The organism is Paenibacillus caui, from assembly GCF_019904135.1.
Classification (GTDB): domain Bacteria; phylum Bacillota; class Bacilli; order Paenibacillales; family Paenibacillaceae; genus Fontibacillus; species Fontibacillus caui.
Window position 1 is genome coordinate 1 of the sequence record NZ_JAIOGQ010000009.1, and the last position, 57,671, is coordinate 57,671.

The window sequence follows — 57,671 nt, forward strand, 5'->3', positions numbered from 1 at the left end:
ATTCCTTGATCAGCGGCACGATCTTGTTCGTTACGTTCGAAATCATCGTCGGCGAAACGTCGACACCATATAGCTGAAGCAGATGATCTTGAATTTCGCGGGTGCTGACGCCTTTGGCGTAGAGCGCGATAATCTGGTCCTCGATGCCGGTTACGTTCGATTGATGCTTCCGGACGACGAGCGGTTCAAACTCGCCTTGGCGATCTCTGGGAACCGCAATCTCCTGCTCGCCGTACTCGCTCGTGATCGTCTTCTTGCTTTTTCCATTGCGGCTATTTCGGGTCTGCTTGTTCTGCACGTCATGCTTCGTATAGCCCAGATGCGTGTCCATCTCGGCTTCCAGCATCTCCTGCAATGTCTCGGCAAACAGGTCTTTCAAAGCATTTTGTGCATCCTGTGCGGTGACCAGGTTATTCTCCTTAATGAAAGCCCGTAGTTGTTCTTTTGACCAAAGTCCCATGTATTCTCCCAACCTTTCTATGACTTCCATTTTACTGGGTTTAGGAGTTTACACAAACTATTTTACAGACTCGCTGATATAGCTACTCTCAAGTACTATTTCTTTTCTGATTGTGTGTACCATCACTTGTGGTACGGTTCTCCGCGCTGTCTGTAACGGCATGCTTTCATTTTAACTAGTAACCGTAACACGAAAAAGAGGCGATACCTATCGCCTCTTCAAAAACCTGTACCTCTGTGAACTCGATATGATATAACTGCTTCTTCTAATTCTTTGAGTGCAGTAATTACCTGCTCATGCCTGCCTTCTTCATACTCCAACAGTTCTAAATTATATGTTTTTTTCATAACCTGCTTAATAGAATTATGTCTTCCTCTAGGGGTTAATGCATAATGAGGCATTGAACTTTTCGCAGCAATATTAGCATTCTCAAGAAGCAGGTTAATGTCAGGATCATTAAGTCCACTTCCGATAAACAACAGGGTATGTGTTAAAAACAACGCATCTAGTATGCTAAAAAAAGAAGGATAATCGTTTCTAGCTTCAAAATATTTTGACCTTGTTAAGACCACACGTGATGGGTCAGCTACACAACCATGGGCCTTAAGTATAACTCTTCTGTTAGATCGTAAATCATTCAATGCATGTGATTCGTAATATTTACAAACGTTATAGCTTTCGTAAGCACCCCCATGTAAGCAATAGTTATCATATATTTGATCATAATTAGTGGTGATGACAATTTTGGGGTCAATTTTCAGTAGTATTTTATGAATATCTGATGGTTGATATCTAGGATGTTGAAATTCTCTTAATATTAAATCTCTAAAATCACCATCATACATATGATCTCTCATTACTTGTGCAGCATCTAAGTAAGAACTAGATTCAACTAACTCCCTAGCTTCTTGTTTAGCTCGTTCATCCCACATCAAATCAATACCCGTAAAAAGGAATCCTTTCCAATCTTTTGGCCTTTGACCATTTTGAGCTACAGACGAAGCAGAAGCTCCTGCACCTAGAATAATAATGCATCTTCTTTCAGCGACTTCAGCAACTAAAGATTCTGGCCAGAATATTCTCTGTCCTTGGGTTCCCGGTATCATAATGGACATTTTATTCACCGAACCCTATATTAGTAAGTAGCTTCATTGATATAGACTCTAGCATTTCTTTGTATTCTTCAATTTGGCTGTACTGGGCTCCAACAATTCCATCTTTACTAGTCAGTTTAAATATAGGTGCGTTTGCACTTTGACTTAATGGAACAAGAGAATATAAGTGAGGAATATCACCCAATTTAAAGATCTCTTGTGAGATTAAATCATCAGTGGGAAGCTCAGATCCAATGAACTCCCTTAAATTAATTACTACCTGTGATGGTATAGCCTGAAGGATATTTTCGAAGGCCTTAGTTGGACGCCTCTCTCCTCCAGAAACCTTTGTTATGTATTGCTGAACGGTATAGCCTGCAAATCTAGCTTGCTCACTTAGGCTCTCGAGTATTTTACCCCTTGTAATAAACTTATTTAACATTTCCTCATTACGTTGCCTTACCGCATTTATCCCAGTTTCATAAGTTTTATGCCAATCATTCAACCATCCGGAAATATTCTTTACGCCCATGATACTAAAAGTATCGCACCCCATTGGAGTAACAAAAAAGTTACATCCAATTAAGATGCTTCTATTCAGCGCACCTAGACTAGGACCAACATCATAGATAATCAAATCATAATCCTTCTCTAGTGATTTATTTAATTGATAGCACCAATTAGATTTTCGTAACCCGCCTAATTCAGTTCCAATTATCTCAAGCCACGCTCTACTTAACAAATCCTCCAAAAGGGATAATCTTGGGTGTCCTGGCAAGATATCTATATTAAACCTATTTGAGTCCTTTCCAAGTGGCTTTATGGTTGTATTAATTTCAACTTCTCCCTCTTCAAATGGCTCCAGCACTTGGAACAGGGTATCAAAACTTAAATTTTCATAATCCTCTAACATTTCGGGAGGCAAAATACTCTGGGTTGCATTACATTGTGGGTCCGCATCAATAAGTAATACTCGCAACCCAGAGTTTGAAAAAAAAGAAGAAATATTACTTACTAAAGTTGTTTTTCCTACCCCGCCCTTGTTATTAAAGAAACAAATACTTATCATAATTTCCTCCACAAAGTATTCTATTAATAATAGAATACTTTGAAGGGCACAGTAGTTTCAAGAACTTCATCAAAATTTGTCCAAACTTGCCGTTATTTATGATACGGTTCAGCGTGTCATTCTGAAGGCGAAAAATTTAGGGCGGCCGATCTTCTTAGCGGCCCTACCCTTGCCCCTGACGGAAACTCAAACCTCCTCCAGACGGACAGCGCGGTGCTCCCTCGCCGAACGGTTGGAGGCTTCCATTAGCTTCGTCAGATCCAAAGCCAGACGAATGTTCTCTTCCGCCAGCGTACCGTTGTGTATATGGCCGACCCATTGTTCGAATGCGTTTTCACGGTTTGGCGGTATCGGCAGCTCCTGCCACTTGCCGGCGAATTCTTCGCCTTTGAGGCTGGTCACAAGCAGCAGCTTCGCTTCCGGCGTTCCGTACAGCAGCGAGCCTTCGGTACCGTGCACCTCGATCGTAAACGGCGAGAAGCTGTTCACAAAGCCCGTTTCCGCAATGCCGACAGCTCCGGATTTTGTCTGAAGCAGGACGACCGCATTATCCTCAACCTGCTTGCCGGTGACATAACCAAACTGCGCAGACACCTCTTCCGGCGCTTCGCCCAGGAACAGCAGGTTCAAATAGATCGGATGGCAGCCCAGGTCGATCAAGGCTCCCCCGCAGTAATCCTCCAGGCTGTAGAAATGCTCCGGAAGCCAGCCTGCGATCGCTCCATTGTGGGATAATCGGACACGGGTCTGCGTGATCCGCCCGAGCAGCCCTTCCGCCAATACGTCCTGAATTGCCAGCGTGTACCCGTCATTCAGCCGGGGCAGCGACACCATCAGCTTCACGCCGTTCTTCTGCACCTCGTCCAGGATGTCATTCGCTTCCCTAAGCGTAGGAGCAAGCACTTTTTCCGTAAAAATATGTTTGCCCGCTCGTGCAGCCTTGGTCATCACCTCCCGGTGCATCCGGGTTGGCGCGCTGACAATGACCGCGTCGATATCGCTTGCAAGCATCTCATCCAGCGAAGCGTAAAAAGGAACTCCCAGCTTTCCGGCCTCTTCCTGGCCTCTTGCCGGATCCTCATCCCATACCGCAACGATCCCGGTATCGGGATGAGCCAGAGCCTCATTCGTATAATCCCATGCATGCACATGCCAATAGCTGATTTTGCCGATACGTATGGATGCCACCCGCAAATCCTCCTCTTTTTCCCAAAATAAGGATTATTTAGGCTAATGTAGCACATTTTTTCCGTCTCAAATAGCGCTTCCGGTTATAAATTTGTGGCGGTTGAAAGATATGGCTTAAAGGGACGGCAGCAAAGGGGAAATCGCTTGCAAACGTAAAAAGAGAAGCCGCCCGGCAGCCTTTGCTCGCAAGCCGCTCGTGATACCGTAATAACGGTTAGGCACTCTAGGCATTCACCCATTCCAGCCGCAGTGAATAACGTATCTTTAACAAGACTGTATTAGCCAGGAGGAATCCGCATGGAATATTACGTAAAAGTAGAACCAAACGTAAAAGTTTATGTTGAAGACGTTGACCCGGGGGGAGGAAAGCCGATCCTCTTTATACACGGCTGGCCGGCGAACCACAACCTGTTTGAATACCAGTTTGATGTGCTTCCCGGAATGGGGTACCGGTGTATCGGCCTTGATCTCAGAGGGTTTGGCAAGTCCGACAGACCTTGGAGGGGTTACTCGTATGACCGGCTGGCTGACGATGTGCGGGCCGTGGTAGATGCACTTGGACTCCAAAATTTCACGCTTGCCGGACACTCCGTAGGGGGCGCGATCGCCATCCGCTACATGGCCCGTCATCAAGGACACGGGGTATCCAAACTGGCTTTATTCGCGGCGGCTGCTCCGAGCTTCACGCAGCGGCCCGATTTCCCCTATGGACTACCTAAGGAAGATGTAAATCGTTTAATACAGGATACCTATCATGACCGGCCGAAAATGCTGGAGGGGTTCGGGGACATGTTCTTCTTCCAGCATGTGACCGAACCGTTCTCGGACTGGTTTTTCCAAATGGGACTCAAGGCGGCAGGCTGGTCAACTGCAGCGGTTCTGGCTTCGTTAAGGGACGAGAAACTGTTCGCCGATCTGGAGACGATACACGTCCCAACCCTGATCCTGCATGGCGTTCATGACCGAATATGTCTGTTCCCGCTCGCCATGGCGCAGCATAAAGGCATTAAAACCTCCAGGCTTATCCCGTTTGAAAACAGCGGCCACGGGCTAATGTGGGAAGAGCGCGATGCCTTTAACAAACGGTTGGCCGACTTTATCGGGTAAAAAATAGAGCTGCCCATGGCCCATAAGGTGAAGTTTCGCCTGGGCGGCCCCTTTGCTATTGCGCCTGAGTCTATCGGCTACACGCCTGCCTTGGCCAGCATGCTGCGGGCAATCCATACGCCAGCCGCTCCAGCCTGGGCCAGCCCGCGTGTGATCCCGGCTCCGTCGCCACCGCAGAACAGGCCGCCGATCTCCGTCTCCAGCTGCTCCGTCAGCTTCGGACGGGCGGAATAGAACTTCGCTTCGACCCCGTAGAACAGCGTGTGTTCGGACGCGATGCCCGGCGTGACCTTGTCGAGCGCTTCCACCATTTCGATCAAGCTCTTCATTGTGTTATAAGGAAGCACGAGTCCAAGGTCGCCCGGTACAGCCTCCTTCAAGGTCGGCTCCAGAAACCCTTCCGCGATCCGCGCCTTTGTCGAGCGGCGCCCGCGCATAATGTCGCCGAATTTCTGCACGATGACGCCGCCATTTGACAAGTCGTTGGCCCGCCGGCAAATTTCGCGTGCGTACTCGTTCGGCTTGTCGAACGGCTCCGTAAAAGCGTGGGACACCAGCAGCGCGAAATTCGTATTGGAAGAACCGAGAGCCGGGTCCTTGAACGAGTGCCCGTTCGCTGCCATCACGCCGCTGTGATTCTCCACAACCACATGGCCTGACGGATTGCTGCAGAACGTGCGGACCCGGGTACCTACCGAAGTGTTAAAGATAAACTTGCCTTCATACAGATTCTCGTTGATTTCCCGCATCACCACATCGCTTGTCTCCACCCGGACCCCGACGTCCACCTGGTTGTTGTACATTTTGAGCCGGCGCTTCTTCAGAATGTCCGTCAGCCACGCCGAGCCGTCCCGTCCCGGAGCGACCATGACCAGATCCGCTTCATACGTCTCCCCGTTCTTCAGCGTGACCCCCTGAATCCGGTAGCCCTCCCCTTCCTTCACGGTCACGATATCCTGGACTTCCGCCTTGAACATCATGTCAATGCGGGGGTTCAAATACTCGTAAATCGACTTCAGAATTTCCAGGTTTTGCTCGGTTCCGAGGTGGCGAACCTCCGCCCGCAGCAGCTTGAGCCCTGCCGCATACCCGCGCTGCTCGATTTCGCGGATTTTATCGGTCAGCGGATCGGTGATTGTGGTAGTCGCTCCATGCTTCAGATTCAGCGCATCGACATAACGGATCAGTTCCAGCACCCTGGAAGGCGCCAGATAATCGGTCAGCCAGCCGCCGAATTCAGTTGTAATGTTAAACTTGCCGTCGCTGTAAGCGCCCGCCCCGCCAAATCCGGCTGTAATCGAACATGCGGGCAGACAGCCGGCAAATTCCTTGCGTCCCGCCGGAGGCGGGCAAAACTGAATCTTCTCTTCCAGAATCGGACAGCGGCGGCGGTAAATATCGTGTCCTTTATCAATCAGCAGCACCTTGAAATGCGGCGCTTTGAGGCTCAGTTCATAACAGGCGAAGATCCCGGCGGGTCCAGCTCCAACTACAATTGCATCATATCGGCTCATCGTCTTCATCGTTCCCCCTAAAGTTGAGCATTTTCGAAAAAACAAAAATCCCGGCTATATACAGGTATGCAGAGCACCCTATTCGTAGCCAGGAATTCATGGTTCCTTAGTAGAAACCCTCAAGTCCATATTACCTGAGGATATACGAACGATTCGGTTTATTTGTTGATGATGTGTAGCAACATAACGAATAATACACACAATATCCGAATATGTCAAATGATAAAAGGGAGATTATTCGTTTTCCATATCAGATACAAGCATTTTTCGAAATAAATTAGGGTATAAGTCCTTGAAACACGAACATTCTTATCTGCCGATCAATATCCAGCTCCACTTCCATCTTCTCGCCATTTTATAAAAAGCCCAAGACAAGAAGAGGACGACCGCTCCACCAAGCAGGGTCAAATAATGATAATACTGCCCGTACCTGTCAACCACGGCCATTCTCCAATAGTGCAGAAGCAAAGGATGGATCAGAAAAATGGCGAAAGACCCGGCGCCGATCGCCGAAAGCGCTCTGGCCAAGGCCCCGGTCAAATGCAGGGATAGAAAACGGGCCGCGAGCAGCAGCGCTAAGCTGGCCGACACGGTGAACACGCAGTAGATGATAAAGTTCAGATACATTTTGTAGGGGAGAAGCGCCGGAACCCATTCATAATACAATCTGCCTGCGAATACGTAACACAGCCCGCTGCCGATGAACACAAAAAAAAACAGCCCTGCCCATTTTCGCAGCTTTCCCATCGCATTTTCGTAGCCCATCCCCATCAGCGCGCCAAGAGAAAACTGCAGGAAATAGGTGATGAAGACATCTCCGGACTGCCAGTGGAGAAGGTGTAGATTCAGGAAATAAAAGCAGGCCTGAAACACAAACACAAACGGGATGAGTTGCCTCGCCATCTTTATTGACCTTACAGCCATGAGCAGCAGCGGGAACAGAATATAAAACTGGCTCAACATAATGAAATAATACAGATGTTCATAATTCTGTCCGGTCACAAGACTCAGGAAAAACTGTCCTAGGTTTAAGAACGGCAGCCTGCCGCGCTCAATTTCCATGATCAGAAAATAGATAAAGGACCATAGAGCATAAGGAACGAATATCAACAAAAGCCTTTTTCTATAGAATGTGCCGATCCAGGAACGCGATCTCCGTTCAGGACTCCAATAATTGTAGAACAACACCAATCCGCTCAGAAAAATAAACGCCGGAACAGCAAACTGGCTAATCCCGTTCCAAAAGGTGTAAAAAATAGCCGCCGCGCTGTCTGGCTCCCTCCTCATCCTTACGACGGGATAGGAGGTCATATGGATGACAACCACAGCCAAAATGCCGAACGCTCTGTAAAAATCCAGATCATGTATTCTCGGTTTGACGGATACATTCATACGACCCCTCCCTTTGGAGAACCTTCCATTTAATTTATGCCAGCAAGCAGTTATAAATCAATTAACCAAAAGACACCGCGCCAAAACGCACCAAATCTTTACACCTCATCGATCCAGACAGTTTTGGCCAGGTAGGATTCCCTTTTCCCTTCAGGCATACTTGGGAGCGCCGGCTTTCCGATGTATAGGAACCCAAGCATTTTCCCTTTGTCGCTAAGTCCAAAATGCTTGTTCATGATCGGGTGATAGGCAGGCTCTCCCGTTCTCCAAACGGAAGCGAGTCCAAGCCCATGCGCTTCAAGCAGCATGTTCTGGATCGCGGCAAACACCGCCCCGTATTCCTCAAGCTCAATGACGCCCTCCTTCTCTGTCGGCTCGACGGCTACGGCGATAACCAGCGGGGCGCGTTTTGCCTTGTCCAGCGCCTTGGATTCGAGTTTATCCAGCTCTTCCGCTTCTACGGCTCCGGCCTCAGCCTTGGCGATTTCCGCAAGCGCCAGTCCAAGCTTCTTCCTTCCCTCGCCCCGGAGCACAAAGAATTTCCACGGCTCTGTCCGGCGATGGTTAGGCGCCCAGGTTCCCGCCTCCAGAATCCGCTCGATGGATTCCCGCGGCACCTCCTCTTCGGACACTCTTCCAATACTTCTGCGGGTACGGATGGCTTCAAATATATTCAATCAGATCATTCCTTTCCAAGTTTTATTTTGCATAATTTTAGACTATTATCTGCCATGCATATTCGTCAACCTCTCATCTTAAACTGGGAATGGAATCGCTATCATCTCTTCTCTATTTGTTCTATAATTATTATCAAACTGGGATTAAAGGAGTGATCTATCCATGAACATGCCGCTGCAGCAAAGAGGCATCCCGGCAAGCCGACTTTCGCTGGGATGTATGGGATTTGGGGGTGAATGGGACGCAAGCAAGCCTATTACCGGTGAACATGTCAAGCAGGCTCACGAAGCGGTTGAAGCCGCTCTCGGAGCGGGCATCCATTTTTTTGACCATGCCAATATCTACACCCGGGGAAAGGCCGAGAAAGTGTTCGGACAAGTGCTTAAAGAGCGCCCGGGCTTAAGGGAACAAATCATCATCCAATCCAAATGCGGCATTCGCCTGTATGACGGCGACGACGAAGCGCCCGGACGTTATGATTTCTCTAAAGAACATATTATTGCAAGCGTTGACGATTCGCTGAAGCGGCTTGGCATTCCTTATCTGGATATATTGCTGCTGCACCGCCCCGACCCCCTGATGGACCGTTATGAGGTCGCCGAAGCGCTGCATCAGCTTAAATTCTCCGGCAAGGTTCGCTACTTCGGGGTGTCCAATATGAGCGCCGGGCAAATCAGGCTGCTGCAGTCCGCCCTGGGCGAGCCTTTGATCGTAAACCAGTTGGAGATGAGCCTGCTCAAGGCCGGCTTTGTGGAAACCGGCGTGAACGTCAATCAGGCTGTTGCCGCGGACAATGTTTTTCCGGAGGGGACGCTGGAATATTGCCAGCTTGAGAACATCCAGCTGCAAGCGTGGAGTCCGCTGGCCCAGGGCTTGTTCTCCGGCCGCTCCACGGCAGACCAGAGCGAAGCCGTTCAGAACACAGCGGCGCTTGTCAAACGCTATGCCGAGGAGAAGAACACCGCTCCCGAAGCAATTGTGCTCGCCTGGCTGCTGAAGCATCCGGCACAGATCCAGCCGGTCATCGGCACGGTGAATCCGCAGCGTATCGCCGCTTGCGGGGAAGCGGTCCATGTAACCCTTACCCGTGAAGAATGGTACAAGCTCTTCATTACGTCCAGAGGCAGAGCGATGGCTTGACCTCTCGTAATGGCTGGCTGGGCAGCTGAATGGCTGAATGAATTGATGCAATAGCCATATGGGGCGACATTGGCGTACACGAACACGAAAAGGCGGGACAGGCTTAAGGCTTGTCCCGCCGCAGAATATGAAACAAATGATCCACCGAACGCAAGGCGTACTCTTTCAGGATCAGCTCGCCTCCCTTAAGCAGGGCCAGACAGGGAACGCTCTCGATGCGCCATCGCTCCCTTAGAACAGGCGAGTAATTGATATTGACTTTAAATAGCGGGACAGCCTTTCCGGTAGCTTCAACAATATCCAGCATCCTCTCTCCCAGTTGGCAGGTTCCGCAGAGCGGCGTGAAGAGCAATACGCCCTCTTGTTCCTGCCGGTGATCCAGGCGAAGCAAAAGCTCCTGTTCGGAAAGTTCCTTCAGAGGCATTTTTAGGTTCCAATCCCTTCATATAAAAGAATCGAACATATCGAGATGGCGGCCGTTCCCGGCTTTACTAGCCGGTGACTTCCAGTATTGTGGCAGCAATACGGCCTAATGGAACTACATGGTCTACGCAGTTGTATTCGATCGCCGCCCTTGGCATTCCAAATACAACGCAGGAATCCTTCGCCTCCGCGATTGTGGATGCCGATCCGGATTCCTTGGCGAGCAGCATGCCTTTGGCCCCGTCGCTTCCCATTCCGGTCATAATGACGTAATGCCTTTTTAGCCGATTCAGCCTCACAACGGATTCGTATAAAACATCAACGGATGGCCGGTGGCCATTCCGCTGAGGGTCCTGATTCAATTTAATTTTATACTCGCCGCCTGCTTCCTGTACAGTCATGTGATAATTGCCGGGGGCGATATACACCGTCCCTCCATATATCGTCTCGCCGTCTGCTGCCTCCACGACCCGAACGCTTGACGAGGCGTCAAGCCTTTGGGCCAATGACTTCGTAAATGTGGGCGGCATATGCTGAACGACCAGAACCGGGTATGGGAAACCGGCAGGCAGCGCTCCGATCACTTCAGACAGCGCCCTTGGTCCCCCTGTCGAGGTTCCGATCGCGATCATTTGGCTGAAGCTCTTTCTTGCAGCCGCTCCGTTCGCAAGTGGGCGGCTGATCGAAGCCGCTCTCTGAGCTACCTGCCGATATCGCAGCCTCGGCTTTAGGGCCGCCAGCGGGGTTTCGGCGGCGGATTTGATTTTAAGCAGAATTTCGCCCTTCACCCGGTACAAATCCGCAGAGGTGGAGCCTGAAGGCTTTTGAATAAAATCAACGGCTCCGAGTTCAAGAGCCAGGATCGTTTCGTTAGCGCCTTCCTGTGTCAAGGAGCTCAGCATGACTACGGGAGCCGGGCATTTCTTCATGATCTGCTCCAGCGCATCCAAGCCGTTCATGACCGGCATTTCGACATCCATCGTAATGACATCAGGCCGCAGCTTGCTCGCCATATGGACGGCTTCCTCGCCGTTGCAAGCCATTCCCGCCACCTGCAGCAGCGGGTCTTCCTCTATAAAGCGTGCAATGAGCTTGCGCATAAACAGGGAATCATCGACGACAAGAACCCTGATCTTTGCCATCTACATACCACTCTTCTCTGTTATAGTTTTCCTGGTGTTTGGTGCTTAATAGCTTACCGGGTTTGAAAAATGGAGACGGAACGGTTCAATTCTTCCGCCAGATTCGCCAGGGATTGGGCTGTCGCTGCCGTCTCTTCGCTGCTGGCCGCCGCTTCTTCGGTGGTCGCGGATATCACTTCGATCGAGGACAGCACCTCCGAAGACTGGGCTGCCTGCTGCTCGCTCGCAGCGGCGATTTCCCCCACTTTGCTTGCGGATTCGTTAACCATCGCCAGTATATTATCAAATGCTTCCCCGGTTTTCTGCGAGAATAGGACCCCTTCGCTCACAGCTTGCACGCTTTGTCTCGTATTCTCCTGCATGCCCTTAATGATCGCCGTGATTTGTTTGGTCGCTTCACCGCTTCGTTCGGCGAGCTTCCGCACTTCATCGGCCACCACGGCAAATCCCCGGCCCTGATCGCCTGCACGCGCGGCCTCGATGGCCGCGTTCAAAGCGAGCAGATTCGTCTGTTCGGCGATATCGTCAATCACCTCAATAATATCGCCGATCTGGTTCGAATCATTTTCCAGTCTGGATACCTGTTCGCTTACCAAAGTCATGCCTTCAATGGAGGTTCTGACTACCTTTCCTCCCTCTTGCGCAATGCTCATCGTTGTATTGGATAAGTCCGCAGCCTGCTCAGCGCTGATGGCGACAGAGTTGATCGCTTCGGACAGTTCCTTGAACAGCTCGGCCATCGTCTGGGCCGATTGAGCCTGACTCGCGTTGCCGCTGGCGATTTCCTCGGTGCTCGCCGAGATTTGCTGAGACGCCGCTGAAACATTTTCGGCGGAATTCTGAATGCTCCCGACGGTGCCGCGAAGCTTCATAACCATGTCGTTCACCGAAGCCGCCAGCTGTCCAACCTCATCTTTCGTATCGATATCCAGCGTCTCCCGCAAATCGCCTTCCGCAACCTGGCCAACCAGTTTGACGGTGCGGTTTAAAGGCCGGGCTATGATTTGGGCGATATAGATTCCGAATCCGATGCTGACTGCAAACGAAACGGCGATAATCAGGATGGTCATGTTCCGGGATGACAGAAAGGCCTTGTCTCCGCTTTCTCTCGTTTGATCCGCTATATTGGTGTTCAGAGCGACCAGGTCATCCATGACCTTCGAAAACTCGGTTCCGGTTTTATTTATTTCGCCTTGCAGCAAAGCTATAAATCCTTGGGTGTCGTTGGCATTGTTGAGCTGAATAGCCTTCTCCAAAGATTGACTGTAAGCTTTCCAGGCAGGGTCAAATTTCTTTAAAAGTTCCTCCTCAGGAGGAGTCAGCCGGGTTTGGCGGTATCGATTCACCTTTCCCAGCAATTGGGCTTGCAAGCTTTTAATCTGGTCCTCATACTGCCGGTTTTCCTCTGCCGAACGGGCAATCATGCTCATATCCCTTGCAGCTATACGGATCTGATGGTATACGGCCTGTGCGGACGAAAGTTCGGCGATGGGAACCAAATTGTTATTATACATGTTCCCCATCCTGCTGTTCATTTTCCCCAAATTGTTCAGTCCAACTAATCCGACAAAGGTCAAAATCAATGCTATGCACAAAAAAGCGGATATTAACTTTACAGACGTTCTCAGATTATAAAACCACTTCACCTTCATCTACTCCCGTTCATGTTTATTGACAAACATATATCCACTCGTGTAAAATCACTGTTCCCTAAAATTTGTATCCGCCGGTTGGGTTGAACAAAGCGGATATTTCGAGAATGAGCGCAACATTGCCGTCCCCCAAAATCGTAGCTCCGGCAATGCCGTCGACTTTGCCTATATAAGAACCGAGCGACTTGATTACGATCTCCTGATTGCCTATCAACTCATCTACGACCAGAGCCAGCCGCTTCTCCGCCAATCCGACGATAATCAGGGGGATGTGATTTTTTCCGGTCCTGTGGAAATCCGGATGGACAGGATCGTTCATATCGACGACCGGGATGACCTGCTTGCGCAGAACGATCACCGGGCGGCCGTGCACGTTTTTAATATCCTGAGCCGTCACCCGCACAATCTCGGCAATGCTGCTCATCGGGACAATCAGCGTCTGATTCATCACCTTGACCAGCAAACCGGAGATAATGGCAAGCGTAAGCGGCAGTCTGATTTTGAACCGTGTCCCTTGCCCTGGCGATGTCTCGATATCAATCAGCCCGTTCAGCTTCTCGATATGGCTGCGGACGATGTCCATGCCGACGCCTCGGCCCGAGACATCGCTGACCGACTGCGCCGTAGAGAAACCGGGCCGAAAGATCAGATTGACAGCTTCGCGTTCGCTGAGCAGTTCGGCTTCTTCCTCCCGAATCATCCCTTTTCTCAATGCCGAGGCTTTGATCTTTGCAGCGTCAATTCCTTTCCCGTCGTCCTCGACATAGATCACGACCTGATTATCCTCGTGGGCTGCGCGAATGGTTAGCGTGCCTTTACGGGATTTCCCCAGCTTCTCCCTCAGTTCCGGACTCTCCAGACCGTGATCGACCGCATTTCGAATCAGATGGATCAGCGGATCCGCGATTTCTTCGATCAGGGTCCGGTCCAATTCCGTTTCCTTGCCTTCCATGACCAGGTCCAGTTCCTTGCCGAGACTTCGGGACAAATCCCGGATCATTCGCGGAAACCGGTTAAAGAGCTGCTCAATAGGCAGCATTCTGGCCTTCATGACGCTTTCCTGCAGGTCGCTGATAATCCGGTGGATGTGATCCGAGACATGGCCCAGCTCGCTCACCGATTCATCCTGAAATCTCTGCCTTTGCTTCCGTTCAATCTGCTCAATGCGGGTCTGGTCGATCACCAGCTCGCCTACCAGATTCATCAGGTGGTCCAGCCGGTCCACGCTGACACGAATCGTTGTCGACTTGGATTTTTCCACGGGCTGGGTCCCACTTTGTCCCGCTGTTTTTTCCACAGCTACGGCCGCAGGGATCGTCATATCTTCTCTATCAAAAGGCTCGGGCACCAAGTGAACGCCAGCCACATCCACCAGCCTCGTAAGACGGGCCTTCAGTTCCTCCGCCTCCAGATTTCCTGCAAAAAGAAAGGTCAAGACCAGCGATTCGACATAGCCTTCGTCCAGACTCTCGGCTTCAGGCGAAGCCATCAGCACATCCCCCCATTCCGTAAGCATGGAATGGATGACATAAGCTCTGGCGCCCTGAATGACGCATTCGGGTGCTATGCCGATTTGAATCCAATAAACGCGCTTGCCTTTCTCCTGCATTTCCTGCACTTTGAGCCGGGTGGAGAGCGTCTGCTCCGGAAGGGGCCGCCTGAAACTGTCCGCCCCGAAAGCTGCCTCGTCATCAGTCGGAATAGCCTTGTCGCCGGACGATTCGCTGGGCGGCTCACTGGGCGATTCGCCGGACGACCGGCCGAACGCTTCAAGTTCCAGCAAGCAGCTAGTAATATCAACGAAGCTTGCATCATGCTGCTCCATGTCAAGCTTCATCTGCTTCAGAATGTCCATCGATTTGAACAACAGATCGATCAGCGGCGGGGTGACACTTCTCTTCTTGCTCCTGACCTGGTCGAGCAGATGTTCCATCTGATGGGTGAGCCGCTGCATCTCCCCAAGCCCCATTGCGGCTGAGGAACCCTTTAGCGTATGGGCTGCCCGAAACAGGGTTTGCACGACTTCGCCGGAGTCTCCGCATTGCTCCAGCTGCAAAATCACTTCATCCATAAGCTGAAGCTGCTCCTCCAGCTCCTCCAGAAATACCTCTTTATACTCTGCCAGCATGCGGCATCACTCCTCATGAAGCAGAACTTCATCCAGTTTTAGAATCCCGACCAGGGCGCTGCCGTTCAAACCGATTCCGACGAAAAAGTTGCCATCGATTCCTCCAACGCGATCCGGAGGCGGCTGAATATCGGTAAAGGTTGTCACCTTGCTGACCCGGTCGACGATGATGCCGACCGTATCCTCGCGGTGATGGACGACCACGATCCGGCTTGTTTTGGAGTAGGGCTTGTCCGCCATCTCAAACATGGCGCGAAGGCTGAGAACAGGTACGATTTTTCCCCTTAAGTTGATTACGCCTTTCACATAAGGTTTCACGTTCGGAATTTGAGTAATGTCCTGCATCTTGATAATTTCGTGAATCTCCTGGATCCGGATCGCATACTGCTCATTCTCAATGCCGAATTCCACATATTGTTCCTGTACTGCCGCTTGCATGATTCCACCTTCCTTGAGGGCTAGCTAGAGCGATAAAATCCTCGACAAATTTCGCAAAAATGACATTGAAATGCCGCTGATTGTCGAACGGGATCTCTCGCGCTGTGACCGAAATAATATAGCAACCTGAGTATCCGGGAACCCCGGAACTAATAAGCGTTAAAGGTTAAAAAACCGCGCACCGCTTGGACTTTCAACCCTAATAATAAAATTAACGCCCCCATCTGTAACCGAAAATGTATTGCGGAGGAGCGCAAATCTTTTTGCGGGATCACGCTGCAGCCGAACTAAAAAAGCCCGGGAATCGAGCGGAAACGATTGTCGGGCTTTGTCTGCTTTTGTTGATAGGTATCGGAAAATAAATTAACCCATTTTTCCCATATTATGAGTTAAATTATAGCAGTTCATTTTCTCCCCCCTTAGAATACCTATTATGGAATTTTCAGAAATATCCATCTTTAAGGAGGTTTGCCTATGAAACGGCTCCCATTGTTCCTTCCTATGCTGCTCCTATTATTGATTACTGCTTCCTGCTACCCAAACACCTCCAGTACTCAGAAAGTCTCTTCAGAGAAAAAAATCGGAACCGATTCTCGGAAGACACCTGCCCTGCTTACGGCCGAACAAAAATTGGAAGATTTTGAGTATATGTATCAGCTGATCGAGGAAAATTACCCTTTCCTGAAGGTGAATCAGCGCTCATACGGCATAGACTGGCTCGGGAATAAAGAGAAGTACCGCAGCATGGTGGCAGAGACCAAAGATGATAGGGCCTTTTATCGGACCATGAACTTGATTTTGGAAGATTTGCATAACGGGCATACTGCCATGTTTGATACAAAAGCTTATCTGTATTACAAGAGCTTATTGGAACAATTAGAGGATCACGAGCCCTGGCTGGATGAAATGAACAAGGAGAACGTCAAAGCTAGATATTTGGTAAACAAGGCACCTTCTGTATCGAAGCAAGTTTCTTCTGAAATTCGTCAATCTTATCCACTAGTATCCACAGAAATTATCGATAAGAACAAAGTGGCCTATTTGCGCATTCCTACTCTAGATTACTTTCAAGTTTCCATAGATATGGAGGTCATTCGTCCTTTCCTTCAGGAGGTACGAAATTATGACACCTTAATCATTGACATTCGCGGTAACGGCGGCGGGGACAGCAGCTACTGGAGCGACAATCTAGTCCCGATGTTGATCAATGAACCCGTTACATGGCACTATTACCTGCTATATCGCGGAGGAGCATTTGCTGAACCCTTTTTAAGGGCAAAATTACGGGATAGCTATAAGTCCTTAAAACCGATTGAGGAAATTCAGGAGTATCATCTGCCCCATCTCCCGCCCGAGACATTTACGGACTTCAAGAAGTTCGAACCTCATACGGAAACGATAACTCCAAAGAACTCCGTTGGTTTTCATGGAAAGATTTATATGATTGTTGATAAATCGGTCTTCTCTTCGTCAGAAAGATGGGCCTGCTTCGCAGAGGAGACAAAATGGGCCACACTCGTTGGGGAGCAAACGCTCGGAGACGGCTTAGGGTGGGAAAGCCCGATCGTGGCTCTTCCAAACAGCGGTTTTGTATTTCGCATGCGGCTGATGATGGGACTTAAAGCTGACGGAACCGTCGACGATGAGACCAAGACTACCCCCTCAATCCTTGCACCCGGAGAGCCCGTGTGGCCCTTGTCGGACGACCCGGCTGTCAAAGCCGTGCTGAAGGCGGAAGCCAAGCGATTAAATAATCCCGTTCATTAGGCAAGTATCCCCACTCAATCGAACCTTTTATTTCGTGCCTAAAGATCAAAAATTAAAAGAGCGTCCTGCAGCAGTGAAAACTGCTCGGGACAGCCCCTCTTCTCGTCCATCCGGACTTCACCTATCAGGTTTAAAACTGTTCGTTCCAGGCTGAACGGCCCATTTCAAGCCAAAACCCTTGAATGTTCCCGCCCTGCGATAAGGCGGGAAGGCGCGTCAAGCCTCTTCTTGCCCACGAGACGTCAACAGCTCGAACGCCCTCAAATAGCTGAGCGAGGAGTAGCCTGTGCCGAAGTCATCCATGGCTATGCCGATCCCCATAGCCCGAAGCTGGTCCAGCTTGCCCACAAGAGACTTGCGGTCCGACGAATCCATAAAAATAGACTCCGTAATTTCAATCTCCAAAAATTCCGGCTGAAGGCCGACTTCCTCCAATATCCCCGACAAGGTCTCCATAAAGTCTTCCTGCTTCAGTTGCATCACGGAGATATTGACCGAAATTTTACAATCCGCATAGCTCTGTTCGTGCACTTTCTTCAGAAAAGCGCATGCGGTAAGCAGTACCCATTCGCCGATCGCCAGGATCAGCCTGCTGTCTTCGGCAATTCGAATAAACTTGTCAGGCGATACCCTTCCGAGCTCGGGGCTATCCCAACGCAGCAGCGCCTCGAACCCTATTATTTTTCGGCAATCTGCATCAATTTGAGGTTGGTAGTATAGCTGAAACTCGTCATGATCAAGCGCCGAGAGCAGATGCGTTTCAATCTTCATCCTTTCCAGAAGCTCAACCTTCATGGAGTGGTCATATACTCTAAAAGAGCCTTTGCCTGATTTTTTGGCATGATACAAGGCGACGTCCGCATTCTTGATCAATTCCTCCGGATTGTTCGCATGCTCCGGATAGAAAGCAATCCCCATGCTGATCGAGATATGCAGCTCGCTCTGCCTGATGGTGAAAGGCAATTTGAAGCCCTTCACCAGCTGCATGGCTAATTGAAAGACGTCATCTTGCCCCTTGGCCTCTTTAACCAGCACCACAAATTCGTCGCCGCCCAGCCGAAAAATGATCGCCTCCGGCGGAATAAGCGATTTCAGCCTTGTGCCGGCCTCCCTGATCAGCAAATCCCCCCATTTATGGCCGAGCGTGTCATTAATATTCTTGAAGTTGTCGGTATCTATGAACAGCAGTGCTGCCTTCCGTCCGGGACTGGAAAAATAACGGTCCATCTCCTCCAGCAGATAGACCCGGTTCGGCAAGCCGCTGAGCGAGTCATAATATGCCATTTTGTGCAGCATTTCTTCTTTCTCCCGAAGACGGTCCCTGCTGTCGACGAGCAGGTCATACTGCTGTTTCAGTTCATCCTGTGTAGCTGCGAGTTCCCCATATGTAGTCTCAAGCTCCTTGTAGCTGCTGCGCAGGCGCAGCTCATAGTTCTTCTGTTCGGTAATGTCGATCAGAGAACCCGCAAATCGGATGGGTTCACCCTGTTCATTGCGCAGCGCTTTGCCTCGCACCTGAAGCCATCTGTAATCACCGTCACCGGTCCGCATCCGGTATTCGGCGTTATAGGAAGGCGTCTTCCCTTCCAGATGGTCCCGGCGCGCTTTCTCCGCCTCTTCTGCATCATCGGGGTGAACCAGGGCCAGCAGCTCCGCTTCAGGATAAAGGTCCTCCCTTTCCTCATAGCCCAGAAGCTCGTACCACCGGCTGGACACATAATAATCCATTGTGCTGAAATCCGCTTCCCAGATAATCGCTCCTGATCCTTCATGGGCGAGATAAAGCCGCTCCTCGCTTATTTTCAGGCTTTCCTGGCTCGCCGCCAGTTCTTCAAACTGCTGTCTCAGTTCCGCTTGCGTTTCGGCGAGATCATGATAGGCTCGCTGCAGCCCGGAATAGCCCTTTTGCAGCTTTCTTTCGATTTCTTTCCGATCCATTATTTTGACTCCGCTCAGCACGAACGCTTCAGCCTGTCCTGCCGTATTCCGGACCACCGAGGTCCGCAGCAGAAGGCAGTGCTCCTGTCCGGACGGATCCGTAAAGATGGCTTCCCTGGAATCCATCAAATGAAAATTCATAGCCTCTTTCATAGCCCCGGCCAACAGTTCAAATCCGGAACCTGCCATGCCGAGCTGCTCAAAGTTTGAAGCAAACATCTCTTTCCCGGACAACCCGGTAAGTTTTTCCGCTTGGATATTGAAGTAAACGGTCCTGCCGTTCGGCCTTACAGCCCACACCAACATATCGGTGTGATTCAAAACCTCTTTGGCGAATTCTCTCTCCGCCCGCACTTCTTTGCGAAGACGATTATGGTATAGCTTCATCAGTGCAAGACTTGCAAGTAGAGCTATAACCAACCCCATACAGATATTTGACATAAATTCATATACTTGGTATTTCTTTTCTTCTCCGGGTAAGCCGCTGAGCAACTTGGCAAGGCCGTTCCTGGACAATACTGCTGCCGACGATGCCGGCAGAACTGATTTCAAAATCAAAATGTGCATAAAATCCTCCTACCCTGCACTGAAACCTTTTCCAAAAGCTGTTTTTTGAAGAATCCCAATCATTATACCGTGCATTTCCAGCCAAAAGAAACCATTTTTCGCATATAAAAAAACATAATGGGGCGCAAAATAACCCGACAAAGCGAGGCTTCCACTTCAAGGCGGATTCAGGTACTTTACTTCGGACCCCGGAAACTTGCAAACAATTATAATAAAAGCTGACGCCGGTTGAGTACCGACGCCAGCTTGCCGCTTAGAGGCTTTTTTTTCAGAGTAGTCCTCGGCGATTCTAGGAAAATACGATAACTCCCCACTTTCAGGTAGGACCGTCTTTTTATTTACTTGCAAGCCTACGCCGCAAATCAAAACGGCTGCCCTCTTCATGGCAGCCGTTTCTCTTTCCAGCCGCAGACCCGCTGCGCCCGGCGTAATAAATTTAATTTCTGACATCGATTATTCGGAGCGGTATAGCTGGCCGCATGCCGCGTTAATGTCCGATCCGAATTGAGTTCGGACCGTGATGCTGATACCCTTTGACTTCAAGATCCGAACAAACGCTTTAATCCGACTAGGATCAGATTGCCGATAGCTGTCTGGCGTAACTTCGGTCGAATTGAATGGAATCAGGTTAACGTGGTAGAGATGTTCCCCAGGTCCCCTTCCCCTTAACAACTCGGCAACTGCTTCCGCATGCGCCGTCGAGTCGTTGACTCCTCGAAGAAGAATATACGCAATATACACCTTTCTCCCTGTATGCCGGATGTGACGATCCAATGCCTTCAGCACGTCGCGGACTGGGAATCGGTCGTTGATCGGCATCAGCTCGCTTCGCTGATCGTCAAACGGCGAATGCAGCGAGAAGGTTAGACTGACCTGCGGAAACTCCCGTGTCAGCTTGTCGATCCCCGGCAACAGGCCGATCGTGGAAATCGTAATTCGTCGATGTCCTAAACCAAAGAGATGCGGGTCGGTCAAAATCGTTATTGCATCAAAAATATGCGGGTTGGCGAGCGCCTCCCCCATGCCCATGAATGAGACGCTGTCCAAGGCGTGGCCGTTCAAGCGAAAGTGCAGCAATTGGTCGGTAATTTCGTCGGCGGTCAGATTTCGTTTCAGGCCGATGGTACCGGTGGCGCAAAACCTGCACCCGAATCCGCAGCCGCACTGCGTGGAAATACAATACGATTTCCACCCCCGCTCATAAGTAAGTCGCACGGCCTCCACGCGTTCGTCGCCCGCTATGGCAAACAGCACCTTGTTGACCTGTTTCGACGTGAGTTCCTTTACCGGAACGATGCTGCAGACGTTCGGACCAAGCATCCGGGTCAACTCGTCGCGCAAAAATTTGGGCAGTATGGTCATCCGTTCGTATTCGCTGACGTTTTGCTTGAAAATCGCGTCCATAATCTGAGCATACCGATACTCGGGCTGCTTGAAGTCGGACAACATTCGCCGAATCGTTTCATATTTCGAGGTTATTCTCATGTCTTCTCCTTATCGCCGGAGAAAACCTAAAAAAGCAACCGTCAGTTGGCGCTTTGACACGTCATTAACCAACTATACAGAAAAAGCGCATACGTTTGCAGACGGATCGCTACGTGCACCTGTCGATAGATTGGTAAACCTCCGGCAACCGATTTGTTTTTTTGTGAACCGCTTCACCTAACAGGAACCGGTTCACACAATCATCTACAACCTCAATCATCATCGCTTTCATCCTCCTAGAAATTGTTAGTCTTTCAGTTCCACAATCTTTGTCGCGATATGCTTGCAAAACTCGCTGTCATGCTCCACAAAAAGGATGGTCGGAGAATGCTCCAGCAGCAGCTCTTCGATTTGCATCCGGGAAATGACGTCGACAAAATTGAGCGGTTCGTCCCAAACATGCAAATGAACCCTCTCGCAAAGGCTTTTCGCGATCAGCACCTTCTTCTTCTGACCGCCGCTAAAAGAAGCGATGTCCTTTTCGAATTGCAAGCGCGAAAAATCGAGTTTTCTCAAAATCGCTTTGAACAAGCTTTCGTCAATCCCGCTGTTTCTGGCGACTTCCGACAAATTGCCCCGCAAGTGTGAGGTGTCCTGCGAAACGTAGGATATTTTCAACTGGCTCCCTCTTCGAAACGTGCCGGAATAAGGAATTTCCTCGCCGCAAATCAGTTTGAGCAAGCTGGATTTGCCTGAGCCGTTCGGACCGGAGAGCGCAATGCGGTCCCCTTGCTCCACAGTAAAGCTGACGTCGCGGCAAACCTTCTTCTCGCCGTAATGAATCGAAATACGGTCAAGCTCGACTAATTGCTGTTTGTGATACGCCATCTGAGATATTTTCAGGCTTTCCGAGCTTTCAACGTTGTTAAGCAGCTGGGATCTTTCCTCGATCGCGGATTTTTGTCTTTGCTCAATCGATTTGGACCTCTTCATCATTTTGGCGGCCTTGTGACCGATGTACCCTTTATCGACCTTGGAGCCGGAGTTGCGGGTGCCGTTTTTTGTTTTTTCCACTTCGTGCGACCAGTTGCCCGTCCGCTTGGCCGCTTCGGACAGCCGCTTGATGTCCTTCCTCAGCTTTTCGTTCTCGGCCATCTCAAAGTTGTCCTGTCGTTGTTTGTTCTCCCACCAGTCGGAAAAATTTCCTTTCTGGATTTCGATATGGGTCTTGTTGATCGAAAGAACGTGGTCCACGCAGTTGTCGAGAAACGCCCGGTCGTGCGACACCAAAATAAACCCGCTCTTGTCGTTCAAATAATCGCTGACCAGCTTCCGGGCATGCAGGTCTAGATGGTTGGTCGGCTCGTCAATGAGCAAAAAACGGTCTTCCTTCAAAAACAGGGCCGCCAGCAGCACCTTCGTTTGTTCTCCGCTCGACAACGATTCGAACGGCCGGTATAACACGTTCTCCGAAACCTTCAGCATCGAAAGCTCGCGAAGAAGCTGCCAGTGCTCAAAGTCCGGATAGATGTCGGCGACGACGTCGACGGTATTGTTCTCTTTGTGTTCAACATGGAATGGGAAGTACTCGAAGCTGACGCCTGCCGAAATCGTTCCGCTGTATTCGTACTTACCGAGCAGCAGATTGAGAAACGTGGTCTTGCCCCGGCCGTTTCTCCCCGTAAAGCCCAATTTCCAGTCGGTATCCATTTGAAAGCTTACATTCTCAAAGATGTTGTCGTAACTGCCGTCATAAGCAAACGTCAGGTTCGTTACCTTGATCAATGACATGTGTCGGCAACCTCCTTTGTCAAAATAAAAAAGAGCTACAAGAAAGTTACCTTTCTTGTAGCTCAAAAAATACGGCACATCCAACCCGGTGCAGGGTATGAAAAGGATATATTTTTTGAGTGAAGAGAATAAGGTAACTTTCTTGCCAATAAAGAATAAAACAAATTCTGCTTTATTCCTTAAAAAAGTGGCAAGAAGTATTACATTATCCTCTTCAACTCCAATCGTTAAGTGTCAGCACGATCTTAACATACCCGTTTCTACATTGCAACATCCACTGCCCATTTGATTTTCATTAATTTGCTGTGCTATGTGATACGTTTGTGCGTTATCCGTCTTGGAAACGCCCTGCCCCCCCGTTAATCCCGTAACAGCTCGCAGACCGTATCCTTCCATCTGGCCAGCACCTCATCAGGTTCTTTAAGCGAGATGCGGATGCCGCTGACGATATCCGCATACTTTGCCACATCCTGTCTGGCGGCAATAACACCGGCGGAATACCGGTCCCGCGGATATTTAGAGTCCTGCAGCTTCTCAAGCGGCTGAAGGTGCAGTCTTGCATAATGCGCTTTACCCTGATAAATGACAGCCAGCGTTGCCTTCCCGGTCCGCCGGATATTACCGCTTGTCGTTGTGCCCGGCCATAAGCCGATCCGGAGCTGCCCTCCGCTTAGGGCTACAATTTCGCCGACACTGATCATGGCCGCATGCGGCCACCCATCTTCCGAGACCGTCAGCAGCATCATCGCTTCGCCCTGCTTGCCCTCAAGGCCGGTTCCGCTCAGCAGGTCATAAAGCTCCGGTGCCAATTCGTTGCCACTCACCCGCTAGTAACACTCCTTTCACTCGGCTCCTAATGGAGCCCGCTCTTGTCCTGTTCTTCGAAATACGGTTTGTTCACGAAGTAGTACATGACCCCCATAAGCAGGACACCGCCAACCAGATTCCCGAGCGTGACCGGAATCAGATTATAAATGACGCCGGAGAAGGTAATCGTCTCCGGATGGTTCAGTACCAGGGCAATCGCAAAGGTGCACATATTGGCAATGCTGTGCTCATAACCGGAAATGAAGAAACAGAAGACAAACAGCATCATCGCAAACAGCTTGGCCCCGTCCCCCTGCAAAGACATCGGAATAAAGAAGGCCAGACAGACCAGCCAGTTACACAGAATAGCCCGAAAGAACAGCTCCAAGGCAGGCGCTTCGATTTTGTGCTCCGCTACGCTGAGCAGGAAACCTTTTACGGAAGAGGAATCAAACAGTCCGGTAAGATGTATCAGCAGCGCAAATACAAGCGCCCCCAAAATATTCCCGAAGTAGCTGGACCCCCACAGCTTGAACACTTCCTTCCACTTCAGGCGTTTGCGAAGCGCTGCATAGGTGTAGTAGAAGGTGTTCCCGGTGAACAAATCCCCGCCGCCGTAGGCAATCAGAATAATGGCGGCCCCGAACGTCACCGCGGCCATAGGATAAGTAAAAGGCGACTTCTCCACATAAAAGAAATTGCCCGTTTTGAACGCGACGATCACGCCAAAACCGATGAACATGCTGGCCAGCATAGACCTTGCGATATATCGGATCCAGCTCCGCTTGAACATTTTATGCTTCTTTAACGCCAGCTCTTCAACTCTTAAGAGAGATTCTGTCTCCATAGTGCCTCCCAAATTATCAGGATCATTTCTTCATTTTCCCGTACTATAACACAAATTTGAAATAGTGAAACCACACGATTTGATCCTGCTATGCATGAGACTTTGTTGTTGTTATTTTCTTGAAGAGTATTGGCAAACGCTCGTATTTGATGCATAATGAAGTTAAGCACATGATAATGATTATCATTATTGAATTAATCATCCTGCAGAAGGGAAGTTATCCTACATGAAGAACAGCTCCAGAATTGGTCTGAGTATTGACGATTATCTGGATTTGCTTAACCTTGCCGCCCAGCTCGGCGATGCAAGATGGCAGAAAGAGATTGTCCGGAAGCTTGAGTGCATTCAGGCTGATCTAATCGAGAAACAGAACGTGTAACGACCGTTTTCGGGGCTTGCCAAGGTCAAATCCTTGTTCGCGAATCCCCGGCGATAATCCCATAGATACGATGCAGCTAACAGTCTGGCCTGATACGCGAACGCTTAAGGGACAGACTGTTTTGTTAACCTTGCAGCCACGATTCGAAAAACTTTCGGTATCCTTCCCTCATCACCCGTTCCGAGAACATGTCAAAGGCATACTCCCTGTTCTGAGGCGACCATTTGCGCGGCAGTGCGGCAGCCATATTCACAAGCTCAAACCAGTTCTTCTCATTTCCGGCAAAAGAGTGAGCCGCGCTGATATGGTCATAGCAGGGGTGCTCAGGTTTTACTACAATCTTCCCCATGGCAAGCGCTTCGGTCAGGGGCATGGCAAAGGTGTCGAATTTGGAGCAGCTCCAGTATACTTTCGCCGAGTTCATCAACTTGAAAACCTCTTCCTGGGACAAGGCAAACTTCAGCGTAACATTATCCGGAATAGCATACTTCTTCATACTTTCCTTGTAGCGCAATCCCCCGAACACCATATAAACTTCCTTGTCGGGGTTCTGTCTGGCATACTCGATCACGAGATCCGGACGCCGGTTCTCCTCATCCCGGCCGATCCAGAGAATCCGGTTATCCACAATGTCGTCCGGACTCAGGAAACGGCTGGCCAGATGTTCGCTGAACCCGATCGGAATCACAGTGACGTCGGTTACCCCGAATTGCAGCGCCATCTGCCTTTTCAGGAATTCGGTCTGAACAATGGCTTTATCGACGATGGAGTAGAACGGCTTCATCATTTCATAGCCCGTCAGCGCAGGATCGGGGAAACTGTGGGGAAACAGCACGCTGTTCTTGATAAACATTTTTAAATAGGTGAAGCCGGAAACGGTGTAAATGACATGCTCGATGTTCTGGCTATAAATCTGGTCCAGCACAATATCGTAATTGACGAGATCGCCTTTTTCATGTTCATAGCCAGGAAGCCAATCATGCCCGCTGACATGTCTTTCCGGCGATATAAAGACAATCTCGACGCCCAGCTCTTTTCCGATCTCCCGCAGACGCTCCGCAAAAACTCTTGGGCCCTGCGCTTCCGCAAATTGAATTTTTCGCATGACGAGTCCAACCTTTGTCATCCGGGTCACTCCCTTGGTTTGATTTGCCGGGACATTCCGCCGTCCCCTAAAGCACATAGCCACGCAGCGCACCCCGCAATGCTGTCCATGCACTCTGTCCATTGGCGCTCAAGCTGCTGTCTGGTCCAGTGAACACTGCCGTGATGCAGGTCCGACTTGATGAGCAGCCCCATCCACAGCGAAAAAACTAACGAGAATTTGTAATATTTCATCACAAATCGCTCCGGGTTCAGCGCCTTCCCGTAATACCGCCTCTTGTTCAAATACGCCTGCAGGACCCCTTCACGCAGTTCGGTTGTAACCGCTATTTTCCGGGGAAAGACCGGGTGCGACATATCGATCAGATGATACAAATCCCACAGTGGCGAGTTCAGATGGACATGCTCCCAGTCCAGAATATACAGCTTCTCCTTAGCGAGCGCATAATTCCCCGCATGCAGATCGCCATGGGACAGCACCCGCTCTTCGCTTCCGACAAAGGAGATCGCCCATTCGGCAAGGTTCCGCAGCAGATCCGGCGGCAAAGAAAGCTCTCCAAGGATATCGCCCACATCCTGCTCCCGCTCAGTGAGAAAGGAAGCCATCGACTCCATCGGCGGCTTGGGGGCCGCAAGGTCAGCCTTCTCCCATTCCGCGGCGGGGAGCGTGTGCCACCGGGCAGCAAGCGCGGCGACTTGCAGCATCGTCTTCTTATCATGCCTGTGTTCAAGCGCTCCCAGATCCTCGTAGATCACCCACCCGGGCTCCCCTTTCGGGGACCTGGCCAGCATCTCGGGATATACTCTGGGCAGCTGCGGCAGGATGTGCTCATAGATCCAAGCTTCCCGCTCCTCCTGCCCTGGATGCGTGACAGGCTTAAATATATAGCTTTCGGACGGCGAAACGAAAAACCGCTCGACATACCGGCCGTTCATCCCTTGATACAGAGGCTCTTTTCGAACAAGAAGGCGTTCATCCAAATATCCGTCCCGCGTCACGTACCGGTTTAAAGAATTGATGTTCATCACCGTCTTTGATCTTGATAGTTGTACGATGAATAAAATTCAGGTTAGTTACAATTTAACTTAAACCGCGGAATCGGGCAACGCACTCTTGTACACATCAAGACAAAAAGCGGCAGCGTGTTGTTGACCGCGATTTCGGGTCCCAGCTCTGCAGTTTATGCCGATGAGTGAACCTCCAAATAGCTTAAAAAAAGGCATCCAAACTTTATCCGTTTGAATGCCTTGTTCATGTTTCAAAACCTGTAGCTAAGCGTCAGATCATTTGCTCCCCGTCGTAAGAAGCAATAACTCTATACAAGTCAGGACGGCGATCCCGGAAAATGCCCCATTCAATCCGCTGCGTTTCCAGCGCATCCAGATCGAATTCGGCTACGAGCACCGTCTCCTCGTCCCGTCCGGCTTCATCGACTTTGTTCCCCTGAGGTCCGGCGATAAAGGAAGAGCCGTAGAAGGTAATCTTGGAATCCTCATCGTCTTCCGCGCCGATCCGGTTGGAGGCAATAACCGGAACCAGGTTGGCGGCCGCATGCCCCAGCATGCAGGTCTGCCAATGATCCTTCGAGTCGATGGCGGAATCCTGCGGCTCCGATCCAATCGCTGTCGGGTAGAACAGCAGCTCCGCCCCCATCAGCGCCATGCAGCGCGCCGCTTCGGGATACCACTGGTCCCAGCAGACGCCGACGCCGATTTTGCCATAGCGCGTGTTCCAGACTTTAAACCCGGTATCGCCGGGATTGAAGTAAAATTTCTCCTCATAGCCCGGTCCGTCCGGAATATGGCTTTTCCGGTATCGGCCGAGCACCTCGCCGTTCGCATCGATGACGGCAAGCGAGTTGTACCGGGCGTTGTTCTTTTTCTCATAGAAGCTGATCGGCAGAACCACCTTCAGTTCCTTGGCCACCTCTTTGAAATGACTTACCGCCTTGTTGTGCTCCATTTCGGTAGCGTACTGGTAATAATCGGCTTTCTCCTTCTGGCAGAAGTAGGGCGTTTCAAACAGCTCCTGCAGCAAAATAATCTGCGCTCCCTGCTCCGCTGCCTTGCGCACCAGCCGGTCTGCCTTGGCAATGTTCTCTTCTATATTCCAGGAACAGCTCATCTGTGTGGCTGCAACCTTCACTTTTCTCAAGGTCAATCCCTCCTTTTCTTGATGGTGCCGCATGGTTACTTTCCGGCAGGCATCTGCTGTGTCGTGCAGTGCACATTACCGCCTTCGCGGATGACGGCCATGCCGTTTACGGTACGAATTTTTAGGTCCGGAAACGTCTTCTGCAGCACTTCCTGCGCCAAACGGTCCGTCTCCAGAGCCGTCCCGCCAAAGAAAGGCAGAATTATGCCCCCGTTTACAAAATAAAAGTTCAAATAGCTCAGCGTCAGCCGCGCCGTTTCATAGCTTACCGCAGGCGGCTGCTGCACCGGAATGACCTCGATCGCTCTGCCCTTGGCATCCGTGCTCGCTTCCAGAACGGCCAGATTGTCACGGGTAATCTGATAATTCGCATCCTGAGGATCATCGCATACCTGTATCAGCACTTTCCCTGGGCCTGCAAAGCAGGCCACATTGTCCACGTGACCGTCCGTTTCGTCGCCGTCCAGTCCGCGCTTCAGCCAGATAATCTTCTCCACGTTCAAATAATCCTTAAGCACCTGTTCAATCTCTTCGCGGCTTAAATGAGGATTGCGGTTCTTGTTCAGCAGGCACTCTTCGGTCGTAATAAGCGTGCCTTCGCCGTCCACATGGAAGGACCCGCCTTCCATAATAATCGGCGCATCAAATTGGGGGATGCCGAAACGGCTGAGCAGCTTCCCGGCCACCTGATTGTCGAGATCGAACGGCGCGTACTTCTCGCCCCAGGCGTTAAAGCCCCAATTGATGCCGGCGCGCTGCCTTGCCTGATTCAGAACAAACGTCGGACCGTTGTCGCGCAGCCAGGCGTCGCTGTGTTCAAGCGGCAATATTTCGATATTGTCCTCCGTGAACAAGGCTCGCACACGGGATACATCCTCGGGGTTGACAAGAACCGACACCGGCTCGAATTCGGCAATCGCCCGGATCAGCTCCAGATAACCCTGGCTCACCTCTTCATACTGCTCCGGAAAAACCATGGACTCCCGAACGGGCCAGGAGATGAGCGTGCGCTCATGCTCCGCCCATTCCGGGGGCATAGAATAGTTAGCGGATTTAGGATTCATCTATGTTCAACTCACTTTGATTATAATTTTAGGCATTCCATCCCCCATCATACAATATTCCGCCTTCCGTCTCAATCACGGACTTTCTTTTATGCCGCCCATTCGCCCATTACTGCTTCCATACGTCGGCATACTCCTTATGCCGTCTGAACAAAGCAAGCGCATAAGAACACGCAGGAACAATTTTAAGCCCGTTCTCGCGCGCATAGTGGACGGCTTTCCGGACAAGCTGCTCGCCTACCTTCTGGCCCCGAAGCTCTTCCGACACAAAGGTGTGGTCAATCGTCATCGTGTCTCCGTCCAGTATATAAGAAATTTCCGCCACAGGCCGTCCGTCCTCCTGCAAAATAAAACCGCTGCCGCTTTGCACCAACTCGCTCATAAATAGATACCCTCCTTGTGATCTGTTCGTCGGTCACGCTTCTCTTACCTATTGCCCTTTTTGGCATCCATTTAAACATGAAGCATTTCATGCTTTGCCCACTGGCGCCGCAAGGCGCTTCGTCCCGCTTCTTTCGGATTATGCCTCTTTCAGGCTTCCAATCTTATGTTATATTTATTTAACGCGCTGCTTACCAGCAGAGTTCAGGCAGCAAGAAACAACCGATGAAAAGCAAGGTGAACCCGATGCAAGCCAATTTATTTCAATTTAAGCCCGAAGGCGCCGAAGGCAGGATTCCTACCGCACTTTCGGCTTCCTCGGAAACAAGCCGGGAGCTTGTCGATGACAGGGAGCCGGACGCCTGGTATTTCCGCAGGCTTGAAGCGAACGGAATCCTGCTGAACCGGCAGCAAATCAGGGCGGTCCGCCACGGGACCGGGCCCGCGCTGACGCTGGCCGGCGCCGGTTCAGGCAAAACGTCCGTCCTCGTCTGCCGGACCGGGTACCTGATCGCCGTCCGCGGCGTAGCCCCCTCCAGCATTCTGCTGCTTACCTTCTCCAGCAAAGCGGCGGCCGAGATGCGCGAACGGATCGCCGGGCTGCCGGAGCTGGATACGCACAATATCAGCGGGCTTTCGGCTAGGACGTTTCACGCCTTTTTCCTCCGCTATCTCTACAGCCAAGGGGCAGCGATAGACCTGCTTACAGACACCACCAGGCAGCACATCATGTTTAAGCAGATCATGCGCGAGCTCGGTCTGCCGCAGGACGCCTACCAGCCGGAGACGCTGCTTGCGCTGCTGTCCTCGGCCAAAATGAATATGGTGGAGATCAGTGAACTGCCGGAAACCAGCGAGACAGAAAGAGAGCTTAAGCAGATTTTTCGGCGGTACGAAGCGGTAAAGGCCGAGCAGCAGGTCATGGATTTCGATGATGTGCTGCTGCGCTCCTACCGGCTGCTGCAGGAAGATCCGCGAAGGCTGCGCTGGCTGCGACAGCGGTTTCGCTATCTGATGGTGGACGAATTTCAGGATACGAATTTGCTCCAGTACGAGCTGGTACGAATGATTGCGGGCCCGGACAGCAACCTGATGGCCGTCGGCGACGACGACCAGACCATCTACTCTTTCAACGGAGCGCGGAGCGAATTTATTCTGAATTTCGACAAGCAGTATTCGAAAGCATCCGTCATTACGCTCGACATCAATTACCGCTCCAATCCGAAAATTGTCGGACTCGGGAATGATATGATCCGACATAATTTGCAGCGCCGGTCGAAGACGCTGAGGGCGGCCAGGCGGAATGGGGCCGTGGGGCCGATGTATCTGAGGCCGTATACAACGGACAAGGAAGCCGAGTTTCTGCTGGACCGGATTGAAAGAGAGGTAGCAGCAGGAAAAAGAACTTACGGCGACTACGCCATTTTGTACCGCGCCGCCAGCAACAGCCGGGCCATCCTGGAGCAGCTTGTGCTGCGCGGAATCCCGCATATCGAATACGGGGACGGGCAGCTGCTCTACCAGCAGCGGGCTGTTCGCCCCGTGCTCGATTATTTGCGGCTTTCCCTGAACCGGCGCGATTTTGCGGCCATGGAGAATGTACTGCCCTCCCTTTATATCAACCGCAATCTCGGCATGGCCCATATTATGGAATGCGAGAAGCGCCGGGCGAAAAAGGGGCCCCTGATCCATTTGCTGACCCTGCCGGGCCTGAAGGACTTTCAAACGGATAAAATCAGGGATCGGCTGGAGCTGATCCGCTCCCTTCGCAAGCAACCTCCCGCGGAGGCGATCCGGCTCATTCGAAGCCGGTTCTACAACAGCTATCTGGAGACCGATGAGCGTCAGGCAGCCACGCTGCACAGGGAAATGCTGAAGGAACTGCTGGACGAGCTTGAAGCATCGGCCGAGCGGTTCACCGGCACTGCCGAATTCATCGGCTTTATAGACGATGTAATCGCCAAAAATGAGGAAGGCCGCTCCCGCAAGCTGGAAGAGCAAGGGAATCGGGTCGCCTTGATGACCATCCACCGGTCCAAAGGCCTGGAATTCCCTGTCGTCTTCCTCATCGGCGCGTCTGAAGGCAGCCTGCCGCACGCTTCTGCCCTTGACGCAGAGCGGATGAAAGATATCCACCCCAAGCTCTCGGCGGATCAGAAGGGCCAGGCCGCGCTGGAAGAAGAACGCCGCCTCGCCTATGTGGCGGTCACGCGGGCCCGGGAGGAGCTGTGCGTCAGCTCGCCCGCGCGTTACCGGGGCAAAAAGGCAGGCGTATCCCGCTTTCTGCTCGCGGCTTTCGGTGCCGCGGGGGGCCCGAGCGGCGGCCCGGGGAACATGGCGGCCGCGCAGCCCGGGCACGCGCGGCAGGCAGGCGCACGCGGGCATCACGGCGTGCCGCAAAAGCCGCCAATACCGGCGCAATCGGTCCAATCGGCACACGCGGGCAGTGCTTCCAGAGTTTCCGGCCATCACGGCGACCTGGCGGCGGGTAAAGGCTCTTTCCGCAGCGCCAAAGGACCGGGCGAGGCAGCCGCTCCCGGCAATCAGGCGAAGGTCCGCCCTGTTCCCGCCTGGCTCTGCAACTCCCGCTCGTGCAGCGCCTGGGTCCGGATTGTCAGCGATCGCGAAGCCGGATTGAACGAAAGATTGTGCCCGCTTTGCGGTTCGGACATGACCAGGGGCTTCCGCGAAGTGCCGGTATAGTCACGCCCGCAAGAGGGACTATACTCGGCTGCCCGGTTGCTCGGCTGTTCGGTGCCTAGCTATTCGGCTGCTTTGGGGAATTTACCGGATGTGCGGATTCATCGAGCCGTCCCGCGCACGATCCCTTTTTATGGCATCTAGTATTTATGTTATTATTGATATATGGAAGGTTTGCTGACATCAGCAGAAGCTTGCCGCTAAAGAGAAAGGAGCTATGAATATGGAAAAAATACTGACACGTGACGAGGTCCAGACCGAAGCGACCTGGAATCTGAACGACCTGTTCGCCTCCGAGGAAGCTTTCGAAGCCAGCCTAAAGGACGCGGAGGCCAAGGCTAATCAAATGACACGCTTCAAGGGCCGCCTTGGGGAGGGGCCTGGCGTGCTGCTGGATTGCCTGAACGAGCGGGAAGCGCTCATGGAGCAGGCTCTGAAAGCTTCAGCCTACGCACGGCTGCGCCAGTCGCAAGACGGCACAAACCCTGCCAATTTGGCCCGTTCCGCCAAAGCCGGAGATGTGATGTCGCGGATTAGCTCCTCGCTGATCTTTATCGACTCCGAACTGCTGGAGCTTGAGGAGGGCAAGCTTGAAGCCTATGTTGCCGAAGAACCGGGACTTGCGCCGTTTGAACGCAGCCTCAAGCTGCTTCTGGCAACCAAGCCTCATCGCCTCGGATCCGAGACCGAAAGCGTGCTCGCTTCGCTTGGCGAAGTGCTGGGCGCGCCTCACCGCATCTATCTTCGGAGCAAGCTCTCGGATATGACCTTTGACGATATCGGCGAAGGCGAGAACAAGAAGCCCGTTTCCTTCCGCCTTTACGAAACGAACTACGAGATGTCGGCGGATACCAAGCTTCGCCGCGAGGCCTACGCCTCTTTCACCAAATCGCTGCACGGCTCGCGCCATACCTTTGCCGAAGCTTACGCAACCGAAGTGAAAAAGCAGGTTGTGCTCTCCCGGCTTCGCGGCTACGACTCGGTGACCGAAATGCTGCTCCAGCCGCAGCAGGTATCCACCCACATTTACAACCGGATTCATGACACTCTGCTTACGGAACTTGCCCCCCATATGAGGAGGCTGGCTGCGCTCAAGGGTGCTCAAAGCAGGCGGAAGCAAGAGCCCGCTTGAACTGATGGCCCTGGCCGGGGTGGATATGTCGACGAAAGAGCCGATCTCGCGGGCAGTCGCTTACGTCGGCTCTCTCGTCGCTGAGCTCGAAGCTCTTTATGCCTGACAGAAATGAATGATAGTAAGATTATCCTTTCTTATAGCCTGCAGCAAAGGGTGCCCTATAACGCCATGAATATGGCCCAGGGCACCCTTTCCTTTTGCATTCCCGCGTCCGTTCCGGGCCATATCGTGAATACTGGATTGGATATTTCTCAAAATCGGTTCTATTTTTGCTCTTTCCTACTATAATGGGTATCATAGCTCCTCTTCTGACAGAATACGAGGAAAAACGAGGTGATTAGGTTGGCTTTCTGCAAAGTAGACATCGATAATATCCACACAATTTTTTCTGAAGAACTGTTTCCCGCGGATCGCTTCAACAGCCCGAAGGAACTGCTCGACAGCCTTTTCGGAAAGCTTGAACCTTACATGGATCTGGATTTTTACATTTATTACGCTTTGGATGAGCAAGCCAGCCCGAAGCTGCATCCGGTCTGCTGGGGAGGCGCCATCACTCCTTTCGAGACGGAGCTTTTGAAGTGCTATATACCCGGGACACCTGTCAGTCTGCCATCGCTTCAGAAAGAGCAAGTTTTCGACGCCGATGATATACAAGCTTCAACGGAACCCTATTTGGAGGTTCTTCGCGATGTCGGTCTGCAATCATTCGTAAGCTTGGCTCTGCTCGTCCAGCAGCTGCCGGGCATTCTGGCCATCGGTTCCAGGCGCAAATCTTCTTACGCTCCTTATGAAAAAGAATTCTTACATACCATCTGCAATGTCATTACTCCTACGCTCAAACGATTTTGCCTGAAGCCTTCTGTCCCCCCTGCCGAAAACAGAAGCGCACCGGAAAAGGAAAAATACGCTTTCTATTCTTCCGTCGCCTTGTCGGAACCCTTGTTCGCAGACAACCCCGATCCCATGGTCATTACATCGCTGCGTGATGGACAGGTTATTGCCGCCAACCAGGCTTTCACCCGGTTTACGGGGTTTGGACTGGGTGATATCCTTACAAATGAATCTCATTTGGTTCATATGAATGCGCTCTGGGACTATATATTAAACAACTCCCCATTCTCTCCCGACTCTGTGGAAGTCACGTTTACAAACGCAAACAGCGAGCAGAAGACAGGCTTTCTGCACTCCTTTTTTCTGGATCTTATCGACATCCCCTGCAGGGTCACCATCATTCACGACACCTACATCCATGAACGCTACGCAGAAGAACTTATAAAATTATCCAAGTACCATACCGTTGGGGAAATCGCAGCCGGTATCGGACATGAAGTGCGGAATCCGATGACGACGGTGAGAGGCTTTCTCCAGCTGATGGAGGCTCAGGAGCAGAACCCCCGCCAATCCTCCTATTTAAGGCTTATGATTGAAGAGCTCGACCGGGCCAACGCCATTATCAGCGAGTTTCTTTCGCTCGCCCGAAATGACAGTCCGGAGCTTGAAGCCGGAGATTTGAACCAGCTCATCGAGAAGCTCCTTCCCTTGCTGGAAGCCGACGCCATCGTTGCCGGCAAAACCGTCACCGCCAACCTGTCCGAGATCGGCGCCATCAACCTGGACCGGAGCCAGCTCCGCCAGCTCATTCTGAACCTGGTGCGGAACGGCCTTGAAGCGGTGGCCGAAGGCGGGTCCGTTACGATTCACACCTTTCCGGAAGGGTCCGAGGCGGTCCTGATCATTGAGGACAACGGGAAGGGCATTCCTCAGGACAAGCTGAAGCATATCTGGGACCCTTTCTTTACAACCAAAAAGAACGGGTCGGGCCTCGGGCTGCCCATATGCTACCGAATCGCTGCCGGGCACGGTGCGGTAATGGACGTAAAAACCGGGTCCGGCGGAACCTCTTTTTACATCAAATTCCCTCTCTTGCCGACAGACTAGTCCATCCATACCGATATAAAAGGGCGCCTGTTTCAGGGGCCTTTTTCCGTTTCCCTCCATTCTAATTTCCCACCGGTCAAAAAAAACGGGTTTTTCATAAAATTTACCTATAAATTTCAGGGTTTCTCTATTATTATATTAGTAGCTCTTTTTTAATAGAGTTATATAATCTGACATTGAGAGGGATGAAATACTTCGTGAGGAATGGATTTAGAAAACAACTTGGCAAAGTAGTTACCGCGTCCTTGGCTGTCAGCTTGATGATTTTGCCTTTTCAGGGCATAGTCGCATCTGCAGCATCAGACAGCGCATCGCTGAAGCTGAGAATCATGGAGACAACGGACATACATACGAACCTGATCTCCTATGATTACTACAAGAGCGCGGATGCCCCGACTGTCGGCCTCGCCAGAACGGCAACGCTCGTTAAGCAAGCGCGCCAGGAAGTCCCCAACACACTGCTGGTGGACAACGGCGACCTGATTCAAGGCACTCCTCTTGGCACCTATGAGGCTCTTGTGAATCCTGTCAAAGCTGATGAAGTACACGCCGTATACAAAGCTATGAACTTGATGGGCTATGATGCGGCGACGTTCGGCAACCACGAATTCAACTATGGCCTGAGCTTTTTGGAACAGGTCATCAAGAAAGCCAGCTTCCCCTATGTCAACGCCAACATCTATAACGACGACAAAGACAAGAACCCCGATAACGATGTAAACCGCTATAAGCCTTACCAAATTTTGACCAAAACCTACAAAGACGAAGCCGGCCAGGAGCAAACGGTTAAGATCGGCGTACTGGGCCTGGTTACTCCGCAAATTATGCAATGGGACAAAGCCAACCTGGAAGGCAAAGTCACTACGAAGGATATCGTTGCAACAGCCGAAAAGTATGTGCCTGAGATGAAGAAAGAGGGCGCGGACCTGGTCATTGCTATGGCGCATACCGGCTTCAACGCCAAGGCCAGAGCAAATGAGATGGATGAGGACGTAGTCCTTCCGCTCAGTAAAGTACCCGGCATTGATGCCATCACCTTCTCTCACACTCACAAAGTGTTCCCAACGGCAACCGACAAAGCGTTGGACGCCCTGTTCAAAGACGCATCGGGCAACGTTCTGCCTGAAGTCAACAACGCAAAGGGAACGATTAACGGCGTTCCTGCCGTACAAGCCGGATACGGCGGCAACAACCTTGGCATCATTGATTTGACGCTGGAGAAGAAGGACGGCAAATGGACGGTAGCCGATTCCCAATCTTCGACTAAAGCGATTTATGACTCCGCAGCCAAAAAATCGCTCGCCGAGCCGGACCCGGCGATCGTTGATGCCGTGAAAGACGTGCACGAAGCGACGGTTGCTTACACGAACAGCCCGATCGGCACAACGACGGCGCCTATTTACAGTTATTTCGCATTGGTTCAGGACGATCCGTCCGTACAAATCGTAACGAATGCTCAGAAAGAATACGTTGCCGACTACGTGAAGAAAAACCTTCCGCAGTATGCAAATACGCCGGTTCTGTCCGTAGGCGCTCCTTTCAAGGCCGGACGCAACGGCCCTGAAGAATATACGGACATCGCCAAAGGACCTCTGGCTATCAAGAGTGCCGGCGACCTTTACCTGTACGACAACACTTTGAAGGCCCTTCTGGTTAAAGGTTCCGTTGTGAAGGAATGGCTGGAAATGTCTGCAGTCAAATTCAATCAGATCGATCCGAACAAAACGGAAGAGCAGCCGCTGCTGAATCCTGCCTTCCCGGTTTACAATTTTGACGTTATCGACGGCGTAACCTACCAAATCGACGTCACCAAGCCGGCCAAATACAATCCGGACGGTACGGTTAACGATGCAAGCAGCAGCCGTATTGTTAATCTGCAATATCAAGGCAAGCCTATTGATCCGAACCAGGATTTCATTATTGCCACAAACAACTACCGTGCAAGCGGCGGCGGCAAATTCCCGGGCGTTAAAGGCAGCACCTATGTCATTGACGGACCGGACGAGAACCGCCAAGTTCTGATGGACTATATTACGGCCAGCAAGGAAATCAACCCGACAGCCGATAACAACTGGTCGATTGCTCCAATTAAAGCAGGCGTAAACGTAACCTTCACTTCTGCGCCGAAAGCTGAGCAATACGCCAAGCTGACAAGCAACATTAAATACACCGGCAAGGTGGACGACAAAGGCTTTGGAGTTTTCTCCATTGATTTGACCAAGGCGGCAGCGCCAAGCGCACCGGATCAGCCGAGTACGCCACAGCCTGCAGCGCCGGCAGCTGAATTTACGGATGTGCCTGCAACCCATTGGGCTTATCCTTATATTAGCGATTTGGCCTCCAAGCAAATTGCCCAAGGCAAAACAGCCACCACTTTCGATCCTTCCGCTACCATTACCCGTGCGGAATTTGCGAATCTGCTGGTGAAAGCTCTGAACCTTAAAGCAAGCAAGGCGGCTTCCTTCAAGGATGTTCCGGCGGGCAGCTGGTATGCTTCTGCCGTCGCAGCTGCATTTGAGAACGGAATTATTTCAGGAACGACCAAAACGACCTTCTCGCCAAATGAGCCGGTTACACGCGAGCAAATGGCGGTTATGGCGAATCACGCACTGAATGTAAAAGCAGGCGAAACGATCAAAGTGAGCACTTCCGCTTCCTTTGCCGATAGCGCCAAGATCAGCCCTTGGGCTAAAGCTTCTATTAACGTTGTGGTAGACCGCGGAGTGATGACCGGCCGCACCGGCGGTTTTGTTCCAAAAGCAACCTCTACCCGCGCTGAAGCCGCCAAGGTTGTCGATACGCTCATTACCGACATTTCCGTCCAACTGCTGGGCATTAACGACTTCCATGGTCAGCTGGACTACAGCAAAGACTTAAAGGACGCAGAGGGCAAAGTGGTTGCTACAGTAGGCGGAGCCGACTACCTGGCAGCCTATCTTGAAAAATATAAAGCAACCAACAACAACACCCTGCTTATTCACGCGGGTGACGCGGTAGGCGCAAGCCGTCCGGTATCTGCGCTGCTTCAGGACGAACCGACCATCGATTTCCTGAATCGCATGGGCTTTGCAGTGGGAACGGTCGGCAACCACGAATTCGACAAAGGCTCGGCCGAACTGCTTCGCCTGATTAACGGCGGTAAAAATCCGAAATCCGGCAAAGACTTCGCAGGCGCGAACTTCCCGTACGTGGTAGCCAACGTTGTAGACGAAAGCGGCAAACTGCTTCTCGATCCTTATGTAATTAAAGAAGTAGGCGGCGTTAAAGTAGGCTTCATCGGCGTCGTGACCAATATTACTCCAACCATCGTTAGTCCGGCAGGCGTTAAAGGCTTGACGTTTACCAATCAAACCGAGGCCGTAAACAAAGCGGTTGCCGAACTGAAAGCCAAAGGCATCAAATCCATTGTAGTTCTGGCGCATGATCCGTTCTCTGGCAAAAACGACGCACCGACCGGTGAAGTGGTTGATCTGGCGAACAGCATCGATGATGAAGTCGACGTTATTTTCGGCGGACACGACCATGGCAAGCTGAACGCAATGGTAGACGGTAAGCTGGTTATCGAATCCTATTCTTACGGAACAGCCTTCTCCGATGTGGATCTGGTTGTCGACCGTGCAACGCAGAACATTACTGCCAAAAAAGCCGATATCGTTGATGTCAAGCATGAAGGCATAACGCCGGATGCAGCCATCACGAAGATGATCAGCGAGTATCTGGAACTAAATGCTCCTATCCTGAATGCACCTGTAGGCAAGACAGCCGCTGCCCTTACCCGCGCTGCCAACGCTGACGGCGAATCCGCGCTAGGCAACCTGATTGCAGACAGCATGCGGATCCAGATGGATGCGGATTTCGGCTTTATGAACTCCGGTGGTATCCGCAACGATATGCCGGCAGGCAACGTAACCTATGGCGACATGTTCAGCATTGAACCGTTCGGCAATGTGATGATCAAGCTGACCGTAACCGGCAGCCAATTGAAAGCACTGCTGAACCAGCAATGGGGCGGTGCCAAAACAAGAATCGGTCAGATTTCCGGCTTCACCTACAAATATGACGACAGTAAACCGGCTGGAGAAAAAATTATCGAGCTGAAGAAAGCAGACGGAACTCCGATTGAAGACACCGCTTCTTACACGATTGCCGTCAATGATTTTACGGCTTCCGGCGGGGACGGGTTTACCGTTCTTAAAGAAGGAACCAACCGTGTAGCAGGCCCAGTGGACCTTGACGCGTTTATCACCTATGTAAAAGAGAAATTCGCTGGCAAAGAGGTTGAAGCGAAAATCGAAGGACGTATCAAGAAAGCGAACTAATTCATTTCGTTAAATCCCGCTTTAAACAAAGGGGCTGCCCGAAAGTCTTGTACAAAGACTATGGGCAGCCCCTTTTCATATGTTACTAAAGTGATTTTTGCTTTGACAACGTCAGCAGCCATTCTTAAATTGACCGGTGTACGGCCTTGCTTAAGCCCCCGGAAGCTCGGTCAGCGCTTTGAAGGTATACCCCTGCTTGCGGGCCTCATCTATAATTCGCCCCAGTGCCTGCGCATTGTCTTTGGACACCGAGTGAAGCAGCAGCACTTCTCCGGGATGCAGTTGGGCGAGAACCTTTTGATAAGCATAGTCCGCTCCTTTTTGATCGTTAGGATCCCAGTCTTTATAGGCTGCCGACCAGAAGATGCTGCGGTACCCGGCCTCCCTGGAAGCCTTCAGGGAACGGTCGCTGAATATCCCGCGCGGCGGCCGGACAAACCTCATTTCCTGGATGCCCGTAACCTCGGCCACTGCGGCGCGTACGCGTTCCAGCTCCTCTTTGATTTTGCTGTCCGGTATGGTGGTCATATCCGGATGGCTCCAGGAGTGGTTGCCAATCAAATGCCCTTCGGCCACCATTCTTTTTACCAGTTCAGGCTGGTCCTTCACATAGTGCCCGGTAATGAAAAATATCGCCGGAACCTGTTTGGCTTTGAGCGTATCCAGAATGGGCTTGGTATACCCGTTTTCGTAACCGTTATCGAAGGTCAGATAGATTTCCTTTTGGGTCGGATCGCCAAGAAATACGGCATCGTTCCGCTCGATAATATCCTTAAAGCCTTCCTCGTCGATGGAAGGAAGCTTTCCGTTCTGGCTGCGCTTGAAACCAAAGTGAAATGCCCGATCCTGTGCAGATGCAGTGGCATTCATCTTGGGCACATGCAGCAAGGAAAGGCTGATCATCAGCGCAATCAAAGCCAGCGTCCAGCGCTTCATCTTGTTGTCCCCTTTCACCATAACGTTCATCAGGTTTACTCTCTGCCCCAATGAACAAAATTATGCATGAATAGGAATTACTTCTGTCTTTCCTGCTGAAGTACGATACGTGCAAAGCGAATCCACTCCCGCGCGGCAAAAGACAAATACCGGTCCTCCCTCCAGATGATTCCCAGCTTCCAGGGAATCATCGGCTTGACCATCGGCAAAACGGAGATGCGGGAAGGATCCATTTCACGGCAAACCGCTTCCGGCAAAAGCGCCACCCCCAAATTGGCCGCGACCATCTGGCTGATCAAATCCCACTGGGAGCTTTCATAGATGATCCTCGGCTGAAAGCCCGCATGCTGACATTCGCGAATAATCCGGTCATGCAGCGCAAAATCTTCAGCGAACATAATGAAATATTCCTCATGCAGCTCGCTAAGCTCCACTTCCTTGTTTCCGGCGAGACGGTGGGAAGGATGTACAATCAGATTCAGCTTCTCTTCCACAAAGGGAAAGCAACTGAAGCCCTCCTCATTGGTCGGCAGTACAACGACTCCAAGGTCAAGCGCTCCTTCCGCCACATCGATCTCCACCTTCTTGGCTCCATCTTCAAACAGCCGGATCGTAATTTCCGGATAACGCTGGTGGAACAGGCCCATTAATTTCGGAAAAAAGCTTGCGCCCACCATCGGCGGCAGGCCGATGCGAATATGCCCTCTTTTTAAATTGCGCAGGTCATCGAGCTCCGCTGAAAGGCTCTGGAAAGAATTCAGAATATCCTGCGCCCGTTCTACGATAATCCGTCCGGCATCGGTAAGCTCGATTTGCTTGCCCTGTCTGTCGAACAGGACCACTCCAAGCTCTTCTTCCATGACACGTATCGTCTTGCTGATCGTTGGCTGTGTAATGAAAAGAGCCTCGGCGGCTCTGGTGAAGCTTCTCTGTCTGGCAACCTCAACAAGGTATTGCAGCTGGCGAATGTCCAACGTGATCGACCTCATTTCCCATAGACAATAAGAATGATATGTATTCTGTATATGCATTTTACCTATGAAAAGAAGTGCTGTAAACTTTTCAGTAACAAAAGAAAATGAAAGGGGTAGAATCCGTAGTATGAATAAACTGCGAATCCTGCTGACCGGGATTGTGCAGGTTGCCATTTTGTTCTTCGTTTCCATCGCGATGAACAAAATTTCGGAACTGCTCCATCTGAGAATACCGGGAAGCATCCTCGGAATCGTATTGATCTTCATTCTGCTTCAGACCAAAGTCATCAAGCTGGAATGGATTGAACGCGGTGCGAACTGGCTGCTTGCTGAACTGCTGCTATTCTTTATTCCATCCGCCGTAGGCGTCATGCAATATATTCCGCTGCTCGAAAGCGAAGGCCTTCAGATTCTGCTTGTCGTTGTGCTTAGCACAGTGGTCGTCATGCTCAGTTCAGGTATGGTAGCTGCCCGCATTGCCAAACGAAAGGAGAAGAAACACCCATGATTGTTGGCTTGATTTGTCTACTGTTTACTTTGGCTGTTTATTGGGTCTGCAAAAGAGTGTACAAAATGAAGCCGCGCATTTATCTTTCTCCGCTGATTATTACACCTTTGGTTCTTGTTCTGTGCCTGCTTGCCTCGAAGATTTCTTATTCGTCTTACAATCAGGGAGGGAAACTGCTGACCGATTTGCTGCAGCCCGCTACAGTAGCCTTTGCTGTTCCTTTGTACAAATACTTTAACGTCTTGAAAAAGCACGCTGTAGAAATTCTCGTGAGCGTACTTAGCGGTTCGATTGCCGCCATCATTTCTTCCGCCTTTTTGGCCAGATGGATGCATCTGGATGAATCGCTGATTAACAGCCTGATCCCGCGGTCCGTAACGACGCCGATTGCGATGAGCGTATCGCAGGTGATCGGCGGGGTACCAAGCATGACAGCCGTTTTTGTCATCATTACAGGGATTCTCGGCACGATCCTCGGACCGATTATCGTCAAACTGTTCCGGATTGAAAGTGAAATTGCCCGCGGGGTTCTGCTTGGCACCAGCGCCCACGGCACAGGGACATCCAAAGCATTTGAGCTTAGTTCGCTTACAGGTACGATCTCCAGTATATCCATGATTTTGGCTGCCCTGATCACCTTGGGAATCGCGCCGGTAGTGATGTCGTTCGTGCTCCAGTAAGTCAGCAGGTGATTCTGATTTTTTTACCATGCAGCCGCCCATATTTCCATATACTTTTATCCGGATATGCCGCTCCCCCGAGCGGTTTTTTTATAGCTAATAAACGATCGTATGTTCTATAATAGTCCTAACTGACAAAATAACCAAACAGGGAGAAGAAAATGAATATCTATTGCTCCAGCGCTTTGCATCAGATTCAAGTTGCTGTACATACCACGATTGAGATGATGGACAAGCTTAAGGACGATGATTTGCAGAAAAGACCCACGCCGGGTAAACATTCCATCAGAGAACTGCTAGAGCATATTTCCATTATCTGCAAAGCAGATGCTTTGATCGCGGACGGAGCTTCCGAGGAGAGCATGAGTAATTTTTATGCACATATTTCGCTCAAAACCTTAAATGAGATCAAAGAAAACTTGGCTAACAACTACCAATTTCTTGTAAGCAAATATGCTCAATTTACCGACGAAGAACTTGAACAGGACATCACTTCTTATTGGGGCGTAACCTATACCCGTTATGAATGGCTTCTCGAAATCGTCTCCCACCTTTATCATCATAGAGGGCAATTGCATGCCATGCTTGTCCATTGCTGCAGTCTCGATCCCCGGGTCCCGTTATTTGAATAGCCAAATTTCGAAAATTTTCCACCAAGTTTTCATACATGTTGTCGCCAATTGGATTGCCCCGTCTCCCGCTTTTTTAGTATATTGAAACAAGTGAAGCTTGCTTCACGTTGTTAAAGCGGTATGAATCTGTTGTAATAGAAATTACTGAAGAGGTGTTTCCAAGCGTGCTGTTCAACTCATACGAATTTATTTTCGTCTTCATGCCCGTCACGGTAATCATTTATTTCATCCTTAACCGGCTTCAGCTGATCTTTGCCAGCAAGCTGTGGCTTGCCCTGAGCTCCTTATTCTTCTACTGCTGGTGGGATATACGGTATCTTCCGCTGCTGCTCGGATCGATTGCATTCAATTACATCATGGGCAGAACCATCGGGCATATGCAGACTGGCGGTGCAGGCAGACGCAAGCTCGTGCTAACCATTGCCATTACGGTTAATGTACTGCTTCTCGGCTATTACAAATACGCCGATTTCTTCATTACCAATGCCAATGCCCTGCTGTCTCAGGATTTCAAACTGCTGCATATTGTGCTTCCGCTTGGAATCAGCTTTTTCACTTTTACGCAAATTGCATATCTTGTTGACGCTTACCGTGGAAATGCGAAAGAATACAACATCGTCAGCTATGTTCTCTTTGTGACCTTCTATCCTCACCTCATTGCCGGCCCGATTCTGCATCACAAGGAAATGATGCCGCAGTTCGACCGGCTGCGGAACAAGCGATTGGACTTCAGCAATGTAGCCAAAGGTTTGTTCCTGTTCAGCATCGGCTTGTTCAAGAAGGTCGTCATCGCCGACTCACTCGCTCCCGTAGCGACGAACGGTTTCGACACGTTAACTCATTTGAATTTCGTCCAGGCCTGGACGACTTCGCTATCCTATACGCTTCAGCTTTATTATGATTTTAGCGGTTACTCCGATATGGCGATCGGGGTTGCTTTACTGTTCAACATCAAGCTGCCGGTCAACTTCAATTCGCCTTATAAGTCTGTAAGCATTCAGGATTTCTGGCGCCGCTGGCATATGACCCTCAGCCGGTTTCTGCGGGACTATATCTATATTCCGCTTGGCGGCAGCCGCAAAGGTACGGCAAGGACACACATCAATTCAATGCTGACTATGCTGATTGGCGGCTTTTGGCACGGAGCCGGGTGGACGTTTGTCTTCTGGGGATTTTTGCATGGCTTTGCCCAGTTCATTCACCGCATTTGGCAAAAAACGGGCATCCGTATGCCGAAATGGCTGGCCTGGTTCATCACCTTTCAATTTATCAATTTCGCCTGGGTCTTCTTCAGAGCAACCAGTTGGGAGGATGCCATCAAGGTTCTGAAGGGCATGGTCGGTCTGAATGGAATCGGGATTCCCACGATCGACAAAACGAATCTGGCCTGGCTGATTGTCTTTATGCTGATAGCGCTGCTGTGCCGCAATTCCATGCAGATGCTTGAAAGATTCAAGCCGGGACTGCGGAGCGCTGTTTTTGCCGCGGCATTGTTTGTATTTGCCGTTGTTTATTTCAACAAAATCAGCGAATTCCTGTATTTTAGCTTCTAAATTACGGACAAGCCGGTAAAAAGGAGACTTTCCCATTGAAGTACAAAAGAGCGACGTATCGAAAATTTGTTGTTCAGTTTTTCGGCATGATCATCGTTTTTGCGCTGCTGGTTGGATCCTATGTCTATCTGATTGATCCGCTGCAGTTTTATCATAAGGCGAGCTTCTATACGCCCAAATTTTCCTGGGAGGAAAGATATCAGAACCCCGGGCTTGCCCGAAATTACAAATATGACACGATTATTATCGGCAGCTCCATGACGGAAAATTTCCTGCCGAGCGAAGTCGGAGCAAAGCTTGGCGGCAGCGTGCTCAAGCTGTCTATAGCAGGCTCAACCGCCAAAGAGCAGAATTTGACGGCAAATGTCGCCTTTCGCACGGGACAAGTGAAACAGGTGCTGTGGGGACTGGATTATTTTGCGTTTCGCGGTAATCATGTAAGCGATCAGGGGGATTTTCCTTATTACCTGTACGATACGAACATTTTCAATGATTACAAATATATTTTCAATGAATCCAATATCGAAAACGCTTATTATGCGATTAAAGACTCCAAGAAAAGGGCGGCCAACCACACCTCTCTGGAGCGGCTTAACAATTGGGACAGGTCTGTCAAATATGGATCGGAGCGGGTCATCAAAAACTGGGAGGCGGCCCGTTACAATGAATCGGCATACGGCGACAATGAGGATCCGCTGGAATCGGTCAAACAAAGCTTTGACGACAATGTGCTCAGTCTGGTTAAAGACCATCCGGAAACGACATTCTATTTCTATTATCCGCCGTACTCCATTTTGCGCCAGCAGGTATGGTACACCACCAATCCGCAGCGGTACGCCAACCAGCTGGAAATGAAGCGCTATATGTTCGAGAAGCTCAGTTCCTTCTCCAATGTAAGCATTCATGAGTTCCAGACGGAGGTCGATATTACGTATAATCTCGATCAATATAAGGATCTGTCGCACCATTCCGGGGCGATCAATTCCGTAATTGTCGATGAAATTTCGAAGGGAAACCACCAGGTCACTGCCGAAAGTCTGGAGCGAAACATACAACTGCTGAAACGGCAGGCCGAGAATGTCGTAGTGAACAAGGAAGAAGGAACCGTTTATTCTATCGACCTCAAAGTCAACAGCGAGCCTCAAAGCTTTGGGTTTATACCGCCAACCGCAGGCGATGTGATCATGGCCCCGCTCAATAGCTATGCGAAAATGCTGGGCATCGCCTTCGATTATGACCTGGAGAAAAAGCTGATTACGCTGTCCAAAGGGGATAGCGCCGCCAAAATTACAGTTGGTTCGGACGAAGCTGTGGTGAATGGAGAGACGGTCAAGCTTGCAGCGCCGGTAGCCAATATTGGCGGCACGATGGCAGCGCCGCTCGAAACGATCCCTGCCCTCTTTGGCGGCACGGTGGCGATCGGAGAAGAAGTGGGTCATATGCGCAGTGTCGATATAACCATTGCCGACCGCAAGTAAAGCGAACAATCCGTGGGGCCTGACTTAAGTAAGTCAGCCCCGCTTTTTTATGGCTTTATCTATCCCCGTTTAAACTGTGCTTGCAGTTGCCACAGATTGCGAGTATACTAAGCGTCAGAGATTAACAATAAGGGAGGCGGCTGCCGTTATGATTCAGGAGCCGGGAGTCTGCAAATCGCCGAATTTTAAATGGTTTGGGCTTGCCCTCCAGGCGCTTGTTGTCCTGTCCAAACGGTGCGACGATCCCTGTCCCAGCCATACGATCGCTGAGCAGATCAAATCGGAGCCCACGCTGATTCGCCGGATTTTGTCGCAGCTGGCGTGCGGCGGAATCCTCGAGACCCGGGAAGGACGCATCGGCGGATACCGGCTTAAGAAAGCGGCCAATGAGATTACGCTCGCTGAAGTTTACCTCGCTTTGGAAGCGAAAGAGCCCTGCTGGAGCGCAATGCTGGAGGCGACCGGTCCCCATGAATTCGGACAGGAAATGCAAGGATCGTTCAAGGAGATTATCGGCAGAGTTCATACGAACATCCTTGAAGTCCTCAAGGATTATACGATTGCCGATCTGACGGCATAGTTTTATTGCCGGAGACCGACTTTATTATTCGGAACTAGCCGGCGTTTACTATAAACTGTGTCTTTATCAACACAGTATATAATAACAATTTGGGAGGATGGTATATATGAACAACCAACTGAAGACAACCCAGGATTTCGAAACCGTTTTGCGGGAACGGCATTCCGTTCGCCATTATGACTCTTCCGTGAGCATATCCCGGGAAGAGATCAAGGAAATGCTGGAGCTTTCGATCACGGCTCCTTCTTCTTCCAATCTGCAGCCATGGCGCTTCCTGATCATTGACAAACCGGAACTGAAGGAAAAGCTCCTGCCGATTGCTTTCAATCAGAATCAGGTCGTTGAAGCTTCAGCGATTATTGCCGTGCTCGTAGACATGCGATCTTATGACAAGGCTCCGGAAATTTACAACCGCACTGCCGAGTTTGGCGTCATGAACGAGGCGACCCGCGACAAAATGATCGAAAATTCCATCAAGATGTACGGCGGGCTGCCGCAGGAAGTGCTTCGCCGCATCAACACCTTTGATGCCGGTCTGATCTCGATGCAGCTGATGCTGATCGCCCGTTCCAAAGGCTACGATACCGTACCGATGGGCGGTTATAACGCCGACAAGTTCAAGGAAGCTTTTGAAGTGCCTAACCCGCTGGAGCCTGCGATTCTAATCGCTCTCGGCAAAGCAGCCGAAGAAGGGCATCCAAGCTCGCGTCTGACGGTGGACGAAGTCACTTACTGGAATTCTTTTGACAAATAATATCATCCCGGCAAAGCAGCAACAATTTCCACTTCTCATACCGCTTGCTTTGCAGGGATAACGCTCGAAGGGACAGTTTTCTGTCCCTTTTTTTATTGCCCCTTAGCCGGATTACGTGTATACTGGGGGCATTGATAATGGGATATATTAAAGTTAGGAGGGATTACATAATGGGCATGGATTACAACGTTGCAAGAAAAAGCCAGCTGGATACCAGGGAGCTGCTGCTGCTGGATTCCGAGCTGAAAAGCCGCGGCAAAAATATGGTTGTCGCTTATGTGCTGTGGTATTTTCTCGGCTTGTTTGGCGGACACCGGTTCTATCTTGGTCTTAAAGGATCTGCAATCGCACAATTGATATTGTCCCTAACTCTGATCGGAATGGCAGTCACCGGGATTTGGTGGATCGTGGATGCTTTTCTGACCCATACGTGGGTGAAGGAGCACAATCAAAAACTGGAGAACGAGATTCTCAGCCAGATCGAATATGAACGAGGCCACCGGCCATTTAACGAATATTAATGGCTATCCTGAAGCAAGATTTAACGACAAACGAGCTATTGGTTCTGAATTCCGAGCTGCAGAGCCATGAGAAGTCTCTGGCGATTGCGTACCTTATGCTTATAGGCGGGCATCTGGGAATACACCGGTTTTATCTAAGAAGAACGGGTACGGCCGTCGCGCAGCTTGTTCTCTTTCTGGCCGCAACCTTCTTTTACATTGCTTTTCTCGTACTAACCGGCTTGGAGTCCTATCTGCTGAGCATGGTGTTTCTCGTACTGCTGCTCGGGTGCGCTGCCGTTTTGACGGTCTGGATCATCGTGGACTTGTTCCTCATTCCGGGCATGGTCCGATCCTGGAATGCGCGCGCCGAACAGGAGATTATGGAAAGGATTGTGCAATACCGAAGCTCCCCACAAGCTTCGAATCCTTATATGTAGTGCTTCTTCCGGCCCCCTTGCCTGTTCCTTCCGCAAGGGGGTCTTTTCATAGTGCCCTCTGCCGGAATACATTCCTATGCTGTAGGGTAAACATGAATAAAGAGCACGGAAGGAGAGATCAAAAGCTTGAAAATTATCATTACGCAGAGCGAAGCGGTGGATAAAGGAATCTGGCCGCAAGTCATGCAGTGGTTCGGCATCGGCCAGGATGACGATACCTGGCCTTCCGAAGAGTTCATTCTCACAGAGCAGCAGGCCAAAGAAGCGGGATTGATCAAATAATCCCCTTCAAATTTGGATTGGCTTCGATAGTGAAAGAGGCTTTTCATTCCGAAAAAGAGCAGGAGGGGGTTAGTCACCCCCTCCTGCTCTTTTTTTAAACTTGGCCAGCATTATATCATTGGTCTGCCACTGCGTGCCGGGCACTGGTCACCGATCAGGATGTTCTGTTCGGCCCTACCTTGGGACAAAAATAATAGTATTGTGTTTATTTTATCATTTTAATTGATACTGATTTGTTCGGAAAATGTAATAAAACATTTCCTCCTGATGAAAATAGCACTTCAAATGATATCGTTGATTGGTTAATCGGCAAAAATTCCTGGTATAACCAATCGTCTACTTCTCTATTATAAATACTTTCTTCATTTTCATAATTATGATGCTGATATTTATATAGTGAGACCTTATAAAAGCTCAATACCCATAACTTCTCATTTTCAATATTATTAACGTCACTTGAAATTGTGAAATGTACATTTAAATCAAGTAGGCTTTTATGTTCGAACTCAATCTTTATTAAACGGTAGTCGTGAAACCCCCAAGAGTTAAAATGCTCAAAAACATCATGAGGTAATCGGTCAGATAAAGTCTCAAATATTTCTTGATATTTTGCAACGTTTTGTTGCCATTGTCTTTCAATATAATTTAATTTGTCATCACTGATATTGTCCATATTTTGAGCTAAATGCAAATCATATAACAAATATTTCAATTATTATCCTCTCCCCTTTCACTACTTTTTTCGTTGAACACTCGCCGCTTACTCCGGCCGGTCGAGCCGGTACAGCTTCCGGTATCTTTCACTTTGCCCCATGAGCTCTTCATGGGTACCGCGCAGCACGATCGTCCCCTCATCCATAAAAATAATTTCGTCCATGAGGCCGGCCGCAATGAGATGGTGGGTCACCCAGATCAGCGTTTTGCCTTTCGTCACCTTGAAAATGGTCGACATCAGCTCACGCTCCGTCTTCGGATCAAGCCCAATCGTCGGTTCATCCAGGATGATGACAGGCGTGTCCTGCAGCAAAATGCGGGCAAGCGCCACACGCTGGCGTTCGCCGCCCGAAAAGCGCTGTCCGGTTTCGTGCATCGGCGTTTCATAGCCCGCCGGGAGCGAGGCGATCAGAGGCCCAAGCTGCGCTGCCTCGGCCGCCTGATGCACTTCCCCATCCGAAGCATCAAGCCGCCCAAGCCGGATATTGTTGCCTACGGTCGTATCGAACAAATGCGGGCTCTGGTTGAGCACGGCAATGAGCTCGGACATACGGGGAGCAAGGCGCAGAGCTTCCGTCCCGTTCAAGGCCACGCTGCCTGCCGATGGAGCGAGTGCGCCCTGTATCAGCTTGAGCAGCGTGGACTTGCCCGCTCCGCTGCGGCCTACAATCGCGATCCGCTTGCCCTGCGGAATGTCAAGGCTGACGCTTGAAACCGAAGGCTCTTCTCCATCGCCGTAGGCGAATGACACGTCCTGCACCGAAATATGAAGAGCCTCTAATGTCCGGCTGGCTGTGGCCTTCTTGGACTCCTCCGTTTGAGGCCCTGCATTTGGCGCTTCTGTCTTCCCTGACTCCGTACGCGTTTGTGAACCCGCTTCGCTCCCGTCACGCTGCCGCGCGATCCGGTTCAGACGCTCCAGGGAGTCCTGGTACTGCGGAACCCGCTCCATCGCCTCCGAGATCGGCAGAAAGGCGTCCATCAGCGGAAACACAACAAGCACGAACGCGGCGATCAGGGTAACGTCGATTCCGCCACGCGCATACTGCTGTCCGGACCAGTACACGGCCGACACGACCGCAAGGCCCACGATGAGCTGGCCCAGCAGAGAGCGCCAGCGGGCCCAGGTCCGGAGGCTGCGCTCAAGACGAAGCACCCGGGCCTCCTCCGCTTCGTAGGACCCCGCAAATTGTGCAGCACGGCCGCTGATTACCCAATCACTGATCCCCATAACTGCATCGGTCAGCTTCCGGTAAAGTCCGCTGCGTTCCTGCTTAAGCTGCCGGTGTCTAACGCGGGTTAACCGGTAGGAGATGAACGGGAGCACGGCAACAAGAACAAAGATGTAGACGGCCGCCAGAAGCGCGAGTCCCCCGTTGAACCGGCCGGCGAAGATAACGGCCAGCACATACATGACCAGTGCCGCAATGGACGGGAACACCGTGCGAATATATACATTTTGCAGATTCTCAATATCCTCCGCCAGTACGCCCAGGATGTCCCCGGTCCGGTATCTGGAGCGGATAAAGAGCGCCTGCGGCTCAAGCAGCCGGTACAACTTAACCCGCATCTTTGACAGAATGCGCAGCACGGCGTCATGCCCGGCAAGCCTCTCGACATAATGGATCACGGCCCGGGAAATCCCGAACGTGCGGACGCCCACGATCGGAACATAAACCATGAGGATATTTTCCGGTCTGAGCGCCGATTTGGAGATCAGGTAACCGGAGGTGAAGAGCAGCATCCCCGCCGACAGGAAGGTCAGAATGCCTAGCAGCACAATCAGCGCAAAACGCCAGAAATAGCTGCGGAAATACGGCCGAAACCAAGCTTCTCCATTCACGACAGCTCCTCCCTTTCTGCACATGCCAGCTTGTAATACGCTCCCTTGCGGGCCATTAATTCTTCATGGCTTCCGGCTTCAACAATACGTCCCTGATCCAGCACCAGGATCCGGTCCATTTCCTTCATCCAATGCAGCCGGTGGGTAGCCAGCACCACCAGCTTGTTCTCAAACAGGGGCAGCATCGTTTCCTTCAGCTCATATTCCGTCTCAATGTCCAGATGCGCCGTCGGCTCATCGAGCAGCATGACCGGTCTGCTGCACAGAAACGCCCTTGCCAGGGCAACCCGCTGCTCCTGACCGCCGCTGAGCGGGCGTCCTCCTCCCCCGACCGGAGTATCAAGCCCTGCAGGCAATCTGCCGATCAGATCGCCCAGCCCCGCTGCGTTGGCCGCTTTCTCTACCTCCGCGCGCGAAGCGCCAGGGGAATAGAAAGCGATGTTCTCGGCAAGCGTTCCGCTGAACAAATACGGGCGCTGTGGAATGTACGTGATCAAATCCCGCCAGCTCTGTTCGGCCAGCGCAGGCAGCTCCAGCCCGTCCAGCTTGAAAGTTCCGGAAGTCGGACTCAGAAAGCCGCCCAGCACATCAATCAGGGTGGATTTTCCGGCTCCGCTTTCGCCAATTATACCGATTTTACCGGTGCCCGGCAAAGTCACGGTAAGGCTATCCAGCGAACTGCGACTGCCCTGTTCATGACATACGGTAACCGAAGACAGCGCGAGCGAGCTGGCTCCCGTCCAATGAACCTGTCTCTCTTGCGAGCGCGTGTATGAGCGGCCCGCTTCTGATCCGCCGGGTTCCTCCGTCTCTTCTGAAGAAGCTGCGGCTATGATATGCCGGATCGTCTGGCCCGCCTCCTTGCCGTCCATCGTGGCGTGAAAATCCGCGCCGGCCATACGGACCGGCAAGAAGTATTCCGGCGCCAGAATCAGCACGGTAAGCGCCGGCAGCAGCGACAGATGGCCGTTTACAAGGCGGAGCCCCAGGCTGACGGCCACCGAAGCGACCGACAGCATCGTAAAGAAATCGAGCGCAAATGACGAGAGAAAGGCAACGCGCAGCGTCTTCATCGTTGCCGAGCGATAGCCGTCGCTCACCGCAGTGATCGAGCCGGCATGGCCTTTGCTTCGGCCCAGATATTTCAGCGTCTCGAGCCCGCGCAGCGAGTCCACAAAATGGTTGGACAGCACCCGGTAGCTGTTCATCTGCCGCTCCGTCTGTCTTCGGGCCGCCAATCCGACGAGGATCATAAACACAATAAGAATCGGCAGGGTGATGATGAGAATGACGCCGGACATCGTATCCTGCGTAAATACGAACAGCAGGATCAGCGCCGGCGTCATCCCGGTAGCCAGCATGCGCGGCAGGAACAATTCCAGGTACAGCTTATATTTCGATATGCCATCCAGCACCAGCGTGACCAGCTTGCCCGTACCTTCGCGGGCCGTAAAGCGCGGTCCCAACTGAAACAGCTTCCCGAGCAATTCCCTGCGAAGGGAAGTACCCGTTCTTTCGGCGAACCGATAAGCGATCCGCTGCTGCAGCATCCCGGTCAGCTGACGGGCCGCGAAAGCAAACAGGAACAATACGGTCACCCCGTATTGTTCCTGCAGCGGCTCGCCGTCGAACAGGCCTGTGACGACTTCCGCCAGCCATTTGGCCTGCAGGACTACAGCCAGACTATGGATCAGTGTCAGAGCGGCCATTTGGACCATGACCGCCCTGATTCCTTTCAGCTTCAGCAAATCTTTATCCATTCTCGTTAATCCCTATCTGTTAGTATTCTGTTAGTATTCCAGATGCTGTTTCTCATGCACCCGCTTGTGGAACACGAAATAGCTCCAAATTTGATAGCCCAGCACAAAGGGCAGCAGGGATATGGCGACAATGGTCATCACCTTCAGGGAGTAGTGGCCCGATGCCGCATTATCAACCGTCAGATTGAACGCTGCGTCGATGGAGCTGATCATCACGTTCGGGAACAAGCCCGTAAATACGCCCACGATGGCCAGTGCAATGACGGCCCCTGTCATGCCAAACGCCCATCCGTCCCGCTTTTTCGTTATGAAATAACCGGCCAGCAGGAAGGCAATCAAACCGACTACAGCAAGAGCGCTTAAGACAGCGCCTCTGACTTCAAAAATATCCGTTGCAAAATAGGTCGAAACGCCGAGCACCGCCAGCAAAGCGGCCAGCGGAAAGAGCATGGCTTTCGCCAGTTTCCGGGCGCGTTCACGCAGTTCTCCTTCGGTGCGGAGCGTTGTGAACAGCAAGCCGTGGACAAAACACAACACCGTTACCGTAACGCCGCCCAGCAGCGTGTAGAGATTCACCATATCGAACAGCCCGGCCTTCATTTCCATTTGGCCGTCGATCGGCAGGCCTTTCATAAAGCCCGCAAAGACAACGCCGAGCAGGAACGGCGGCAGGAGGCTGCCGGCAAAAATGCAGATGTCCCATGTTTTTTTCCAGCGCCGATCATGCACCTTGCCCCGGTATTCAAAGGCAACGCCTCTGGCGATCAGCGCCAGCAGCAGAACGACAAGCGGCGTGTAATAGCCGCTGAACATGGTGGCATACCAGTTCGGGAAAGCGGCAAAGATCGCGCCGCCCGCCGTCAGCAGCCACACTTCGTTGCCGTCCCAGAACGGGCCGATCGAGTTGATGAGCACCCGGCGCTCGGTATCATTTTTCGCAAGGACTCCTGTCGCCATGCCCACTCCGAAATCAAAACCTTCCAGAAAGAAGAAACCGATGAACAACACCGCAACTAGCACAAACCAAAGTTCATTAAGAGACAGCATGATAACCCTCCTTGCTGAATGGATCACTTGAATGCTCATCCGCCGCATCTACCGCATATGGGCCTTTCTTGATGACCCGAACCCACAGGTACGTCATCACGACCGCAAGCACCGAGTAAATGGCGCAGAAGGCAATCAGGGAGAACAAAATTTGCCCGCCGGTTACGCTGGGCGACACGCTGTCCGCAGTCGTCATATAACCGAATACGGTCCAAGGCTGCCGGCCGAACTCGGTCATGATCCACCCTGACGTATTGGCGATGTATGGAAGGGAAATGCTGAGCAGCATGATACGCAAAAACCATTTGTTTGGCCGTTCAAGCTTTTTGCGCGCCGACAGATAGAGGCCATAAGCGGCAAACAGAATCATCAGGCTGCCGGCAGCGACCATAATGCGGAAGCTCCAGAATGTCGTCCGTACCGGAGGGATATAGTTGCCTTCCCCGTACTGCTTCACATATTGGTCCTGCAGCTCATTCATCCCTTTGACTTCCCCGGAAAATTTGCTGTAGGACAGGAAGCTGAGCAAATAAGGAATTTTCAGCTCATATTTATTTTCTTTCGTTGTCGGATCAATGAAAGCAACCACCGTCCAGCCTGCCGGGTCTCCGCTCTTGCCCCATAGCCCTTCGGAAGCGGCCATTTTCATCGGCTGGGTTTTGACCAAATACTGTGCCTGCTGGTGCCCGAAAACCGCCGTGAGGAACGAGGACACGAGAGCTACAATAATCGCGATTTGAAAAGATTTCTTGAAGAACGAGTAGTCCTGCTTCTTGAGCATCTTGTAAGCGCTGATTCCGCAGATCAGGAACGAGCCTGTCGCAAGCGCCCCCAGTACGGTATGCGGGAATTCGACCCACAGCTGTCCGTTGGCAATCAGGGCGAAGAAATCATTCATTTCCGCTCGGCCATTGTTAATCTGAAAGCCTACCGGATGCTGCATGAACGAGTTCGCGGCCAGAATCCACAGAGCCGACAGCGTGGTGCCGATGCAAACCAGCCATATGCTGAGCAAATGCACCTTCTTGGATAGACGGTCCCAACCGAAAATCCAGATCCCCATAAACGTAGACTCCAGGAAAAAGGCGGCAAGCGCCTCAATCGCCAGCGGCGCCCCGAACACGTCTCCCACGAACCGGGAATAATCGGACCAGTTCATGCCGAACTGGAATTCCTGCAGGATGCCGGTTACGACCCCGACTGCAAAGTTGATGAGGAATATTTTGCCCCAGAACTTTGCCATTTTTTTGTACTCCTCTTTGCCCTTGACGACATACATCGTTTCCATCACCGCGATCATGAACACCAAACCGATCGTAACGGGAACGAAGAAAAAGTGAAAAATCGTCGTCGCGGCAAATTGGATGCGTGCAAGCACTAACGGATCCATTGTCCAAACTCTCCTTTTTCTCTTCTGATTTTGTGAACAGCTTATTGTCTGCATAGTTGTATCGCTATTTTTAATATTGGCAGTTCTCGCCACAAAGAATTGTGACATAAATCACACTATCGACCGTAAATTCATAAAATTTGTGACCAAAATCACAAAATTTATGCTTTTTGCACACATTTCCGGCATAAACGAAAGCGAAAACACCGGGTTTGATATCTGAAACCTCATTGACAAAAGCGGATTGTGATCTGCCTCACAACGTTCAATTTTAGAAGGCTTATATAGCCCATATGGGCCATGCGGGTGATGTGCGGCTTCCGTTATGATGGCTCTAGAAAAGCAAAAAGGAGTGAAAGCAGCTTATGATGATTCTGATGGCTTGTGTCGGGGTCGCCGGATTTGCGAGCATCACCTGGTTCTGCCTCGACCTTTTTAAACAAGAAGAGAAGCTCGAACAACAACTCTAATAACCAGGCGAAATCAAGCGGAAACGGCAAAGCTGTCCTTAACAAGATTGCATCTGTTTCTGCAAGAAAAATAACCGCTGGCGCTTCTCACGGGAAGCACTCAGCGGTTTTATTGTTTTACAAGGATTCCTTACTGCTCCACTTCCGTCAGCTGGAAGGTGGTCACGTCCACAAGCCCCCGATTGGAAATTCGCAGGTCGGGAATAACCGGCAGAGCGATCAGCGAAAATGTCATGAACGGCGCATTGAGCGGACAGCCCAGCTGTTTCCAGGCGGCTTCGAGCTCCCGCACCTGAACCACAACCTCGTCGAGCGGTTTATCGGACATCAGACCTGCAATCGGCATTTCGACTCGGGCCAGCACTTTGCCGTCCAGAACGGCGATCATGCCGCCGCCGCATTCCGCAAGCTGGTTCGCAGCAAACGCCATGTCCTCCTCATTTACGCCCATCACCAGCAGGTTGTGGCTGTCGTGCGCAACCGTTGAAGCGACCGCGCCCTTCGACAGCTGAAAGCCGCTTGCAAAAGCAAGGGAGATTTCGCCGCTGCCGCGATGGCGCTCAATACAGGCAAGGCGGACAATGTCCTCCGCTGCATCCGGCTGGATAACGCCATTCTCAACAGCCAGCTCTGCTACCCTGCTTCCAGTCCGGGCGCTGTTCTCGATCACCTGAATGACCTTTACGCGGGTTCGGCCTGCTGCGGCCGAATTGTCCGTTTCCGCTCCCGTCTCCGCGTACTTTCTACTCTTCAGCAGGAAATCGGCGGGTTCAACCGGTCTTGCCAGGTTGACGGAACGGCGCGCCTGTTCGGGATATTCATATACCGGAAATTCGGCCGTCAGAACTCCGCTCTCGGCAACTATGGATCCGTCCGCAATGACGATGGAAGGAACCATCTGCTTCAGATCGTCCACAAGCAGGATATCGGCGCATTTGCCCGGCGTGATCGCGCCCAGGTCCTGCTCCTGATTGAAATAGCGGGCCGTATTGATCGTAGCCAGCTGAACGGCCGTTACGGGATCGACTCCTTCCTCGATCGCACGGCGGACCACATGGTTCATGTGGCCTTTTTCCACGATGGTCTGCGGATAAACGTCGTCGGTAACGAGCGTAATATTGCCGGTAGGCGCATGATCTTCGGTAATCACCTTGATCACTTCCTTGACGTCCTGCCAGGCCGAGCCTTCGCGGATCATCAGATGCATGCCGAGCCGCACCTTGGCGAGTCCCTGCTCCCGCGTTACCGTCTCATGGTCCGAAGTGACCCCTGAGGCGATATAAGCCTGCAGCATGTTCCCATCATCGCTTGGAAAATGACCCGTCACCGTTTTGCCGGCCCGGATGGTGGCCTCTATTTCGCCTTTCATTTTCGGATCTCCGTACACA

At 51.2% G+C, this 57,671-nt stretch carries 48 protein-coding genes and 1 riboswitch (1 of these 49 running past the window's edge); of the genes, 18 read left to right on the plus strand and 30 right to left on the minus strand.

Going from position 1 to position 57,671, the window contains the following annotated elements:
* From K7397_RS07110 to K7397_RS07125, 4 genes are all read right to left on the minus strand, one after another.
* Window positions 1–460 (minus strand): transposase (locus K7397_RS07110; RefSeq protein ID WP_223067260.1); only part of this gene is annotated, 460 nt, incomplete at its 3' end.
* Window positions 461–678: 218 nt separating this feature from the next.
* Complete coding sequence (locus K7397_RS07115; RefSeq protein WP_223067261.1) at window positions 679–1,575, minus strand: SIR2 family protein; 897 nt, start codon at window positions 1,573–1,575, stop codon at window positions 679–681.
* A gap of 1 nt (window position 1,576) precedes the next feature.
* Window positions 1,577–2,623 carry a ParA family protein gene (locus K7397_RS07120; RefSeq protein ID WP_223067262.1) on the minus strand — a complete coding sequence of 349 codons (1,047 nt, stop codon included), beginning with the start codon at window positions 2,621–2,623 and terminating at the stop codon, window positions 1,577–1,579.
* A gap of 186 nt (window positions 2,624–2,809) precedes the next feature.
* Window positions 2,810–3,811 (minus strand): Gfo/Idh/MocA family protein, encoded by a 1,002-nt coding sequence (locus K7397_RS07125; RefSeq protein WP_223067263.1) that lies wholly within the window; start codon window positions 3,809–3,811, stop codon window positions 2,810–2,812.
* A gap of 297 nt (window positions 3,812–4,108) precedes the next feature.
* Between K7397_RS07125 and K7397_RS07130 the strand changes: the two genes are divergently transcribed.
* Entirely contained in the window at window positions 4,109–4,918 is an 810-nt protein-coding gene (locus K7397_RS07130) for an alpha/beta fold hydrolase (RefSeq protein WP_223067264.1), read from the plus strand.
* A gap of 77 nt (window positions 4,919–4,995) precedes the next feature.
* On the opposite strand, the gene K7397_RS07135 is transcribed toward K7397_RS07130, so the two are convergent.
* From K7397_RS07135 to K7397_RS07145, 3 genes are all read right to left on the minus strand, one after another.
* A complete protein-coding gene (locus K7397_RS07135) occupies window positions 4,996–6,432 on the minus strand; it encodes an NAD(P)/FAD-dependent oxidoreductase (RefSeq protein WP_223067358.1) in 1,437 nt (478 codons plus the stop codon).
* 65 nt (window positions 6,433–6,497) lie between these two features.
* A riboswitch (purine riboswitch) is annotated at window positions 6,498–6,600 on the minus strand.
* 141 nt (window positions 6,601–6,741) lie between these two features.
* Window positions 6,742–7,824 (minus strand): acyltransferase, encoded by a 1,083-nt coding sequence (locus K7397_RS07140; RefSeq protein ID WP_223067265.1) that lies wholly within the window; start codon window positions 7,822–7,824, stop codon window positions 6,742–6,744.
* 98 nt (window positions 7,825–7,922) lie between these two features.
* The gene (locus K7397_RS07145; RefSeq protein ID WP_223067266.1) at window positions 7,923–8,501 is read right to left on the minus strand and encodes a nitroreductase family protein; all 579 of its coding nucleotides are present in this window, start codon (window positions 8,499–8,501) and stop codon (window positions 7,923–7,925) included.
* 163 nt (window positions 8,502–8,664) lie between these two features.
* Here K7397_RS07145 and K7397_RS07150 point away from each other — a divergent pair, with 163 nt between their 5' ends.
* Window positions 8,665–9,642, plus strand: a complete 978-nt coding sequence (locus K7397_RS07150; RefSeq protein ID WP_223067267.1) for an aldo/keto reductase — start codon at window positions 8,665–8,667, stop codon at window positions 9,640–9,642.
* Window positions 9,643–9,745: 103 nt separating this feature from the next.
* Here K7397_RS07150 and K7397_RS07155 read toward each other — a convergent pair whose 3' ends face one another.
* The 5 genes from K7397_RS07155 to K7397_RS07175 all read right to left on the minus strand — a co-directional run bounded on the left by K7397_RS07155 (window position 9,746) and on the right by K7397_RS07175 (window position 15,425).
* A complete protein-coding gene (locus tag K7397_RS07155; protein ID WP_223067268.1) occupies window positions 9,746–10,066 on the minus strand; it encodes a thioredoxin family protein in 321 nt (106 codons plus the stop codon).
* Window positions 10,067–10,133: 67 nt separating this feature from the next.
* On the minus strand, window positions 10,134–11,207 hold the full coding sequence (locus tag K7397_RS07160; RefSeq protein WP_223067269.1) for a protein-glutamate methylesterase/protein-glutamine glutaminase: 1,074 nt from the start codon (window positions 11,205–11,207) through the stop codon (window positions 10,134–10,136).
* Window positions 11,208–11,260: 53 nt separating this feature from the next.
* On the minus strand, window positions 11,261–12,859 hold the full coding sequence (locus K7397_RS07165) for a methyl-accepting chemotaxis protein (RefSeq protein ID WP_237690745.1): 1,599 nt from the start codon (window positions 12,857–12,859) through the stop codon (window positions 11,261–11,263).
* Window positions 12,860–12,917: 58 nt separating this feature from the next.
* Window positions 12,918–14,987, minus strand: coding sequence for a chemotaxis protein CheA (locus K7397_RS07170; protein ID WP_223067271.1), 2,070 nt, complete (start codon window positions 14,985–14,987; stop codon window positions 12,918–12,920).
* Window positions 14,988–14,993: 6 nt separating this feature from the next.
* Window positions 14,994–15,425 (minus strand): chemotaxis protein CheW, encoded by a 432-nt coding sequence (locus tag K7397_RS07175; RefSeq protein ID WP_223067272.1) that lies wholly within the window; start codon window positions 15,423–15,425, stop codon window positions 14,994–14,996.
* Between the two features lie 474 nt (window positions 15,426–15,899).
* Between K7397_RS07175 and K7397_RS07180 the strand changes: the two genes are divergently transcribed.
* Window positions 15,900–17,192, plus strand: a complete 1,293-nt coding sequence (locus K7397_RS07180) for a S41 family peptidase (protein ID WP_223067273.1) — start codon at window positions 15,900–15,902, stop codon at window positions 17,190–17,192.
* A 216-nt stretch (window positions 17,193–17,408) separates the two neighbouring features.
* On the opposite strand, the gene K7397_RS07185 is transcribed toward K7397_RS07180, so the two are convergent.
* The 5 genes from K7397_RS07185 to K7397_RS07205 form a co-directional block, all read right to left on the minus strand.
* Complete coding sequence (locus K7397_RS07185; RefSeq protein ID WP_223067274.1) at window positions 17,409–19,697, minus strand: sensor domain-containing protein; 2,289 nt, start codon at window positions 19,695–19,697, stop codon at window positions 17,409–17,411.
* Window positions 19,698–20,150: 453 nt separating this feature from the next.
* Window positions 20,151–21,182: a Cfr family 23S rRNA (adenine(2503)-C(8))-methyltransferase gene (locus K7397_RS07190; RefSeq protein WP_223067275.1), complete on the minus strand. Its 1,032-nt coding sequence runs from the start codon at window positions 21,180–21,182 to the stop codon at window positions 20,151–20,153.
* Between the two features lie 246 nt (window positions 21,183–21,428).
* On the minus strand, window positions 21,429–22,913 hold the full coding sequence (locus tag K7397_RS07195) for an Lsa family ABC-F type ribosomal protection protein (RefSeq protein WP_223067276.1): 1,485 nt from the start codon (window positions 22,911–22,913) through the stop codon (window positions 21,429–21,431).
* 359 nt (window positions 22,914–23,272) lie between these two features.
* Window positions 23,273–23,737, minus strand: coding sequence for a pyridoxamine 5'-phosphate oxidase family protein (locus tag K7397_RS07200; RefSeq protein ID WP_223067277.1), 465 nt, complete (start codon window positions 23,735–23,737; stop codon window positions 23,273–23,275).
* A 29-nt stretch (window positions 23,738–23,766) separates the two neighbouring features.
* Window positions 23,767–24,567, minus strand: a complete 801-nt coding sequence (locus K7397_RS07205) for a formate/nitrite transporter family protein (protein ID WP_223067278.1) — start codon at window positions 24,565–24,567, stop codon at window positions 23,767–23,769.
* 226 nt (window positions 24,568–24,793) lie between these two features.
* On the opposite strand from K7397_RS07205, the gene K7397_RS07210 reads away from it, so the two are divergent.
* Window positions 24,794–24,946: a hypothetical protein gene (locus K7397_RS07210; protein WP_223067279.1), complete on the plus strand. Its 153-nt coding sequence runs from the start codon at window positions 24,794–24,796 to the stop codon at window positions 24,944–24,946.
* 124 nt (window positions 24,947–25,070) lie between these two features.
* Here the strand turns inward: K7397_RS07210 and K7397_RS07215 are convergent, their stop codons facing one another.
* From K7397_RS07215 to K7397_RS07235, 5 genes are all read right to left on the minus strand, one after another.
* Window positions 25,071–26,072, minus strand: a complete 1,002-nt coding sequence (locus K7397_RS07215) for a glycosyltransferase (RefSeq protein WP_223067280.1) — start codon at window positions 26,070–26,072, stop codon at window positions 25,071–25,073.
* A gap of 5 nt (window positions 26,073–26,077) precedes the next feature.
* A complete protein-coding gene (locus tag K7397_RS07220; protein WP_237690753.1) occupies window positions 26,078–27,076 on the minus strand; it encodes a phosphotransferase family protein in 999 nt (332 codons plus the stop codon).
* A gap of 253 nt (window positions 27,077–27,329) precedes the next feature.
* Window positions 27,330–28,205: an N-carbamoylputrescine amidase gene (gene aguB, locus K7397_RS07225; protein WP_223067282.1), complete on the minus strand. Its 876-nt coding sequence runs from the start codon at window positions 28,203–28,205 to the stop codon at window positions 27,330–27,332.
* Window positions 28,206–28,240: 35 nt separating this feature from the next.
* Window positions 28,241–29,269: an agmatine deiminase family protein gene (locus K7397_RS07230; RefSeq protein ID WP_223067283.1), complete on the minus strand. Its 1,029-nt coding sequence runs from the start codon at window positions 29,267–29,269 to the stop codon at window positions 28,241–28,243.
* A 109-nt stretch (window positions 29,270–29,378) separates the two neighbouring features.
* The gene (locus tag K7397_RS07235; RefSeq protein WP_223067284.1) at window positions 29,379–29,651 is read right to left on the minus strand and encodes a GNAT family N-acetyltransferase; all 273 of its coding nucleotides are present in this window, start codon (window positions 29,649–29,651) and stop codon (window positions 29,379–29,381) included.
* Between the two features lie 224 nt (window positions 29,652–29,875).
* On the opposite strand from K7397_RS07235, the gene K7397_RS07240 reads away from it, so the two are divergent.
* The 4 genes from K7397_RS07240 (at window position 29,876) to K7397_RS07255 (ending at window position 39,742) form a co-directional block, all read left to right on the plus strand.
* Window positions 29,876–32,353: a UvrD-helicase domain-containing protein gene (locus K7397_RS07240; protein WP_237690746.1), complete on the plus strand. Its 2,478-nt coding sequence runs from the start codon at window positions 29,876–29,878 to the stop codon at window positions 32,351–32,353.
* Between the two features lie 220 nt (window positions 32,354–32,573).
* The gene (locus K7397_RS07245; protein ID WP_223067285.1) at window positions 32,574–33,482 is read left to right on the plus strand and encodes a gluzincin family metallopeptidase; all 909 of its coding nucleotides are present in this window, start codon (window positions 32,574–32,576) and stop codon (window positions 33,480–33,482) included.
* Between the two features lie 336 nt (window positions 33,483–33,818).
* Window positions 33,819–35,423 (plus strand): two-component system sensor histidine kinase NtrB, encoded by a 1,605-nt coding sequence (locus K7397_RS07250; RefSeq protein ID WP_223067286.1) that lies wholly within the window; start codon window positions 33,819–33,821, stop codon window positions 35,421–35,423.
* Window positions 35,424–35,683: 260 nt separating this feature from the next.
* The gene (locus K7397_RS07255) at window positions 35,684–39,742 is read left to right on the plus strand and encodes a bifunctional 2',3'-cyclic-nucleotide 2'-phosphodiesterase/3'-nucleotidase (RefSeq protein ID WP_420488760.1); all 4,059 of its coding nucleotides are present in this window, start codon (window positions 35,684–35,686) and stop codon (window positions 39,740–39,742) included.
* A gap of 150 nt (window positions 39,743–39,892) precedes the next feature.
* Here K7397_RS07255 and pdaA read toward each other — a convergent pair whose 3' ends face one another.
* The gene (gene pdaA, locus K7397_RS07260) at window positions 39,893–40,612 is read right to left on the minus strand and encodes a delta-lactam-biosynthetic de-N-acetylase (protein ID WP_420488761.1); all 720 of its coding nucleotides are present in this window, start codon (window positions 40,610–40,612) and stop codon (window positions 39,893–39,895) included.
* Between the two features lie 143 nt (window positions 40,613–40,755).
* The gene (gene cidR, locus K7397_RS07265; RefSeq protein ID WP_223067288.1) at window positions 40,756–41,652 is read right to left on the minus strand and encodes a cidABC operon transcriptional activator CidR; all 897 of its coding nucleotides are present in this window, start codon (window positions 41,650–41,652) and stop codon (window positions 40,756–40,758) included.
* A gap of 127 nt (window positions 41,653–41,779) precedes the next feature.
* Here cidR and K7397_RS07270 point away from each other — a divergent pair, with 127 nt between their 5' ends.
* From K7397_RS07270 to K7397_RS07315, 10 genes are all read left to right on the plus strand, one after another.
* Window positions 41,780–42,160, plus strand: a complete 381-nt coding sequence (locus K7397_RS07270; protein WP_420488757.1) for a CidA/LrgA family holin-like protein — start codon at window positions 41,780–41,782, stop codon at window positions 42,158–42,160.
* Complete coding sequence (locus K7397_RS07275; RefSeq protein WP_223067362.1) at window positions 42,160–42,840, plus strand: CidB/LrgB family autolysis modulator; 681 nt, start codon at window positions 42,160–42,162, stop codon at window positions 42,838–42,840. Before K7397_RS07270 ends, K7397_RS07275 begins: the two co-directional genes overlap by 1 nt.
* Before the next feature lie 161 nt (window positions 42,841–43,001).
* The gene (locus K7397_RS07280) at window positions 43,002–43,472 is read left to right on the plus strand and encodes a DinB family protein (RefSeq protein ID WP_223067289.1); all 471 of its coding nucleotides are present in this window, start codon (window positions 43,002–43,004) and stop codon (window positions 43,470–43,472) included.
* A 164-nt stretch (window positions 43,473–43,636) separates the two neighbouring features.
* Window positions 43,637–45,025 (plus strand): MBOAT family O-acyltransferase, encoded by a 1,389-nt coding sequence (locus K7397_RS07285; protein WP_223067290.1) that lies wholly within the window; start codon window positions 43,637–43,639, stop codon window positions 45,023–45,025.
* A 35-nt stretch (window positions 45,026–45,060) separates the two neighbouring features.
* Entirely contained in the window at window positions 45,061–46,503 is a 1,443-nt protein-coding gene (locus K7397_RS07290; RefSeq protein ID WP_223067291.1) for a copper amine oxidase N-terminal domain-containing protein, read from the plus strand.
* Between the two features lie 148 nt (window positions 46,504–46,651).
* Complete coding sequence (locus K7397_RS07295; protein WP_223067292.1) at window positions 46,652–47,083, plus strand: Rrf2 family transcriptional regulator; 432 nt, start codon at window positions 46,652–46,654, stop codon at window positions 47,081–47,083.
* 106 nt (window positions 47,084–47,189) lie between these two features.
* Window positions 47,190–47,837, plus strand: a complete 648-nt coding sequence (locus K7397_RS07300; RefSeq protein ID WP_223067293.1) for a nitroreductase family protein — start codon at window positions 47,190–47,192, stop codon at window positions 47,835–47,837.
* Window positions 47,838–48,007: 170 nt separating this feature from the next.
* Complete coding sequence (locus tag K7397_RS07305) at window positions 48,008–48,358, plus strand: TM2 domain-containing protein (RefSeq protein WP_420488758.1); 351 nt, start codon at window positions 48,008–48,010, stop codon at window positions 48,356–48,358.
* A complete protein-coding gene (locus tag K7397_RS07310; protein ID WP_223067294.1) occupies window positions 48,358–48,777 on the plus strand; it encodes an NINE protein in 420 nt (139 codons plus the stop codon). Before K7397_RS07305 ends, K7397_RS07310 begins: the two co-directional genes overlap by 1 nt.
* A gap of 126 nt (window positions 48,778–48,903) precedes the next feature.
* On the plus strand, window positions 48,904–49,059 hold the full coding sequence (locus K7397_RS07315) for a hypothetical protein (protein ID WP_223067295.1): 156 nt from the start codon (window positions 48,904–48,906) through the stop codon (window positions 49,057–49,059).
* A 205-nt stretch (window positions 49,060–49,264) separates the two neighbouring features.
* Here K7397_RS07315 and K7397_RS07320 read toward each other — a convergent pair whose 3' ends face one another.
* The 6 genes from K7397_RS07320 to ade form a co-directional block, all read right to left on the minus strand.
* Window positions 49,265–49,771 carry a hypothetical protein gene (locus K7397_RS07320; RefSeq protein WP_223067296.1) on the minus strand — a complete coding sequence of 169 codons (507 nt, stop codon included), beginning with the start codon at window positions 49,769–49,771 and terminating at the stop codon, window positions 49,265–49,267.
* Between the two features lie 48 nt (window positions 49,772–49,819).
* Entirely contained in the window at window positions 49,820–51,616 is a 1,797-nt protein-coding gene (cydC, locus tag K7397_RS07325) for a thiol reductant ABC exporter subunit CydC (RefSeq protein ID WP_223067297.1), read from the minus strand.
* Window positions 51,613–53,376, minus strand: coding sequence for a thiol reductant ABC exporter subunit CydD (gene cydD, locus K7397_RS07330; protein ID WP_223067298.1), 1,764 nt, complete (start codon window positions 53,374–53,376; stop codon window positions 51,613–51,615). The genes cydC and cydD overlap by 4 nt, the downstream gene beginning before the upstream one ends.
* A 30-nt stretch (window positions 53,377–53,406) precedes the next feature.
* Window positions 53,407–54,423: a cytochrome d ubiquinol oxidase subunit II gene (cydB, locus tag K7397_RS07335; protein WP_223067299.1), complete on the minus strand. Its 1,017-nt coding sequence runs from the start codon at window positions 54,421–54,423 to the stop codon at window positions 53,407–53,409.
* The gene (locus tag K7397_RS07340; protein ID WP_223067300.1) at window positions 54,410–55,813 is read right to left on the minus strand and encodes a cytochrome ubiquinol oxidase subunit I; all 1,404 of its coding nucleotides are present in this window, start codon (window positions 55,811–55,813) and stop codon (window positions 54,410–54,412) included. The genes cydB and K7397_RS07340 overlap by 14 nt, the downstream gene beginning before the upstream one ends.
* 600 nt (window positions 55,814–56,413) lie before the next feature.
* On the minus strand, window positions 56,414–57,671 hold the 3' portion of the coding sequence (gene ade / locus K7397_RS07345; protein ID WP_223067301.1) for an adenine deaminase. 569 nt of this gene lie beyond the right edge of the window; the window shows 1,258 of its 1,827 coding nt (coding positions 570–1,827); its start codon lies off the right edge, out of view; the stop codon is at window positions 56,414–56,416.

What these genes read in the sequence shown, in the direction of transcription:
- K7397_RS07115 (WP_223067261.1), bottom strand. Translation starts at nt 1,575, where the DNA reads ATGTCCATTATGATACCGGGAACCCAAGGACAGAGAATATTCTGGCCA.
- K7397_RS07120 (WP_223067262.1), bottom strand. Translation starts at nt 2,623, where the DNA reads ATGATAAGTATTTGTTTCTTTAATAACAAGGGCGGGGTAGGAAAAACA.
- K7397_RS07130 (WP_223067264.1), top strand. Translation starts at nt 4,109, where the DNA reads ATGGAATATTACGTAAAAGTAGAACCAAACGTAAAAGTTTATGTTGAA.
- K7397_RS07135 (WP_223067358.1), bottom strand. Translation starts at nt 6,432, where the DNA reads ATGAGCCGATATGATGCAATTGTAGTTGGAGCTGGACCCGCCGGGATC.
- K7397_RS07140 (WP_223067265.1), bottom strand. Translation starts at nt 7,824, where the DNA reads ATGAATGTATCCGTCAAACCGAGAATACATGATCTGGATTTTTACAGA.
- K7397_RS07150 (WP_223067267.1), top strand. Translation starts at nt 8,665, where the DNA reads ATGAACATGCCGCTGCAGCAAAGAGGCATCCCGGCAAGCCGACTTTCG.
- K7397_RS07155 (WP_223067268.1), bottom strand. Translation starts at nt 10,066, where the DNA reads ATGCCTCTGAAGGAACTTTCCGAACAGGAGCTTTTGCTTCGCCTGGAT.
- K7397_RS07160 (WP_223067269.1), bottom strand. Translation starts at nt 11,207, where the DNA reads ATGGCAAAGATCAGGGTTCTTGTCGTCGATGATTCCCTGTTTATGCGC.
- K7397_RS07165 (WP_237690745.1), bottom strand. Translation starts at nt 12,859, where the DNA reads ATGAAGGTGAAGTGGTTTTATAATCTGAGAACGTCTGTAAAGTTAATA.
- K7397_RS07170 (WP_223067271.1), bottom strand. Translation starts at nt 14,987, where the DNA reads ATGCTGGCAGAGTATAAAGAGGTATTTCTGGAGGAGCTGGAGGAGCAG.
- K7397_RS07175 (WP_223067272.1), bottom strand. Translation starts at nt 15,425, where the DNA reads ATGCAAGCGGCAGTACAGGAACAATATGTGGAATTCGGCATTGAGAAT.
- K7397_RS07180 (WP_223067273.1), top strand. Translation starts at nt 15,900, where the DNA reads ATGAAACGGCTCCCATTGTTCCTTCCTATGCTGCTCCTATTATTGATT.
- K7397_RS07185 (WP_223067274.1), bottom strand. Translation starts at nt 19,697, where the DNA reads ATGCACATTTTGATTTTGAAATCAGTTCTGCCGGCATCGTCGGCAGCA.
- K7397_RS07190 (WP_223067275.1), bottom strand. Translation starts at nt 21,182, where the DNA reads ATGAGAATAACCTCGAAATATGAAACGATTCGGCGAATGTTGTCCGAC.
- K7397_RS07195 (WP_223067276.1), bottom strand. Translation starts at nt 22,913, where the DNA reads ATGTCATTGATCAAGGTAACGAACCTGACGTTTGCTTATGACGGCAGT.
- K7397_RS07205 (WP_223067278.1), bottom strand. Translation starts at nt 24,567, where the DNA reads ATGGAGACAGAATCTCTCTTAAGAGTTGAAGAGCTGGCGTTAAAGAAG.
- K7397_RS07210 (WP_223067279.1), top strand. Translation starts at nt 24,794, where the DNA reads ATGAAGAACAGCTCCAGAATTGGTCTGAGTATTGACGATTATCTGGAT.
- K7397_RS07215 (WP_223067280.1), bottom strand. Translation starts at nt 26,072, where the DNA reads ATGACAAAGGTTGGACTCGTCATGCGAAAAATTCAATTTGCGGAAGCG.
- K7397_RS07220 (WP_237690753.1), bottom strand. Translation starts at nt 27,076, where the DNA reads ATGAACATCAATTCTTTAAACCGGTACGTGACGCGGGACGGATATTTG.
- K7397_RS07230 (WP_223067283.1), bottom strand. Translation starts at nt 29,269, where the DNA reads ATGAATCCTAAATCCGCTAACTATTCTATGCCCCCGGAATGGGCGGAG.
- K7397_RS07235 (WP_223067284.1), bottom strand. Translation starts at nt 29,651, where the DNA reads ATGAGCGAGTTGGTGCAAAGCGGCAGCGGTTTTATTTTGCAGGAGGAC.
- K7397_RS07240 (WP_237690746.1), top strand. Translation starts at nt 29,876, where the DNA reads ATGAAAAGCAAGGTGAACCCGATGCAAGCCAATTTATTTCAATTTAAG.
- K7397_RS07245 (WP_223067285.1), top strand. Translation starts at nt 32,574, where the DNA reads ATGGAAAAAATACTGACACGTGACGAGGTCCAGACCGAAGCGACCTGG.
- K7397_RS07255 (WP_420488760.1), top strand. Translation starts at nt 35,684, where the DNA reads ATGATTTTGCCTTTTCAGGGCATAGTCGCATCTGCAGCATCAGACAGC.
- pdaA (WP_420488761.1), bottom strand. Translation starts at nt 40,612, where the DNA reads ATGAATGCCACTGCATCTGCACAGGATCGGGCATTTCACTTTGGTTTC.
- K7397_RS07270 (WP_420488757.1), top strand. Translation starts at nt 41,780, where the DNA reads ATGAATAAACTGCGAATCCTGCTGACCGGGATTGTGCAGGTTGCCATT.
- K7397_RS07280 (WP_223067289.1), top strand. Translation starts at nt 43,002, where the DNA reads ATGAATATCTATTGCTCCAGCGCTTTGCATCAGATTCAAGTTGCTGTA.
- K7397_RS07295 (WP_223067292.1), top strand. Translation starts at nt 46,652, where the DNA reads ATGATTCAGGAGCCGGGAGTCTGCAAATCGCCGAATTTTAAATGGTTT.
- K7397_RS07300 (WP_223067293.1), top strand. Translation starts at nt 47,190, where the DNA reads ATGAACAACCAACTGAAGACAACCCAGGATTTCGAAACCGTTTTGCGG.
- K7397_RS07305 (WP_420488758.1), top strand. Translation starts at nt 48,008, where the DNA reads ATGGGCATGGATTACAACGTTGCAAGAAAAAGCCAGCTGGATACCAGG.
- K7397_RS07310 (WP_223067294.1), top strand. Translation starts at nt 48,358, where the DNA reads ATGGCTATCCTGAAGCAAGATTTAACGACAAACGAGCTATTGGTTCTG.
- cydD (WP_223067298.1), bottom strand. Translation starts at nt 53,376, where the DNA reads ATGGATAAAGATTTGCTGAAGCTGAAAGGAATCAGGGCGGTCATGGTC.
- cydB (WP_223067299.1), bottom strand. Translation starts at nt 54,423, where the DNA reads ATGCTGTCTCTTAATGAACTTTGGTTTGTGCTAGTTGCGGTGTTGTTC.
- K7397_RS07340 (WP_223067300.1), bottom strand. Translation starts at nt 55,813, where the DNA reads ATGGATCCGTTAGTGCTTGCACGCATCCAATTTGCCGCGACGACGATT.